This window comes from Streptomyces sp. NPDC005761 (assembly GCF_040630635.1).
Taxonomy (GTDB): domain Bacteria; phylum Actinomycetota; class Actinomycetes; order Streptomycetales; family Streptomycetaceae; genus Streptomyces.
On sequence record NZ_JBEXXX010000011.1, the window covers coordinates 57,112 to 113,690 of the forward strand.

General features: G+C 71.5%; 51 protein-coding genes (2 of these 51 only partly in view). 33 read left to right on the top strand and 18 right to left on the bottom strand.

The window, feature by feature from the left end:
- The 5 genes from ABZ434_RS13440 to ABZ434_RS13460 all read left to right on the top strand — a co-directional run.
- A protein-coding gene (locus ABZ434_RS13440; RefSeq protein WP_359135042.1) for a multicopper oxidase domain-containing protein crosses the window boundary here: on the top strand, positions 1-921 show its 3' portion. 102 nt of this gene lie to the left of the window's left edge; the window shows 921 of its 1,023 coding nt (coding positions 103-1,023); its start codon lies off the left edge, out of view; its stop codon occupies positions 919-921.
- Between the two features lie 411 nt (positions 922-1,332).
- On the top strand, positions 1,333-2,067 hold the full coding sequence (locus ABZ434_RS13445) for an ABC transporter ATP-binding protein (protein ID WP_359135044.1): 735 nt from the start codon (positions 1,333-1,335) through the stop codon (positions 2,065-2,067).
- A gap of 161 nt (positions 2,068-2,228) precedes the next feature.
- Positions 2,229-5,552 carry an FtsX-like permease family protein gene (locus tag ABZ434_RS13450; RefSeq protein ID WP_359135046.1) on the top strand — a complete coding sequence of 1,108 codons (3,324 nt, stop codon included), beginning with the start codon at positions 2,229-2,231 and terminating at the stop codon, positions 5,550-5,552.
- 1 nt (position 5,553) lies between these two features.
- Positions 5,554-8,271 (top strand): FtsX-like permease family protein, encoded by a 2,718-nt coding sequence (locus ABZ434_RS13455; protein WP_359135048.1) that lies wholly within the window; start codon positions 5,554-5,556, stop codon positions 8,269-8,271.
- A complete protein-coding gene (locus tag ABZ434_RS13460) occupies positions 8,268-9,230 on the top strand; it encodes an ABC transporter ATP-binding protein (RefSeq protein ID WP_359135050.1) in 963 nt (320 codons plus the stop codon). Before ABZ434_RS13455 ends, ABZ434_RS13460 begins: the two co-directional genes overlap by 4 nt.
- Positions 9,231-9,416: 186 nt before the next feature.
- Here the strand turns inward: ABZ434_RS13460 and ABZ434_RS13465 are convergent, their stop codons facing one another.
- Positions 9,417-11,612: a DEAD/DEAH box helicase gene (locus tag ABZ434_RS13465; protein ID WP_359135052.1), complete on the bottom strand. Its 2,196-nt coding sequence runs from the start codon at positions 11,610-11,612 to the stop codon at positions 9,417-9,419.
- Positions 11,613-11,719: 107 nt separating this feature from the next.
- Entirely contained in the window at positions 11,720-12,502 is a 783-nt protein-coding gene (locus tag ABZ434_RS13470) for an IclR family transcriptional regulator (RefSeq protein ID WP_359135054.1), read from the bottom strand.
- 193 nt (positions 12,503-12,695) lie between these two features.
- On the opposite strand from ABZ434_RS13470, the gene ABZ434_RS13475 reads away from it, so the two are divergent.
- From ABZ434_RS13475 to ABZ434_RS13515, 9 genes are all read left to right on the top strand, one after another.
- Positions 12,696-12,806 carry a putative leader peptide gene (locus ABZ434_RS13475; RefSeq protein ID WP_359135056.1) on the top strand — a complete coding sequence of 37 codons (111 nt, stop codon included), beginning with the start codon at positions 12,696-12,698 and terminating at the stop codon, positions 12,804-12,806.
- 138 nt (positions 12,807-12,944) lie between these two features.
- Positions 12,945-13,973, top strand: coding sequence for an ABC transporter substrate-binding protein (locus ABZ434_RS13480; RefSeq protein WP_359135058.1), 1,029 nt, complete (start codon positions 12,945-12,947; stop codon positions 13,971-13,973).
- Positions 13,970-14,986 carry an NrtA/SsuA/CpmA family ABC transporter substrate-binding protein gene (locus ABZ434_RS13485; protein WP_359135060.1) on the top strand — a complete coding sequence of 339 codons (1,017 nt, stop codon included), beginning with the start codon at positions 13,970-13,972 and terminating at the stop codon, positions 14,984-14,986. Before ABZ434_RS13480 ends, ABZ434_RS13485 begins: the two co-directional genes overlap by 4 nt.
- Positions 14,983-15,816: an ABC transporter permease gene (locus ABZ434_RS13490; protein ID WP_359135062.1), complete on the top strand. Its 834-nt coding sequence runs from the start codon at positions 14,983-14,985 to the stop codon at positions 15,814-15,816. Before ABZ434_RS13485 ends, ABZ434_RS13490 begins: the two co-directional genes overlap by 4 nt.
- A complete protein-coding gene (locus tag ABZ434_RS13495; protein ID WP_359135064.1) occupies positions 15,813-16,571 on the top strand; it encodes an ABC transporter ATP-binding protein in 759 nt (252 codons plus the stop codon). The genes ABZ434_RS13490 and ABZ434_RS13495 overlap by 4 nt, the downstream gene beginning before the upstream one ends.
- Positions 16,572-17,459 carry an ABC transporter substrate-binding protein gene (locus ABZ434_RS13500; protein WP_359135066.1) on the top strand — a complete coding sequence of 296 codons (888 nt, stop codon included), beginning with the start codon at positions 16,572-16,574 and terminating at the stop codon, positions 17,457-17,459. It begins immediately after the preceding gene.
- A 4-nt stretch (positions 17,460-17,463) separates the two neighbouring features.
- Positions 17,464-18,537 carry an LLM class flavin-dependent oxidoreductase gene (locus tag ABZ434_RS13505; protein WP_359135068.1) on the top strand — a complete coding sequence of 358 codons (1,074 nt, stop codon included), beginning with the start codon at positions 17,464-17,466 and terminating at the stop codon, positions 18,535-18,537.
- Positions 18,538-18,665: 128 nt separating this feature from the next.
- Positions 18,666-19,466 (top strand): VOC family protein, encoded by an 801-nt coding sequence (locus ABZ434_RS13510; RefSeq protein WP_359135070.1) that lies wholly within the window; start codon positions 18,666-18,668, stop codon positions 19,464-19,466.
- 88 nt (positions 19,467-19,554) lie between these two features.
- Positions 19,555-19,809 carry a WhiB family transcriptional regulator gene (locus ABZ434_RS13515; protein ID WP_359135072.1) on the top strand — a complete coding sequence of 85 codons (255 nt, stop codon included), beginning with the start codon at positions 19,555-19,557 and terminating at the stop codon, positions 19,807-19,809.
- A 237-nt stretch (positions 19,810-20,046) separates the two neighbouring features.
- Here the strand turns inward: ABZ434_RS13515 and ABZ434_RS13520 are convergent, their stop codons facing one another.
- The 4 genes from ABZ434_RS13520 to ABZ434_RS13535 form a co-directional block, all read right to left on the bottom strand.
- Positions 20,047-20,955, bottom strand: a complete 909-nt coding sequence (locus ABZ434_RS13520) for a chitosanase (RefSeq protein ID WP_359135279.1) — start codon at positions 20,953-20,955, stop codon at positions 20,047-20,049.
- Between the two features lie 123 nt (positions 20,956-21,078).
- Positions 21,079-22,056, bottom strand: coding sequence for an acyl-ACP desaturase (locus ABZ434_RS13525; RefSeq protein ID WP_359135074.1), 978 nt, complete (start codon positions 22,054-22,056; stop codon positions 21,079-21,081).
- Positions 22,057-22,332: 276 nt separating this feature from the next.
- Positions 22,333-22,524, bottom strand: coding sequence for a hypothetical protein (locus ABZ434_RS13530; protein WP_359135075.1), 192 nt, complete (start codon positions 22,522-22,524; stop codon positions 22,333-22,335).
- 11 nt (positions 22,525-22,535) lie between these two features.
- Positions 22,536-23,387, bottom strand: coding sequence for a Scr1 family TA system antitoxin-like transcriptional regulator (locus tag ABZ434_RS13535; RefSeq protein WP_359135077.1), 852 nt, complete (start codon positions 23,385-23,387; stop codon positions 22,536-22,538).
- Between the two features lie 166 nt (positions 23,388-23,553).
- Between ABZ434_RS13535 and ABZ434_RS13540 the strand changes: the two genes are divergently transcribed.
- Positions 23,554-24,015 carry an ATP-binding protein gene (locus ABZ434_RS13540; protein WP_359135079.1) on the top strand — a complete coding sequence of 154 codons (462 nt, stop codon included), beginning with the start codon at positions 23,554-23,556 and terminating at the stop codon, positions 24,013-24,015.
- Between the two features lie 31 nt (positions 24,016-24,046).
- On the opposite strand, the gene ABZ434_RS13545 is transcribed toward ABZ434_RS13540, so the two are convergent.
- Together ABZ434_RS13545 and ABZ434_RS13550 are read right to left on the bottom strand one after the other, a co-directional pair.
- A complete protein-coding gene (locus ABZ434_RS13545; RefSeq protein ID WP_359135081.1) occupies positions 24,047-25,678 on the bottom strand; it encodes an ABC-F family ATP-binding cassette domain-containing protein in 1,632 nt (543 codons plus the stop codon).
- A gap of 305 nt (positions 25,679-25,983) precedes the next feature.
- On the bottom strand, positions 25,984-26,400 hold the full coding sequence (locus ABZ434_RS13550) for an SsgA family sporulation/cell division regulator (RefSeq protein ID WP_359135083.1): 417 nt from the start codon (positions 26,398-26,400) through the stop codon (positions 25,984-25,986).
- A 186-nt stretch (positions 26,401-26,586) separates the two neighbouring features.
- Between ABZ434_RS13550 and ABZ434_RS13555 the strand changes: the two genes are divergently transcribed.
- Complete coding sequence (locus ABZ434_RS13555) at positions 26,587-27,678, top strand: oxidoreductase (RefSeq protein WP_359135085.1); 1,092 nt, start codon at positions 26,587-26,589, stop codon at positions 27,676-27,678.
- 7 nt (positions 27,679-27,685) lie between these two features.
- Here the strand turns inward: ABZ434_RS13555 and ABZ434_RS13560 are convergent, their stop codons facing one another.
- Positions 27,686-27,979 (bottom strand): YciI family protein, encoded by a 294-nt coding sequence (locus ABZ434_RS13560; RefSeq protein WP_359135087.1) that lies wholly within the window; start codon positions 27,977-27,979, stop codon positions 27,686-27,688.
- Positions 27,980-28,023: 44 nt separating this feature from the next.
- On the opposite strand from ABZ434_RS13560, the gene ABZ434_RS13565 reads away from it, so the two are divergent.
- Positions 28,024-28,701 carry an endonuclease V gene (locus ABZ434_RS13565; protein ID WP_359135089.1) on the top strand — a complete coding sequence of 226 codons (678 nt, stop codon included), beginning with the start codon at positions 28,024-28,026 and terminating at the stop codon, positions 28,699-28,701.
- A 76-nt stretch (positions 28,702-28,777) separates the two neighbouring features.
- Positions 28,778-28,921: a hypothetical protein gene (locus ABZ434_RS13570; protein ID WP_359135091.1), complete on the top strand. Its 144-nt coding sequence runs from the start codon at positions 28,778-28,780 to the stop codon at positions 28,919-28,921.
- 22 nt (positions 28,922-28,943) lie between these two features.
- Here the strand turns inward: ABZ434_RS13570 and ABZ434_RS13575 are convergent, their stop codons facing one another.
- Positions 28,944-30,134: a saccharopine dehydrogenase NADP-binding domain-containing protein gene (locus tag ABZ434_RS13575; RefSeq protein ID WP_359135093.1), complete on the bottom strand. Its 1,191-nt coding sequence runs from the start codon at positions 30,132-30,134 to the stop codon at positions 28,944-28,946.
- A 204-nt stretch (positions 30,135-30,338) separates the two neighbouring features.
- Between ABZ434_RS13575 and ABZ434_RS13580 the strand changes: the two genes are divergently transcribed.
- From ABZ434_RS13580 to ABZ434_RS13595, 4 genes are read left to right on the top strand one after another with little or no spacing between them, the layout of a single operon-like run.
- On the top strand, positions 30,339-31,490 hold the full coding sequence (locus ABZ434_RS13580; RefSeq protein WP_359135095.1) for a CaiB/BaiF CoA-transferase family protein: 1,152 nt from the start codon (positions 30,339-30,341) through the stop codon (positions 31,488-31,490).
- Positions 31,490-32,632 carry an acyl-CoA dehydrogenase family protein gene (locus ABZ434_RS13585; protein WP_359135097.1) on the top strand — a complete coding sequence of 381 codons (1,143 nt, stop codon included), beginning with the start codon at positions 31,490-31,492 and terminating at the stop codon, positions 32,630-32,632. The genes ABZ434_RS13580 and ABZ434_RS13585 overlap by 1 nt, the downstream gene beginning before the upstream one ends.
- A 48-nt stretch (positions 32,633-32,680) precedes the next feature.
- The gene (locus tag ABZ434_RS13590; protein WP_359135099.1) at positions 32,681-33,895 is read left to right on the top strand and encodes an acetyl-CoA C-acetyltransferase; all 1,215 of its coding nucleotides are present in this window, start codon (positions 32,681-32,683) and stop codon (positions 33,893-33,895) included.
- A 31-nt stretch (positions 33,896-33,926) separates the two neighbouring features.
- The gene (locus tag ABZ434_RS13595; protein ID WP_359135101.1) at positions 33,927-36,098 is read left to right on the top strand and encodes a 3-hydroxyacyl-CoA dehydrogenase NAD-binding domain-containing protein; all 2,172 of its coding nucleotides are present in this window, start codon (positions 33,927-33,929) and stop codon (positions 36,096-36,098) included.
- Between the two features lie 43 nt (positions 36,099-36,141).
- Here ABZ434_RS13595 and ABZ434_RS13600 read toward each other — a convergent pair whose 3' ends face one another.
- Positions 36,142-36,873, bottom strand: coding sequence for a MerR family transcriptional regulator (locus ABZ434_RS13600; RefSeq protein ID WP_359135103.1), 732 nt, complete (start codon positions 36,871-36,873; stop codon positions 36,142-36,144).
- A 159-nt stretch (positions 36,874-37,032) separates the two neighbouring features.
- Here ABZ434_RS13600 and ABZ434_RS13605 point away from each other — a divergent pair, with 159 nt between their 5' ends.
- Complete coding sequence (locus tag ABZ434_RS13605; RefSeq protein ID WP_359135105.1) at positions 37,033-37,512, top strand: macro domain-containing protein; 480 nt, start codon at positions 37,033-37,035, stop codon at positions 37,510-37,512.
- A gap of 115 nt (positions 37,513-37,627) precedes the next feature.
- A complete protein-coding gene (locus ABZ434_RS13610; protein ID WP_359135107.1) occupies positions 37,628-38,266 on the top strand; it encodes a TetR/AcrR family transcriptional regulator in 639 nt (212 codons plus the stop codon).
- On the opposite strand, the gene ABZ434_RS13615 is transcribed toward ABZ434_RS13610, so the two are convergent.
- Positions 38,184-39,146, bottom strand: a complete 963-nt coding sequence (locus tag ABZ434_RS13615) for an oxygenase MpaB family protein (protein ID WP_359135109.1) — start codon at positions 39,144-39,146, stop codon at positions 38,184-38,186. The genes ABZ434_RS13610 and ABZ434_RS13615 overlap by 83 nt on opposite strands.
- 282 nt (positions 39,147-39,428) lie before the next feature.
- Here ABZ434_RS13615 and ABZ434_RS13620 point away from each other — a divergent pair, with 282 nt between their 5' ends.
- Positions 39,429-40,310 carry an oxygenase MpaB family protein gene (locus ABZ434_RS13620; protein WP_359135111.1) on the top strand — a complete coding sequence of 294 codons (882 nt, stop codon included), beginning with the start codon at positions 39,429-39,431 and terminating at the stop codon, positions 40,308-40,310.
- Positions 40,311-40,358: 48 nt separating this feature from the next.
- Here ABZ434_RS13620 and ABZ434_RS13625 read toward each other — a convergent pair whose 3' ends face one another.
- Both ABZ434_RS13625 and ABZ434_RS13630 read right to left on the bottom strand, forming a co-directional pair.
- Entirely contained in the window at positions 40,359-41,405 is a 1,047-nt protein-coding gene (locus ABZ434_RS13625; protein WP_359135113.1) for a LacI family DNA-binding transcriptional regulator, read from the bottom strand.
- A gap of 133 nt (positions 41,406-41,538) precedes the next feature.
- Positions 41,539-42,057 (bottom strand): GNAT family N-acetyltransferase, encoded by a 519-nt coding sequence (locus ABZ434_RS13630; protein WP_359135115.1) that lies wholly within the window; start codon positions 42,055-42,057, stop codon positions 41,539-41,541.
- Between the two features lie 400 nt (positions 42,058-42,457).
- On the opposite strand from ABZ434_RS13630, the gene ABZ434_RS13635 reads away from it, so the two are divergent.
- On the top strand, positions 42,458-43,780 hold the full coding sequence (locus ABZ434_RS13635) for a M14 family zinc carboxypeptidase (RefSeq protein WP_359135117.1): 1,323 nt from the start codon (positions 42,458-42,460) through the stop codon (positions 43,778-43,780).
- A gap of 74 nt (positions 43,781-43,854) precedes the next feature.
- Positions 43,855-45,600, top strand: coding sequence for a BCCT family transporter (locus ABZ434_RS13640; protein WP_359135119.1), 1,746 nt, complete (start codon positions 43,855-43,857; stop codon positions 45,598-45,600).
- 58 nt (positions 45,601-45,658) lie between these two features.
- Here the strand turns inward: ABZ434_RS13640 and ABZ434_RS13645 are convergent, their stop codons facing one another.
- Positions 45,659-46,621 carry an FAD-dependent oxidoreductase gene (locus ABZ434_RS13645; protein WP_359135121.1) on the bottom strand — a complete coding sequence of 321 codons (963 nt, stop codon included), beginning with the start codon at positions 46,619-46,621 and terminating at the stop codon, positions 45,659-45,661.
- A 67-nt stretch (positions 46,622-46,688) separates the two neighbouring features.
- On the opposite strand from ABZ434_RS13645, the gene ABZ434_RS13650 reads away from it, so the two are divergent.
- A complete protein-coding gene (locus tag ABZ434_RS13650; RefSeq protein ID WP_359135123.1) occupies positions 46,689-47,732 on the top strand; it encodes an oxidoreductase in 1,044 nt (347 codons plus the stop codon).
- An 84-nt stretch (positions 47,733-47,816) separates the two neighbouring features.
- Positions 47,817-49,454, top strand: coding sequence for an ABC-F family ATP-binding cassette domain-containing protein (locus ABZ434_RS13655; RefSeq protein WP_359135125.1), 1,638 nt, complete (start codon positions 47,817-47,819; stop codon positions 49,452-49,454).
- A 177-nt stretch (positions 49,455-49,631) separates the two neighbouring features.
- On the opposite strand, the gene ABZ434_RS13660 is transcribed toward ABZ434_RS13655, so the two are convergent.
- On the bottom strand, positions 49,632-52,073 hold the full coding sequence (locus ABZ434_RS13660; RefSeq protein ID WP_359135127.1) for a Tex family protein: 2,442 nt from the start codon (positions 52,071-52,073) through the stop codon (positions 49,632-49,634).
- Positions 52,074-52,227: 154 nt separating this feature from the next.
- Positions 52,228-53,085: a hypothetical protein gene (locus tag ABZ434_RS13665; protein ID WP_359135129.1), complete on the bottom strand. Its 858-nt coding sequence runs from the start codon at positions 53,083-53,085 to the stop codon at positions 52,228-52,230.
- A 135-nt stretch (positions 53,086-53,220) separates the two neighbouring features.
- Here ABZ434_RS13665 and ABZ434_RS13670 point away from each other — a divergent pair, with 135 nt between their 5' ends.
- Positions 53,221-54,207 carry a DJ-1/PfpI family protein gene (locus tag ABZ434_RS13670; protein WP_359135131.1) on the top strand — a complete coding sequence of 329 codons (987 nt, stop codon included), beginning with the start codon at positions 53,221-53,223 and terminating at the stop codon, positions 54,205-54,207.
- Positions 54,208-54,228: 21 nt separating this feature from the next.
- On the top strand, positions 54,229-54,864 hold the full coding sequence (locus tag ABZ434_RS13675; RefSeq protein ID WP_359135133.1) for a DJ-1/PfpI family protein: 636 nt from the start codon (positions 54,229-54,231) through the stop codon (positions 54,862-54,864).
- A 5-nt stretch (positions 54,865-54,869) separates the two neighbouring features.
- Here the strand turns inward: ABZ434_RS13675 and ABZ434_RS13680 are convergent, their stop codons facing one another.
- Positions 54,870-55,628: an enoyl-CoA hydratase-related protein gene (locus tag ABZ434_RS13680; RefSeq protein ID WP_359135135.1), complete on the bottom strand. Its 759-nt coding sequence runs from the start codon at positions 55,626-55,628 to the stop codon at positions 54,870-54,872.
- Positions 55,629-55,708: 80 nt separating this feature from the next.
- On the opposite strand from ABZ434_RS13680, the gene ABZ434_RS13685 reads away from it, so the two are divergent.
- Positions 55,709-56,332: a DUF308 domain-containing protein gene (locus ABZ434_RS13685; protein WP_359135137.1), complete on the top strand. Its 624-nt coding sequence runs from the start codon at positions 55,709-55,711 to the stop codon at positions 56,330-56,332.
- Positions 56,333-56,466: 134 nt separating this feature from the next.
- On the top strand, positions 56,467-56,579 hold the 5' portion of the coding sequence (locus ABZ434_RS13690; protein WP_359135139.1) for an ATP-binding protein. Its footprint extends 343 nt past the window's final position; 113 of the gene's 456 nt are visible here — the first part of the coding sequence; its start codon is at positions 56,467-56,469; its stop codon lies off the right edge, out of view.

The following is a 56,579-nucleotide window of genomic DNA, read 5'->3' on the forward strand; positions in this document are numbered from 1 at the left end:
GCGGAGAACCCGCCCCGGACGGCCCCCGCGGGAGGGGTGGTCCGCCATCTCAAGCTGTACGCGGAGAAGTTGGCGGACGGCTCGATGGGCTACGGGTTCGAGAAGGGCAAGGCCTCGGTCCCCGGACCGCTGATCGAGGTCAACGAGGGCGACACCCTGCACATCGAGTTCGAGAACACCATGGACGTGGCGGCCAGCCTGCACGCGCACGGCGTCGACTACGACATCGCGAGCGACGGCACCCGGATGAACCGGAGCATCGTCGAACCGGGCGAGACCCGCACGTACACCTGGCGCACCCACGCCCCGGGCCGGCGCAAGGACGGCACCTGGCAGCCGGGCAGTGCGGGCTACTGGCACTACCACGACCACGTCGTCGGTACGGACCACGGGACGGGTGGCATCCGCAAGGGGCTGTACGGGCCGCTGATCGTCCGGCGCAAGGGCGACATCCTGCCCGACAAGACCATCACGATCGTCTTCAACGACATGACGATCAACAACAAGCCCGCTGACAAGAGCCCCGACTTCGAAGCCACGGTGGGGGACCGGCTCGAAGTTGTCATGATCACGCACGGCGAGTACTACCACACGTTCCACATCCACGGTCACCGGTGGGCGGACAACCGCACGGGTCTGCTCACCGGCCCCGACGACCCGAGCCGGGTCATCGACACGAAGATCGTCGGGCCCGCGGACTCCTTCGGCTTCCAGGTCGTCGCGGGCGAACACGTGGGCGCCGGCGCCTGGATGTACCACTGCCATGTGCAGAGCCACTCCGACATGGGCATGGCCGGAATGCTGCTGGTGGCCAAGGCGGACGGGACCGTGCCGGGACACGAGGGACACACCATGGGGTCGTCGCCGGAGGCGGGTCCCTCCGGGAAGGCGAAGGCGCCCGAGGGTCACCAGGTGCATTGATCGCGAGCGTTGCCGACACCCGCCGGGCTCGATCGTGGTGCGGGCGCCCGGTGTGGTGCGGTCGTCCGGGGCTGCACCACACCGGAGTCCTTCATGTCCCGCCGAGATGCCCGACCGGCCGTTTCCGGAAGGAGGCGGCCGGCCGAACGTGTCCGCTCGGACCCTCCTGTCGCGCACGCGGTGCCGGAGACGGGCATCACCAGGGCGACGGCACCTGACCTGGGCCTGGCGATCGGCCCGAGCCGGGGCCCATGGGCCAGGATGCCGCCGAGGAGCGGCGCACAGCCCGCGTCATCGGATACCGGACGGGGGGTCCACGGCAGTCGCAGGGCTCCGGCGGCCACCCGCCGTTGCCCGGACGCACGCCTCTGAACATACTGGGCCCGACCGATTCCGTACGGGGGGTTCTTCATGACAGAGAGCATCAGCGCGCACGCCGGCACCGCCTTCGCGGCGGGCAGCGACGGCGGACCCATGGTGCGGGTGGAGAACGTGCATCGTTCCTACGGCTCCGGGGCCGCCGCCGTCCACGCCCTGCGCGGCGTCTCCTTCGACGTGGCACACGGTGAGCTGGTCGCCCTCAAGGGCAGATCGGGCTCCGGCAAGACGACACTGCTCAACCTGGTCGGCGGGTTCGACGCCCCCGGCGAGGGCCGCGTCACCGTGGGCGGCACCGATCTGGCGGACCTCGGGGAGGACGGCCTGCTGGAGCTGCGCCGCGACCGGATCGGCTTCATCTTCCAGTCCTTCGGCCTGATCCCGATCCTGACGGCCGCCGAGAACGTCGGTGTGCCGATGCGCCTGCGCAGAACCGATCCGAAGGAGCGCGACGAAAGGGTCGAGCTGCTTCTCGGGCTGGTCGGACTCGCCGCACACGCGGAGCAGCGGCCCGGTGAGCTCTCCGGTGGCCAGCAGCAACGTGTCGCCATCGCCCGCGCACTCGCCAACCGGCCCGCCCTGCTGATCGCCGACGAACCGACGGGCCAGCTGGACGCGGAGACGGGGCTGGCGGTGATGGAGCTGCTGCGTGCCGTGGTGCGGGCCGAGGGCGTCACGGCGCTGGTCGCCACGCACGACGCCCAGCTGCTGGGCCTGGCCGACCGGGTGCTCGAGCTCAACGACGGCCAGATCGTCGAGCACGTCTGATACACGGCTGAAGCACCGCATTCCGGTGTTCACGCACCGAAATCCGGTCACAATTCGATCAAGTCGTGTGGGGGGACGGTGTTCTCCGAGCGCGGTCTCTGTAAACATCCCCTTCGAAAGAGTTTTCGGGGGATGCGTACAAGGCACTTCGGGGGAGACCGGTGACGGGATTTGTGTTTCTGCGCGTCCGCGGACACCGGCTGCTCGTCACGGCGGCGCTGCTCGCCGTCCTGTTGACCACCGCCGTACTGGCCACCCTCGCCGCCTTCGCGGGTTCCGTCGGCGACGCCGGTCTACGTCACGCCCTGCAGACCAGGGACGCGGCCGCCGCCTCGCTGGTCATCAAGGCGGAGAGTCCCGGCGCGGACCGTGCGGCGGCCGTACAGGCGGTCCGGCGCGGAGCCCGGCAGTCCTTCGACGGTCTGCCGGTGACCCTGAGGCAGTTCGACCGCTCGGGGCCGTACGCGCTGCCGCGCGGTCTGCAGCCGCCGGCCGCCCGCCTGGGTGAACCCGACCTCACCACGTTCGCCCTGGTGGACCGCTCGCGGGTCCACCTGTCGAAGGGCGCCTGGCCGTCGGCGGGACAGGGCGACGTGGTCGGGGTCGCCGTGCCCGAGGCCGCCGCGGCGCAGCTGGAACTGTCGCCGGGGCCGCGGGTGCTGACCCTTGCCGACCGGCTCGGGGGTCCCGCGGTGCGGATCCGCGTCACCGGTGTCTATCGTCCCGTCGACCGGAACGATCCGTACTGGCAGCTGGACGAGCTGGGCGGGCGCGGTGTGCACAAGGACTCGTTCATGACGTACGGGCCCCTGCTGACCGACACCGCGGCCTTCGGGTCCGGCCGGATCACGCAGGGCGGTCTGTCCTGGCTGGCCACGGCCGACTTCGCCACATTCGGCGCCGACCGGATCGACTCCCTGCGCACGGCCGCGAAGAACAGCCAGGACTTCGTCGCCGCCCAGCCGGGGCTGGAGCGCGGCGTCACCACGCGCACCTCGCTGCCGGGCGTCCTCGGCACGTTGGAGCGGGCGCTGCTCGTGTCCAGGGCGACTCTGCTGATCATCTCGTTGCAACTGGTGCTGCTCGCCGGGTACACGCTGCTGCTGGTGGCCCGGCTGCTGAGCACAGAACGCGCGAGCGAAACCCAGGTGCTGCTGGCCCGCGGCGCGTCGCGTGGCCGTCTCGCCGCGCTCGCCGCCCTGGAGGCGCTGCTGCTCGCGCTGCCGGCCGCCGTGTGCGCGCCGCTGCTCGCAGGTCCGCTCACCCGGTTGCTCGCCGGCCAGGGGCTGCTGGCCAGAATCGGGCTGCACGTCGACACCGGCCCGACCGCGGAGGTCTGGCTGGTCGGCGCGGTCGCGGCACTGGCCTGTGCCGCGGCCGTGGTGGCCCCGGCGCTCACCGCGGCAGTGGCGGCACGCGGCCGCGGCGGCACGCTGCCCGCACCGCTGAGGACGGGAGCGGACATCGCGCTCGTGGTCGTCGCCGCGGTCGCGTTCTGGCAGCTGGACCGGCGTGCGTCGGGCGGCGCCCTCAGCGGTGACCACGAGGGCACCCTGGGCATCGACCCGTTGCTCGTCGTCGCGCCGGCGCTCGCGCTGCTGGCCGGGACCGTCCTCACCTTGCGGCTGCTGCCGCCGACCGCGAAACTCGCCGAGCGGCGGGCCACCGCGGGACGGGGCCTGACCGTCTCACTGGCGGGCTGGCAGATCAGCCGCAGACCGCTGCGCGGCGCGGGACCGGTGCTGCTGCTGGTGCTCGCTGTCGCGATGGGCATGCTGGCGATCGGCCAGGGCGCGTCCTGGGACCGCTCGCAGGACGACCAGGCGGACTTCCGGTCCGGCGCCCCGGTGCGCGTACTGGGCAGCGGCACCTCCCTGTTCGGCCAGGGCGGTGTGTACGACGGGATGCCGGGCGTACGGGCCGCGGTGCCGGCCGCCCGTACCGGTCTCTTCCTTTCGGGCGGACGCCAGGCCACCGTACTCGCGCTCGACACCGGGCTCGCAGGGACGGAACTACGGCTGCGGGACGACCTGGCCGACACCGACCCGGACGAGTCGCTGAAGGCCCTGCGCCCGGGGAAGGCCGCACGCATCGGTGTGCTGCTGCCCGATGACACGGCGCGCCTCGTTCTCGATGTCACCCTGAGCGCCGCCGATGACGGCCCGGACGAGCGAGAGGGCACAGCCATCACTCTCACCCTTGAGGACCGCTTCGGAGTGCCCTACCGGCTGCAGACGGACACGCTCGCGGCGGACGGCAAGCAGCACGCGTTGACCGTCGACCTCGCCAAGGCGGCAGACGCCCCGGCGGGAAGGGCGGCGGGTCCGCTGGCGCTGACCGGGGTGGAATTCGACGAGGCGGGCTATCCGGACCGGATCGCCGCCAAGCGGCTCACGATCGGCGGGATGCGCTCGGTGACCGCGGACGGCGCCACCCGGAAGGTCACTGTGCCGAAGGGGCTGGCGTGGGGGGCGAAGGCCACGGTGAGCGTCGAGCCCGACTCGTCCAGTAACGAGCGCGGCCCGGCGATCACCGCCGTGGGCTCGTCGTCGCGGACGCCCCTCGACGTCTCGTACCACACGGGCAGAGCGGTGTCCGAGGGCCGATGGGGCCCGACGCGCCTCGTCACCGTCCGGGTCGTCGCCGAGCGTGGGGAAACGGCTCTGCCCGCCGCTCTCGCCACCGACCGCTTCCTCGAGTCCAGCGGTGCGAAGACCGGATCCGTGATCCACATCCCTATGCCCGGAGGCCCCGTCAAGGCGAAGATCGTGGGAGTTCTCCGCGGTGTTCCGACCACTGGGCCAGGTGCGGGCGCCCTCGACCCGGCCGCCACGCCCGCGACCGACGGCGGCGCGCTGCTGATCGATCTGCGAGCCGTCAACCGGGTGCTGGCCACACGTCCCGACTCGGCGTTCCCGCCCACCGAATGGTGGCTGTTCACCGAGCGCGGCGCCACGGACGAGGTCGCGGCGGCCCTGCGTGACAGGGCCGAGATCGACCCGACCCAGATTCAGGTGCGCGACGAGATCGCCGAGGACCTGCACGACGATCCGCTCGGCGCGGGCCCGCAGTCGGCCCTGCTCGCGGTGGCTCTCGTCGCCGCGGCGCTGGCCGCGGTCGGCTTCGCGGTGAGCGCGGTGGGAACGCTGCGGGAACGCTCGGCGGAGTTCGCGGTGCTCCGGGCACTCGGCGCGCCGCGGCGCCAGCTGGCCCGGCTGCTCACCGTCGAGCAGTCACTGCTGATCGGGCTCGGGCTGCTGATCGGGCTGGCCCTCGGCGCGGTGCTCACCCGTGCCGTCGTACCGCTGATCGTGCTGACCGGGCAGGCCACACAGCCTGCTCCGAGTGTGCTGGTGGAACTGCCGCTCGGGCGCGTGGCGCTGCTGGTGGCGGGAGTCGCCGCCGCACCCGTGCTCGTCGTCGCGGCGCTGGCGATACGTCGAGTCGATCCCGCCACGGCGCTGCGTGTCCAGGGAGGCGAGTGACATGAAGGCCGCTGCCCCCTGGGTCCGCACCCGGCTGCGTACGGCGCCGGGACCCGCCGTCGCCCTGCTGCTCCTCGTCCTGGCCACCTCCTTCCTCGCCGCGGCCTTCCCGCGCGCGGTGGACGCGTACGAAGGCCGGGGCCTGCGCCACGAGGTGAGCGCGGCCGTACCGTGGCGAAGCGTCATCCAGCTGACCAGCGATGCGCGGCAGGAGATGGACGGTGAACCGGACAGGAGGGCCGATGCGCTACGGCCCCCCCGGCTGACCGGGAATCACCGGCGAATCCTGGCCGCCCTGCCGGACTCCCTGCGCGCCGACACGGGCCAGTCCGCCTACGGAGCACGCACCCTCGACCCGGTGGAGGCCACCGACGAGTGGCTGCCCGAGCTGAACGGCGGCCGCCCGGTATTCACCCTGTCCACCCAGGCCGAAGTCGCCGAGCACTCCACCCTGACCTCGGGGCGGCTGCCCAGGACGACCGCGGGATCCGTCACCCCGGCCACCCCCACCGTGGAGGCAGCGGTCACCTCCGCCACTGCCAGGTCCCTCCGCATCAAGGCCGGCTCGATCGTCCATGTGCCGCGGGCCGAGGGCGCACCCCTCGCCGTGCGCGTCACCGGCATCGTCGAGCCCCGTCGGCCGCAGCAGAGCTATTGGTCCGTCGAACCCGTGCTGCGCACACCGACGTACCTCCAGACGCTGGAACCCGACCCTCAGCCGTACTGGCACGGCGCACTGCTGCTGGCCCCCGGAGCGGCACCCGTCCTGCTGTCCGTTGCGGTGGACACCGAGGCCTACTGGCGTGTCGCTCCCGACCCGGCCGGGATGGACATCGCCGACCTGCCCCGCATCACGCAGACGATCGCCTCCCTCGAACACGGCCCGCTGCAGACCGCGCTGCGCACCGAGGTCTCGCCGCAGCTGGAGATCAGCTCCGGCCTGGACGACGTCCTCATCGAGTTCGACGGCATCCGTGCCGCCATCAACCCCGTGGTCGCCGTCGCGGCCTTCGGCGTGGGCAGCGTCGCGGGAGTCGTCCTGCTGATGACCGGCGGCCTGACCGCCTCGCGCAGGCGCGCCGAGCTGTCGCTGCTCCGCTCGCGGGGCGCATCGGTCCGCGGTATCGCGGGGCGGCTGCTCGCCGAGGTCGCCGTTCCCGTGCTGCCCGGTGCGGCACTCGGCTGCGCGCTCGCACTCGTCGTCGTCCCCGAGGGCCGTACGCTGCCGGCGCTGCTCGCCTCGGCCGCGGTCGCGCTGTTCGCCTGCGCCACGCTGCCGCTGATGGCGGCGTTCCTGCACCGGCGGCCGGCCCTGCACGGGGACCGGGACGATCTCGTACGGGCCAGACCGTCGCGCCGCCGGACCGTGGCGGAACTGACGCTGCTGGTGCTGACCGTGGCAGCGGTCACCGCACTGCGGCGCCGGGGCACCTCGGACGGCGATGTGGACGCACTGATCAGCGCCGCCCCGGTACTGGTGGGTTTCATCGCCGCACTGCTGTTCGTACGGCTGTATCCGCTGCCCCTGCGGCTCGCGGCGCTGCCGGTGGCGCGACGGCGCGGTGCCGTCGGCTTCCTGTCACTCGCCCGTGCGGGCCGCTCCTCCGCCACCGCCGTCCTTCCGCTGCTGGCGCTGCTCGTGGCCCTGACGACAGCGGCGTTCGGTGGCTCGGTGATCTCCGGTGTCGACGACGCCCGGGCGCGCGCGTCCTTGGTCGCGGTCGGCGCCGATGCCCGGATCGACGCCGACCGGGCGCTGCCGGACACGCTGGCCGGGGCGGTACGGAAGGTGGCCGGGGTGACCGACGTCGCGCCCGTCTACCGGGAGTTCGGTCTGGACCTGCGGGATGCCCGGGCCGAGGCCGTCACGCTGCTCGCCGTCGACCCCGATTCGTACGCGCGTCTGGCCGGCCGTACCGGGCTCGGTGCCTTCCGGGCCGCTGAACTGCGGAAGTCCTCCGGAGCGCTGCCCGCGCTGGCCTCCCCCGCCGTCGCCGAGCGGCTGCGCGGGCGGACGGCGACGATCGGCCCGGCAAGCGGCCCGATCCCGGTCCGCGTGGACATGGTGCGCAGCAGCACTCCCGCCGTCGCCGCGGGTGACTTCCTGGTGGTCGACGCGGCGGGTCTGCCGGGCCGGCACCCCGCCTCCACGCTGCTGATATCCGGGCCCTCCGTGGCCCGCGGCGACCTCGAGGAAGCGGCCCGCGCGGCGGGCTCCGCCACCGTGAAGCTGCGCTCCGCCGAAGAGGACAACTTCACGATGTCACCCGTGCAGAGCGGTGCCGAACGGATCTACGTGCTGGCCGCGGCGGCGGGAGCCGGGTACGCGGTACTCGCGCTGGTGCTCTCGGTGCTCCAGACCTCCGCCGAGCGGACCGCGATGCTGGCTCGGCTGCGCACCATGGGCCTGACCCGCCGCCAGGGGCGCCGTCTGCTGATTCTGGAGAACCTCCCGCAGGCTCTGCTGGCCGCCGTGGGTGGTGCGCTGGTCGGCTGGGTGACGATCCTGCTGCTGGCTCCCGGAATCGATCTCGGCCGGCTCGCCCTGGCCGATCAGGCGGCTTCGCTCGGCCGAGTACAGCTGCGCACCGACCCGGTGAGCCTGCTGCTGCCCGCGCTCGGAGTGGTGGCGATCGCGTCGGCGGTGGCTGCCGCACAGGCCTGGATGATCACCCGGCGTACGACAACGACCGAACTCAGGGTAGGAGACACGCGATGACCGAGTCCGCCACAGGCATCACGCTCGGCGAGCTGGAGCGCCGGGCGGCGGCCCGGCGCGACCGGCCCGAATACGGCCATGACGCGCTGATCACCTGTGACCGTCTGGTCCGCATCTTCTCCACGGACGGAGTCGAGGTGCAGGCACTGCAAGGGCTCGACCTGCTGGTCCGCGAGGGGGAGCTGATGGCCCTGGTCGGGGCGTCCGGCAGCGGCAAGTCGACGCTGATGAACGTCCTGGCGGGTCTGGACGAGCCGACGGCGGGCGCCGCGAAGGTGGCCGGATGCGATCTGCTGACCATGAGCGCGAAGGACCGGCTGCGCTACCGGCGCGAGGTGGTGGGCTTCGTCTGGCAGCAGACGGCACGCAATCTCCTGCCGTATCTGAGCGCCGTGCAGAACGTGACGCTGCCGATGCAGCTGGCCGGCAGCCGGAAGAAGGCCGAACGGGCCGCGCGCGCCGAATCGCTGCTCTCCCTGCTGGAGGTCGCCGACTGCCGCGACCGCCGCCCGCACCAGATGTCCGGCGGCCAGCAGCAACGCGTCTCCATCGCGGTGGCACTGGCGAACGAACCGGCGGTGCTGCTCGCCGACGAGCCGACGGGCGAGCTGGACTCCCAGACCGCCGAGGAGGTCTTCGCCGCGCTGCGTATGGCGAACAAGGAGCTCGGCACGACGATCCTCGTCGTCACGCACGACCAGTCGGTGGCCGCCGAGGTCCGCCGCACGGTGGCCATCCGCGACGGCCGCACCTCCACGGAAACCCTGCGGCGCACGGAGGTCGACGCGACGACGGGCCAGCAGTCCGTGGTGGCCAGGGAGTACGCCATGCTGGACCGCGCGGGCCGCCTTCAGCTGCCCGCGGACTACACCGATGCCCTGGGCATGCGTGACCGGGTGATGCTGGAGCTGGAGCCCGATCACATAGGCATCTGGCCTGACGACACGGCCGGGCACTAGCGAGCTCGTGCACGGTTGGTGGTCGGGCGTCGAGCTCTGCCGCCGCGAGTACGCGGACGACACCGTCCCAGCCGTCACCGGCCTGCTGCCACGGCAACGGACCGCAGACCGGATCCCGGCTCGGACATGAGCAACGAGGTCCCGTCGACCCCGTCGACGTCCCACCACTCACCGTGCACGAGGTCGTCAGCCGCCCGCGTCCGCCACCGCGGCGAGGCGCTGCTGTTCCTCCTCGACGATGCGACGGGCCAGTGAGCCGTCCGACACGTCCACGGCGTCCGGCGTCGTCTCGGCGACGTCGCTGCGCCGTGCGTACGCGTCGAACAGCCGCTCCTTGCGGGCCAGGATGTCGAGCAGCCGCTGGTCGACGCTGTCCGCCGCGAGGAGCCGGTGCACCTGGACCGTGCGTATCTGGCCCATCCGGTGGGCACGGGCCACGGCCTGGTGCTCCATGGTCGGCTTGATCTGCGGCTCGCAGAGGATGACGACCGACGCGGCCTGCATGTTCAGCCCGATCCCGCCCGCCTGGATCTGGCTGAGCAGCACCGCGTGTCCGTCCGCCGCGGCGAAGTCGTCGATCAGCCCCTGGCGCCGCGCGGCCGGCACGCTTCCGGACAGCGGGCCGAAGACACCTTCCCCCAGGGACTGCCGGACCGTCTCCAGGACCTCGCGGAAGTACGAGAACACGACGACCTTCAGCCCGTTGTCCTCGGCCTCCGCCACGAGCTCGCGCAACCGGTTCAGCTTGGCGGACGTGGCCGGGTGGGCGTACGCCGCCCGGCGCATCCGCATGAAGTGCCCGGCGGCCACCGCCTCGTGGTAGGCCCGCTGGTCGGCGTCGCTGAACTCCTCCCACTCGTCGACCTGTATGAGGGAGGGGAGCTCGGTGAGCACGTCCTGCTGGTTGCGGCGCAGGTAGGCGGGGGCGACGGCCCGGCGGAAGGCGTGCGAACCGGCGACACCGTGCGTGGTGCTGACCGAGGGGGCCAGTTCGGGCCGGAGATGGCGCACGAGGCTGCGGAACTCCTCCACGCGGTTCTCCATGGGTGTGCCGGTCAGGAAGAGCACGTGCTCGGTCCCTTCCGACCAGCCTGACACCGCACGGGCACGACGCGTGGCCGGATTCTTGACGTAGTGCGCCTCGTCGACGACGAGCATGCCGGGCCGCACGCCGCTGTCGTGCGCGAGGGGGAGGGTGTGCAGGGCGTCGAAGGTGGTCAGCGCGACCCCGCCGCTCTCGCGCCACTCGGCGAACGCCGCCTGCCGCTCCGGACCGTGCACCGGCAAGGGGCGCAGCGTGGACCGGGCACGGATCTCCCGCGTCCAGTTGATCAGCACGCTCGCGGGGCAGACGACCAGGAAGTGCGTCTCGCCGCGCGCCGCGAGATGTGCCAGCGCGGCGATGGCCTGCACGGTCTTGCCGAGCCCCATCTCGTCCCCGAGGATCACCCGCTTCTGCGCGAGCGCGAAGCGCGCGCCGAAGGACTGGTAACCGCGCAGCGAGACCCGCAGCCGGGCGTCGTCCAGCCGCAGCCCGCGGACCCGGTCCGCGATCCCGGACGGCAGGAACCCCTCGGCCGCGTCACGGTCGGGACCGGAGCCGGACATCTCGGCCAGCAGGCTGTAGTACTCCGCGGACCGCAGTTCGAAGTCGACCCAGGCGGCGACGTCGGAGGCCGGGTCCCGCAGCAGGTCGACGGACACCTGGCCGAAGAGCAGGGGAAGTTCGCGCTCCACCGCGTCGGCGACTGCCGCCCGCACGGAGGCGACGGCCTCGAGCGTCCTCGCCCGGGCCTCCCGCCGGGTGAAGACCATGCGCAGCCGCCCCCGGGCCGGCCCGGCGGCGGCCAGGAGCGGCTCCAGGCAGCCGGCCAGCCGCCGGGCCCCGTCCACGGCCCGCCGCACGTGCGGCCCCGCCTCGACCAGCCGGTACAACGCGGTGACCAGGGCGGTCGTGGCATCGTCGGGGGTGTCCACGTCTATCCGCACGGCGACGGTGTCCCGCACCGCGTGCGCGATCTGGCCCGCGGCGGCCAGGGCCTGGTCGGCGGTCTGCGCGCCGACGCCGGGAATCTGGCGGAGCTCGTAGCGGCCGGCCCCGTACACCTGTGCCACCGTCGTGAATCCGGCCTGCTCGACCGCGCCGAGGCGCAGCCGGCCCTCGGTGACGTCCTTGAGCCGCGACACCGGGATGGCCGACAGCTCCTTGCCGACGAGGGCGTCGAGGAGCGGGTCCAGAGCCGTGCGCACGGCGCCGACCGCACGGGTGTGATCCGACAGGACACCGCGCGCGGCGTCCACCAGCACGTCGGCCCGCGCCAGCAGTTCCCGGGCGGCCCGCCCGGTCGGCACCCCGCCCTCCGTGGACCCGGCCTCAGTCATGTCGTACCTTCTGTCCCCGCCGCCTTGCCGCTGCACCCACCGGCCTTCCGCCCGGAGCGACTCATATCGTCCCATGCGCGACCGACAGCCCGGGTCCGGCGGACACTTCACGGCGCGGGAGGCCGCCGCTCCGACGGAGACAGCAGCAGCACCTCCAGGGCGCGTGCGCAGGAACGCGCCTGCTCCAGGAACCAGTCGATGCGTTCATCGGTGATCACGGACGGGGTCGCCCGTACCGCCAGGGCGAAACGGGCGTACCCGGCGCCGTCCAGCACGGGCACCGCCAGGGTCCGCACCCCATGGGCCGACTCGCCGTCGTTGACTGCGTGGGTGTCGGAGCGGACCCGGGCCAGCTCGGCCTCCAGAGCCGCCGGATCGACGATCGTCCGGTCGGTGAAGGCCGGCAGCGGCGGCAGGGAGGAAGGGCCACCGTCACCCGGCCGCGCCCAGGCCAGCAGGACCTTGCCCAGTGCGGTGGAGTGCAGCGGCCGACGCAGCCCCACCTTGGGGGTCACCGAACCCCCGGCGACGATCACCGCGTGCGGTCCGCTGCGCAGCGCCAGGTCGGCGGTGGCACCCGTGCGTTCGGCGAGGTCGGCCAGCTCGGGGGCGGCCAGATGCAGACCACGCTGATGGTAGGAGAGCCGGCCCAGTTCGGTCACGGCGGGCCCCAGCCGGTAACGGGAGGTCCGGGCGTCCTGTTCGAGGAATCCGGCACCGAGCAGGGTGCGCGCCAGCCGATGGGCGGTGGAGACCGAGAGCGTGAGGCGGCGGGCCAGATCGGAGGCGCTCAGGTCGGGACCGTTGTCATGGAAACAGTGCAGGACGTCCAGGGCGCGCTGTACCGCCTGCGCCCCACCGGGAGCGCGTACTGCGGCGGTCTCGGTCATGGGGGTTCACTCTCCGCTCGTGGGGATGCGGGGCTTGACGTTGCCACATTACGGGAGTCCGGCCGGGCCCGAATCGCCTGGTGAAACACGCCGTTCATGCTCAATCCCACATCATGGGAAGCGAGTTGTGGGCGGGCGTCGCCCCGTGGCAGGCTGCAGCCGTCACCACCGACGAGCTGAAGGGAGCAGTGCCATGGCCGGCCGCCGATCCGCGTCCCCCGCCCACGCCGCTCCGGTCCTGCTCGCCCTCACGCTGCGCCGTCATATCGACCTGGCCCGCGTGTCCAGCGCCGCCTGTCGCTGACCGGCCTCGCACGCCCCTCGTTCTCGCCGAACGCGTCGCCCCGACGCTTCACGGGCCCTGCCGCACGTGCCTCCCCTGTCCGGGGCGCACATGACGTGCCCGCCCGTACCCCCGCTTCACCTATCTCGGGAAGACTCCATGACGCATGCCGTCCTGCCCCGGACCCTCTGGTTCACCCGCTGTCCCGTCCCCACGGCCACCGGCATCGCCGCCGACCGGCAGTGGCTCACCGACGAGTTCGCCGCCGACGGCATCTCCGTGCGCTCCCTCCAGGACGCCGCCCCGGGCGCCGACCGCGCCGCGCACTACACCCACGCCCTGCCCGGCCTCTTCCGGGAGGGCGGCAACGTCCCCGCCCTGTGGGCCCGTTCGCGGGGCGAGCGCACCCGGCTCATCGGACTCACCTGGATCGAGGAACGGCAGACCGTCCTGGTCGCACCCGGCTCCGGAATCCGGGGCGCCGCCGCTCTGCGCGGGCTGCGGCTCGCCGTGCCGAAGCACGACATCGCCATCGACTTCTGGCGCGCCATGGCCCTGCGCGGCTTCGAAGGGGCTCTCGCCTCCGCCGGGCTCACGCCGCAGGACGCCTCACCGGTCGACGTACCCACCGACGGGTACGACGGCCAGTGGGCGGCCGAACTCGCCGCACTGCGACGCGGAGACGTCGACGCCGTGTACGTGAAGGGCGCGCTGGCCGTCGAGGCGGCCCGCCGGGCCGGCGCCGAAGTGGCCGTCGAGCTCGACGAACTGCCCGACCGCCGGTTCCGCGTCAACAACGGCACACCGCGCCCCATCACCGTCCACCAGCAGCTCCTGGACGACCACCCCGACCTCGTCGACCGCTTCCTCGCCGTCCTGCTGAGGGCGGCCGACTGGGCCGCGGGACAGCCCGACGAGGTCGCCCGCATCCTCGGCGCCGAGACCGGGGCGGGTGCCGACGGTGTCGCCGGCGCCTACCGGCCCGGCACCCACCTGACCCTCCACCCCGACCTCTCCGCCGAACGCCTGGCCCTGCTCGCCGCGCAGGAGGCCGGGCTGCGCGCCCACGGCTTCCTGCCCGAGCCCGTCGACGTCGCGGCGTGGGCCGACCCCGAGCCGCTACGCCGCGCCGCAGCCCTGGTGCACCGCACCCCCGCCCCCCTGAGCCCGGAGGAACCCGCCTCATGAACCCTGCCCGATCACTGCGTACGACAGCCGTTCCGGCGCTCCTCACGGTCTTCGCGCTCGTCGCCCTCGCCGCTTGCGGCACGTCCGAGGCGGACAGCGCCGCACAGGGCTCGAAGGCCACGGTGACCGTCCGCATCCCCGACCCCGGAAACTCCGGGGTGCTCGCCGTCGGCAAGAAGGACGGCAGTCTCGACAAGGCGCTGTCCGAGGCTGGCGCCAAGGTGCGGTGGACCGGCAGCGCCGGCCCGTTCGCCCCGGCCGCCCAGGCGATGAACGCGGATCAGCTGGACATCGCCACAGGCTCCATCACCTCCGGCATCACCTCGCTCGCCCAACGCCCCGGCTTCAAGTTCTTCACGGCCGTCGACCCGGACGCGGCGGGCGAGGGGATCCTCGTCAGGAACGGGTCGGACATCGGATCGGTGGCCGACCTCGTGGGGAAGAAGGTCGCCGTCAACCAGGGCGGCACCGGCGAGTACCTCCTGCTCAAGGCCCTGGCCAAGGCCGGTGTCCCGGCCGGCAAGGTCACCCGTGTCTACCTCCGGCCCGACCAGACCGCAGCGGTGTTCAACGCCGGCAAGGTCGACGCCTGGGCCGTCTGGGCCACGTACGCGGTTGCCGAGATCGGCAGCGGCAAGGCGCACTTCCTCGCCGACGGCGCTGCGATCGGATCCGACAACTACAGCCTCAACGCCGTACGCACCCAGTTCGCCGAGCGGCACCCGAAGGTCGTCAAGGCCCTCTACCAGTACCTCCACGAGGCCAGCGTCAAGGAGAAGCAGAACCCGGCGGCCTACCTCAACGTCTTCACGGACGCCGGCCCGACCGCCGTGACAGGTAAGGCCAAGGAGGTCCAGAGCGAATTCATCGCGAAGGGCGGCACCGTCGACCCCATCGGTCCCGAGGACATCGAACGGTTCGAGGACGTCGCCGCGTTCTACGCGGAGCAGAAGGTCACCCAGGGCCGGGTCGATGTCGCCGCGCACCTGCTCGACGTCGGGAAGCTGACATGAGCGGCACGGCCGCGGCGCCCCCCGGCCTCGTCCGGCCGCGCCCCCGGGTCAGCAGGGCCCGCAGCCGGGGCTACGCGCTGACCGTCCGCACCATCGGACCGCTCGCGCTGCTGCTCCTCTGGTGGGCGGCCTCGGCCACCGGGGCCCTCACCCCCGACGTCCTGGCCTCTCCCGGTGAAGTGCTGCGGGCCGCACGCGAGTTGTGGGGCAACGGCCAGCTGCCCGATGCCCTCACCACCTCCCTCACCCGCTCCGGACTCGGCCTTCTCATCGGGCTCGCCGCCGGCCTGACCCTCGGTATCACCACCGGCTTCACGCGCCTCGGCGACGAGCTCCTCGACTCCTCGCTCCAGACCCTGCGCACCATTCCCTTCCTCTCCCTGGTCCCGCTGTTCATGGTCTGGTTCGGGATCAACGAGACGGCGAAGATCCTCCTCATCGCCGTCGCCACCACCTTCCCGATGTACGTGTCCACCTCGAGCGGGGTGCGCAACACCGACCCGAAACTCATCGAGGCCATGCGGAGCTTCGGCATGGGGCGCCTCGCCCTCGTACGCGAAGTCGTCCTGCCCGGGGCCCTGCCGTCCCTGCTCGCCGGACTGCGCCTGTCGATGACGCTCAGCGTCATCGCGCTGATCGCCGCCGAGGAGATCAACGCCACCGCCGGCATCGGCTACCTGATGTCCCAGGCTCAGAGCTACGCCCGCACCGACATCCTCGCCGTCTGCATCCTCGTCTACGGGCTCCTCGGGCTCACCGCCGACATCCTCGTGCGGCTGCTGGAACGCGTGCTGATGCCGTGGCGCATCCCCCAGGGAGCCTCCCGATGACCACCGATCCGACATCCGGGCCCGCAGTCCGGGTACGGGGGCTGCGCCGGGCGTTCGGCGACCGTGCCGTACTCGACGACCTGCGACTCGACATCGCCCGGGGCGAGTTCGTCGCCCTGCTCGGTGCCAGCGGCAGCGGGAAGACCACGCTGCTGCGCATCCTCGGCGCCCTCGACGGCGCCGACGGGGGAGAGGTGCTCGTCCCCGAGGCCCGCACCATCGTCTTCCAGGAGCCCCGGCTCGTCCCGTCGAAGAAGGTCTTGGCCAATGTGACGGTCGCCCTGCCGCGCAGCCGCTCCGCACACGGGCTCCGGGCGCTGGCCGAAGTCGGCCTGGAGCGCCACGCCGAGGCCTGGCCGGTGACCCTCTCAGGCGGGGAGGCCCAGCGCGTCGCACTCGCCCGCGCCCTGGTCAGGGAGCCCGAACTCCTGCTCCTGGACGAGCCGTTCGCCGCGCTCGACGCGCTGACCCGGCTCAGGATGCAGGAACTGGTCGGCGAGTTGTGCCGCCGTCACCGCCCCGCCGTCCTGCTCGTCACCCATGACGTCGACGAGGCGGTCCGGCTGGCCGACCGGGTGGCAGTCCTGCGCGACGGCCGCCTCGTCACCGACGAGACCGTGGACGTCGACCGGCCGCGCGACCCGGGCGATCCCGCATTCGCGGCTCTGCGCCGACGGCTCCTGGCCGACCTCGGCGTCGACGCCCCTGCCCCTTCCCTCCCGTCCCCCGCCCGTACCGAAGCCGGAGTGATCTGAATGACCCTCACCATCGGTGTCCACAGCAGCAACCCTTCCCTCTACCACCTGTACCACCTCTCCCGGCTGGGCCTCGCCCAGCAGGAGCTGGCCCCGCTGGGCGAGACCGTCGTGTTCCACCCGTACACCAACGGCGTACGCACCGGTGAACTCCTGACCCGGGGCGTCATCGACTTCGGCGGCACCGGCTCCACCCCGCCCGTCACCGCCCAGGCCGCCGGGCACGACATCGTCTACACCGCGGTCTCCGCCCCGCGCCCCGAACACGGCGCGCTCCTCGTCCCCGAGGACAGCCCCGTGCGCACCGTCGCCGACCTCAAGGGCGCGACCGTGCACCTGGCGATCGGATCCTGGCAGACCCATCTCATCGCCAAGGCACTGGACGACGCCGGTCTGTCGTACGCGGACGACATCACGGCCGTCCGCAGCAGTGCCGACAGCGAAGAGCTGCTGCGCACCGGAGAGATCGCCGCATGGATCGCCCAGGGTGCCGAACTGGCGGCCGCCCGGCGCACCGGCGGACTGCGGACGCTGGTCCGTACCGGCGACGTCATCAGCGACCGTTCCGTCTTCTTCACCCGCCGCGACCTCGCCGAATCCCGGCCCGACGTCGTCGAGGCACTGACCCGGGCGCTGCGGCGCGCCGACGAGTGGGCCGCGGCCCACCCCCGGCAGGCGGCCGAGATCGCCGCGGCGGACCTCGGAGGGTCTGCCGACGACTGGGAGACCGCGCTGGCCTCGCTGCCCTGGACGATCGAGCCCGTGTCCGACGCGTTCATCGCCGAGCAGCAGGAGGCCGCCGACATCTTCCACCGGACCGGATTCATCGACCGGCCGGTCACCGTCGCCCACGCGCGCGCCCGTGTCGCAGCCGACAAGGCGGTATGACGACATGGCGACCGAAGTCCTCTGGTACATCATTCCGCGCGAAGGCGCCTATCCCTGGGAGCCGGCAGGCAGACGCCCGGTCGATCTCGGCTACCTGACACAGCTGGCCGGGACGGTCGAGCGGCTCGGCTACAGCGGTGCGCTGCTCGCCACCGATCTCTACGACGTCTGGCCGCTCGGCAGCGCGCTGGCCGCCTCGACCAGCACCCGCTTCAAGCCCCTGCTCGCCGTGCACCCCGGACTCGTCGCGCCGACGCTGCTGGCCAAGATGGCCCTCAGTTTCGACACGCTCTTCGGGGGCCGGCTGCGCTTCAACGTGGTCAACGGTTCGACCAAGTCCCTCCAGGAGTACGGACTCCACGTGGAGCACGACGAACGGTACGAGCTGAGCGCGGAGTACTGGTCCATCGTGAAGCGGCTGACGGCCGGAGAGGTCTTCGACCACAAGGGCCGCTTCTACGACCTGAAGAATGCCGGCGCCTCCTTCCGGGAGCTCAAGCCGGTCCAGGACGGACCCATCCCGCTCTGGTTCGGTGGCTCGTCCGACCCCGGCATCGAGATGGCTGCCGAGCACGTGGACGTCTTCCTGACCTGGGGAGAGCCGCCGCATCTGTTGAAGGAGAAACTGGACAAGGTCCGGGCGCGAGCCGCCGCGTACGGCCGCACGCTCAGGATCGGGCTGCGGCTGCACCTGATCGTCCGGGACACGGAGGAGGAGGCCTGGGCCGCGGCCGACCGGCTCCTCGACGTCACCAGCGACGCGACGTACGCCCGCCAGCTCGGCGACCGGGCGGGCGAGGACGGCGTGGGCTGGCAGCGGCAGTTCCGCCAGCACGGCGGAAAGGTCCCCGCGCACGCCCGTGAGCTGGAGGTCCACCCCAACATGTGGCCCGGAATGAGCCTGTTCCGGCCGGGCCCGGGGACGGCCGTGGTGGGATCGACCGCCCAGGTCGTCGAGCGCCTCCAGGAGTTCGAGGACCTGGGTGTCGACACCTTCATCCTCTCCGGCAACCCGCTCCTGGAGGAGGCGTACCGGATCGCGGAGACGGTGCTACCGGCGCTGGGCGTCGGGCGCTGAGGGGCGGGGGAGCGTGCTCCGGCCGCGGCCGGAGCACACAGGGACTGCGCATGTCAGTACCCGGTGCGAGACTCGGAGAGTCGGGCAAACCCTGCTGTCCGTGAACGGGACCACCGAAGGAGCGCACGATGCTCACCACCCGTTTTGTCGACGGAGCCCCCAACTGGATGGATCTCGGCACCCCGGATCTCGAAGGGGCCACGGCCTTCTACACCGCCCTGCTCGGCTGGGACTACGCGGCCGGAGGCCCTGAGACCGGTGGATACGGGATGTTCCTGCTGGACGGGAAGACGGTCGGTGGCGCGATGACCGTCACCGAGGAGCAGGCGAAGCCGTCCTGGTCGGTGTATTTCCAGTCGTCGGACGTCGATGCCACCGCACGGGCAGTGGAGCAGGCCGGCGGCACGGCGCCGTTCTCGCCCATGGATGTGAGGGAGTACGGCCGGATGGGCGGGTTCACCGACCGCGCAGGTGCGTACTTCGGCGTCTGGCAGCCGAAGCTGAATCCGGGGCTCGGCGTCGTGAACGAGCGGGGCAGCCTCTGCTGGGCGGAGCTGTACACCCCGGACGTACCGGCTGCCGCGGCGTTCTACGACGCCGTCTTCGGCTGGGAGACCGTCCGGATGCCCTACCCGGGCGGCGACGGCGCGTACACCGTCCTCAGGACTCGTGGCGGCGGTGAGGAGACCTCCTTCGGCGGGCTGGTGCCGCTGGAAGCCGTGCCCGTCCGGGCCGCCGCCGGACCTCACTGGCTGCCGTACATCGAGGTCGACGACTGCGATGCCGCGGTGGCGGAGGTCGAGCGGCTGGGCGGCAAGCTGACGCTGGAACCTCTGGAGATGGAGGGCGTGGGCACCTTCGCCAACGTCACCGATCCCTACGGCGCCGCGTTCGCCGTGATCAGGAGCGCGGAGACGCCCGCCGCCTGACGGCTGCCGGGTCTCGCCGTGCGTGCTTGCCGCGGTGGATTGATGGATCGTTGATCAGTCGTTTATCGCGGCAGGGAACGATGTGGCCATGCTCATCAACACCGCGGCCGACCCCGCTCTCGCCTGGCAGGAGACAGCGCTGTGCGCACAGACCGGGCCGGAGTTCTTCTTCCCCGCCCCCGGCAGTTCCACCCGTGAGGCCAAGCAGCTCTGCAACGCCTGCGAGGGACGCCTGGCCTGCCTGGAGTACGCACTGGACAACGACGAACGCTTCGGCGTGTGGGGCGGTCTCTCCGAGAAGGAGCGCGACCGGCTCCGCAGAGTCGACCGCGACCGGGCGTGAACGTCTGCCCCCGCAGGACACCTCGGCTCTCCGTGCATCGGCCCGCGGGGCTGGATGTCGCGGGGGTTGCGGGCGCGCGGTGTGCACGGCCTGCGGACGGCGGGCCCGTCGCTGAGGTACGCGCATCGCCCGGGGGGAAACCCCCCGCCCCGACGGGCGCCATCGCCGAAAAGGCGGTGGAGCTGATCAGGGAGACGCGCGGGCGCGGCAGGGCGCCGGGACGCCGCCGGGTGTCCGTCAGGCCGGGATGCGGAACGTCTCGCCGTACATCTGCCAGGTCAGCGGCAGTTCCAGGGCCAGGTTCCCGTCCTCCAGGAACACGCGCTGGGCAGTGTCGAGGCGCGAGGTGTCCTGCTGGTTCTTCTTGGCCTTCATCACGGTCCGCGCCGCATCGAGGAAGGCGTCCAGATAGGCCGTCTCGTCGCCGCCCTCGGCGACCGTGTCCGCCTCGGCCAGGGCGGCCCGCCGGATGCCGTAGAACGAGTCCTCCTCGGACCCGGGCCCCTGGAGCACCATGGCGTCGAAGTACATGTACTGGCCGAGGGTGCCGAGGCCGTCCAGTTTCGCCAGATGGACGGCCGGTTCGAAGTACTGCTTCAGCCGGACCTGGTCCTGGGCGGTGCGGAAGGCGGGGTCCTCGGCCGACTGCTTCCATGCGGCCGTGAAGCCGGGGTCCAGCCCCTCGTGCGACGGGGATCCGTCGACCTTGCGCAGCGCCGGGACGAACGGAGCCAGTGGACTGTCCGGGTGATCATCGGTGAACGACTCGACGAACGCGAGCATGTCGTGCGTACTGGAGCAGAAGCCGACGAGCCCGGCGTTGTAGCCGGTGCCGTCGCCGGTGTCCTCGATCGTGCCGTACTGGCTGCGCCAGTCCAGGGTCGACCCCTCCGCGCTGGCCAGCAGCTTCCAGGCGACCTCGCGCATCTTCGGCTCGGCCAGTCCTGGGGGCATCTCGGCGACGCGCGCGTTCAGCGCGCGCCGATCCTCCTCGTCCGCCGCGGCGAACGGGTCGGCCTGTGCTGATGCGGTGACCGACGCCTTCGTGGCGGGAGAACTGGTGGGCAGCTCCCCGTCGCCACCGCTGTTGAAGAGCAGGGAAGCGACGACGGCTATCGGCGCACCGAACAGAACGACGCGGGTCACAGGTTTCACGGGCACAGAGTACGGTCCGCGCAGCCCCGGGGAGGGCCCGGCCCCGTGGACGGGGATGACGAACGGGGGCGGGCCGGATGGGCCCGCCCCCGCCGGGGTCGTGTGTGCCGGCCGTCAGGCCTGGGCGGCGCGGGCCGCCACGCGCGCCTTGCGCGCGGCGAGCTTCTCGTCGAACTTCGACGCCTCGCTGTCCAGCCCGTTCATGTACAGGCCGAGCTCCTCCTGGGCCTTGAGGCCCTCCGGGCCGAGGCCGTCGATCTCCAGCACCTTCAGGAAGCGCAGCACCGGCTGGATGACGTCGTCGTGGTGGATGCGCATGTTGTAGATCTCGCCGATCGCCATCTGCGCGGCTGCCCTCTCGAACCCGGGCATGCCGTGGCCGGGCATCCGGAAGTTCACGACGACGTCGCGCACCGACTGCATCGTCAGGTCGGGCGCGAGCTCGAAGGCCGCGCCGAGGAGGTTGCGGTAGAACACCATGTGCAGGTTCTCGTCGGTGGCGATCCGCGCCAGCATGCGGTCGCAGACGGGGTCGCCCGACTGGTGCCCGGTGTTGCGGTGCGAGACGCGGGTCGCCAGCTCCTGGAACGCGACGTACGCCACGGAGTGCAGCATCGAGTGGCGGTTGTCGGACTCGAAGCCCTCTGCCATGTGCGCCATCCGGAACTGTTCCAGCTTGTCCGGGTCCACGGCGCGCGAGGTGAGCAGGTAGTCACGCATCACGATGCCGTGGCGGCCTTCCTCGGCCGTCCAGCGGTGCACCCAGGTGCCCCAGGCGCCGTCGCGGCCGAAGAGCGAGGCGATCTCGTGGTGGTAGCTGGGGAGGTTGTCCTCGGTCAGCAGGTTCACGACCAGGGCGATCTTGCCGATGTCCGTGACCTTGGACTGCTCGGCCTCCCAGGCCTGGCCGTCCTCGAAGATTCCGGGGAAGTTCCGGCCGTCGGAGAACGGCACGTACTCGTGCGGCATCCAGTCCTTGGCGACCTTGAGATGGCGGTTCAGTTCCTTCTCCACCACCTCTTCCAGCGCGTACAGCAGTTGGGCGTCGGTCCACGCCTGTGAACTGCCGAGGTGGGGAGAGGTGATCGTCACGGGTGCTCCTGGGGACGGGAGAATTACCTACGGCTTCGTAGGTTACGAGACCGTAGGTTAAAGCGGCAGTAAGGCCTCCGCCAAGCCCGTCCGGGCAACAATTGCTCACGTAGGGTCATAGGTGCAGGTCAAGCGTGTATACAGAGGGTCAGGGAGGCGGGATGAGGGGGTGCGAAAGTCGAATGATCGGCCGGGCCGGCCCCCCGTGCGATGAGCTCTGAACAGTCGGCGTACTCGGAGCGCAGCGCGTGAGGGGCACGGTCGGAAAGGGCCGGATCAGAGGAGGTGGTCTGCCGCCCCCGCCTTCACCGCGAAAATCAGCGCCTGCAGCGCTTCCACGGAGTCGCTCACGTAGGTGGCGGTGTCGGTCGTGGAGCCGATGTAGGCGCGGCCCTGGTCGTCGAGGCCGAAGCGGAAGCAGTTGGCGCCCTCGCTGCAGAAGGCGTCGTCCCAGCAGATGTCGTTCATGATCTCTCTCCTCATAGGTCCTTGGCTATGCACCGGATGAAGTCGCGTGATTCCTCGACGGGCAGCGCGAGCGTGCGCAGGCGCTCCAACAGTCCCCGGTACCGACGCAGTTGCATGTCCGCGTCCAGCAGCATGGAGCCGTGCGAGGAATCGAGCTGCACGGTATCGAGCTGCGGGACCGCCGCGCCGACGTAGGTGAACGACTGCCCGGCTCCGGGGAAACCGCCTGCGGCGAACGGGATGACCCGGACCGTGATCCGGCTGCGTTCGGACATGCCGAGAATGTGCTCCAGCTGCGCCCGGGTGATCTTGGGGCCGCCGAACTGCATCCGCAGCGCGGCTTCGTGGACCACTGCCGCGTACAGCGGTGGCCGGTCCCGTTCGAGCACCTCCTGCCGGCGCAGGCGCAGCGAGAGCCGGGCCATCAGATCAGGGCCGGGCAACCGGGGGTCGGCCGTGTCGAAGACCGCGCGCGCGTGCTCCTCGGTCTGCAGCAGTCCGGGGATGTGTGTGGTGGTGGCGGTGTTCAACTCCACTGCGTGGAACTCGAGTTCGGCGATGTCCAGCAAGCTCGGCAGCAGCAGGCCGCGATGCTCCTCCCACCATCCTCTGGCCCGCTCCGTCGCCATCTCGGCCAGCAGGTCCACGAGTCCGGTGTCCGGGCAGCCGTAGTTGAAGGCCAGGGTGCGGACCCGCTCGGCGCTGATGCCGAACCGGCCGGACTCGATGTTCGGGATGCGGGTGCGGTCGACGCCGAGGAGAGCCGCGGCCTGCTGCGCCGTCATCCCGGACTGTTCGCGCAGCTTGCGCAGCTCGTACCCGAGGCGTTGTTGTCGTGCGGTCGGGGTGGTCCTGGGGGGCACGGTGCGGGTCCTTCCGGGGCGGGGGCGGCGAAATGACCGGAACCACACAAGTAGTAGCACTGTGCTCCGGGCGTGCGCTACGGTCGGTAGCGCAAGTCTCACACGGGGCGACCACGCCTTTGTGTGTGATCGTCACCACACGCACGAGAAATGTGAGCATCACTTGATGAAAGGCGCATTGCGTTGTCTCCCGGCCCTCGCGCCGGCCGGACCGCAACCACCGGCGGCGGACAACCTCAGCTACTCGTTCGCCCTGCCGGGCGGCGCCTTCTGCGCGGGGCTCGCCCGCCGCGCGGTGGATGAGCTGCTCACCCGGCACGGTCTCGCCGAACTGGGTGAGACAGCGGTCCTCGCCACTTCGGAACTCGTCGCGGCCGCCTACCGGTTCACTCCGGACCGGGAGATGCTCCTGCGGGTCCACTGGCAGTTCGACGCGCTGCGGATCACCCTCTACGACCAGCACCCTGCTCATGAATCGCCCGAGAAGTCCGAGGAGTGCCGGGAGCACCGCAGCGCCAGCATGTGGCTGCTGGCGGCCGCGGTGGACGAACACGGCGGGGACTGGGGGCTGGCCCCCGCGCTGACGGCCTCCGGCGGCTCCAAGACCTGGGCCTTACTCCACCGCTAGCCCCAGGCCGTCGCCCCTGTGTCCCCGCACGTCACAGGCCGGCGCGCACCTCCTCGGCGGTGGTGTCCCGGAGCCCGCCGTCCAGCAGCAGCCAGCGGGTGATGCCGAGCGATTCGAGGAACGGCACGTCGTGGCTCGCCACGATCAGCGCCCCTTCGAACGCGTCGAGTGCCGCCGTCAGCCGGCGCACACTCGCCATGTCCAGGTTGTTCGTCGGCTCGTCCAGCATCAGCAACTTCGGCGCAGGCTCGGCCAGCAGCAGCGAGGCCAGAGCTGCACGGAACCGCTCCCCGCCCGACAGGGTCCCGGCCGGCTGGTCCGCCCGTGTGCCCCTGAACAGAAAATGTGCCAGGCGCGCCCTGATCCGGTTGTCCGTGGCATCCGGTGCGAACCGCGCCACGTTCTCCACCACGCTCAACTCGTCGTCCAGCATATCCAGCCGCTGGGGCAGAAAGCGCATCGGCAGCTGCACCGACGTCTCACCGGACCGGGGTGCGAGCTCACCGGCCAGGGTCCGCAGCAGCGTGGTCTTGCCCGCTCCGTTACGTCCCACCAGCGCGATGCGCTCCGGACCGCGTACCTCGAACCAACCCCGCACCCGGGCTCCGTAGGGCAGTTCCAGATGGTTCGTCATCAGCACGCCCTGGCCCGGATGGACCTTGGTGTGCGGCAGCTCGACCCTGATCTCGGCATCGTCCCGCACCGCCTCCACGGCGTCACCGAGGCGCTCCTTCGCCTCGGCCAGCTTCTCCGCGTGCATGATGCGGTGCTTGCCCGCCGACTCCTGGGCGGAGCGCTTGCGGGCGCCCATGACGGCCTTCGGTACGCGTTTGTTCTCCTGCATCTTCTGTCCGTAGCGCTTGCGCCGCGCCAGCTTGACCTGGGCCTCGGTGAGTTCGCGCTTCTGGCGGTGCACATCGGCCTCGGCGACCCGCACCATGCGCTCGGCGGCCTCCTGCTCCACGGCGAGGGCCTCCTCGTACGCCGAGAGGTTCCCGCCGTACCAGGTGACCGAACCCTCCCGGAGATCGGCGATCCGGTCGACGCGTTCCAGGAGCTCCCTGTCGTGACTGACGACGACGAGGACGCCGGTCCACGCGTCGACCGCCGCGTAGAGGCGGCCGCGTGCGTACAGATCCAGGTTGTTCGTCGGCTCGTCCAGCAGCAGGATGTCCGGCCGGGCCAGCAGCAGCGCCGCCAGACGCAGCAGCACGCACTCGCCGCCCGACATCTCCCCGATCGTGCGGTCGAGCCCGATGTGGCCGAGGCCGAGCTGGTCGAGCGTGGCGAGAGCCCGCTCCTCCACGTCCCAGTCGTCACCGACGGCCGCGAAACGCTCCTCGCCGACGTCGCCCGCCTCGATGGCGTGCAGCGCCGCACGGGTTCCGGCGATGCCCAGGGCGGCGTCGACGCGCAGCGCGGTGTCCAGAACCAGATTCTGCGACAGATGGCCGACCTCGCCCGTTGTCCTGATGTGGCCTTCGGCGGGGGTGAGTTCGCCGGCGATCAGTCGCAACAGGGTCGACTTGCCCGAGCCGTTGAGCCCGATCAACCCGGTACGGCCGGGCCCCACGGTGAGATCGAAGCCGTCGAGGACCGGGCTGCCGTCGGGCCAGACGAAGGAGAGCGACGAGCAGGTGATGTGGCTGAGGGGTGCGGACATGAGGAAACTCCCGGTTGCGAGGAAGGACAGGGGCAACGGGGCGAGACACCGGTCACTGGCTTTCCACGGAACGAGTCCGGAAGTGGAGGAGGGAAGGCCCTGGTCGCGGAGGACGGCTCGAAGAGCTGAGGTCACACTCGGGCACGCGGTCATGTGCGGACATGACACGGCGCGCAACACGGTGTCTCAAGACCTCAGACGAGCAACGTCCTGCTCCGATCGGCGACGACAAGGACAACAACGAAGGTACGGCGGCCCCCGGGGCGGGGCAAGCGAATTAACAGGCCCGTCCCGAGACGACGGGGTCAGCAGGAACCGCCCAGCAGCTGCGTCAAACTCCGGTCCAGGTCCAGGAAGCGGTGCTCGTCCCCGGCGGGCACGAGCACCTGGGCGCGCCGCAGGAAGCGGCGCAGCTCCGCCGTGCGCACGTGCACCATGGCGATGCCCTCGGCGGCATGGAACTCCAGCACCGTGCGGTCGTACCCGAAGGGCCTGACGCGTACGTCGCCGACTCCCGCCGGTGAGTCCATCCCCGCGGCGAGCAGCTCCCGGGAGAACTCCCAGGACACCTCGGTGCCCTCCAGCGTTGCCGGCGCGGGGAACGCCATGCGTACGGCGAAGGGGTCCGTGCGGTCGTAGCTCAGCACCGCGGGAAGCGTTTCCATCTGCGGCGCGGACGCCACCATGCGGGCCTGCACGGACTGTTCGATGACGATGGACAAGGCCTGCTCCCTCTCGCGACCGGATGAACGGTTTCCGGCAGTCATACAGACGACGGAACCCACCGATCCGTGCACCGGAGCACGGCGTGAGCTGCGTCACCGCGCTACTGCTGCCCTTCCACACCTGCCCCGTTCCCGGCGATGCACCCTGGACGGGGCCCGGCCCGTCGATTAGCTTCCAGCGCCATGAAGCCCATGGGGAAGACGCGACGACTGATGTCACTGGGACTGTGCGGGGCGGCCCTGGCCGCCGCGTTGGCCGCACCCGCGGCCGAGGCGGCGCCCGGCGAGCGGCACGGACCGGTCTGGACTCCAGGCGACACGGGCACCGACGCCCGCTTCCGGGGCCTCGCGGCCGTCAGCAGCCGTACGGCATGGCTCGCGGGCTCCAAGGGCACCGTGCTGCGCACCACCGACGGCGGCCGGCACTGGCGCGACGTCTCGCCGCCCGGGGCTGCCGACGAGGGACTGGAGTTCCGTGACATCGAGGCCTTCGACGCCCGGCGTGCGGTGGCCCTGGCCATCGGTGAGGGCGAGGCCTCCAGGGTGTTGCGTACGGAGGACGGCGGAGTCACGTGGGCCGAGTCGTTCCGCAACACCGACGCGCGCGCCTTCTACGACTGCCTCACGTTCTTCGACAGCCGTCACGGCCTCGCCATGAGCGACCCCGTGGACGGGCGGTTCCGCATCCTGTCCACCGCCGACGGGGGCCGCAGCTGGAACGTCCTGCCCAGCGCCGGGATGCCACAGGCACAGGCGGGAGAAGCGGGGTTCGCGGCCAGTGGGCAGTGCCTGGTCAGCGCCGGCTCCAAGGACGTCTGGCTGGCGACCGGCGGGGCCGCCACCGCCCGGGTCCTGCACTCGGGGGACCGCGGCCTGACCTGGACCGCGACCGCGTCGCCGATCCCGGCCGGGGACCCGGCCCGTGGCGTCTTCGGTCTCGCGTTCCGGGACCGCACCCATGGCATCGCGGTCGGCGGCGACTACCGCGCGGACCAGCCGTCGCCGCGTGCCTCGGCCGTCACCTCCGACGGGGGCCGCAGCTGGCAGCCGTCCCGGACACCCCCCGCCGCGTACCGCTCCGGCGTCGCCTGGCTGCCGCACAGCCGGTCGGCCGCACTGGCGGTCGGCCCGACCGGCACCGACCTCACCACGGACGGCGGCCGCACCTGGCGCACGCTCGACACCGGGTCGTACGACATGGTCGACTGCACCGCGGACGGGAGCTGCTGGGCGGCCGGCGAAAAGGGGCGGGCCGCACGCGCCGTCCTGCGCTGAGGGCCGCCTACACCTGCTGGCGGTACGGAGCGAGTGCGTCCGACGTCTTCGTGGCGAGGAACTCGGTGATCCGGTAGGCGCAGACGCCGTGCACGACGAAGGGGTCGGACGCCACGAGCCGTTCGACCGCGGCCCGGTCGTCCCCGACCGCCAGGATCACCCCGCCCTCGCGGGGGTTCTTGCGGCCGGAGGCGATGAACACACCGGCCGCGTACTGGACGTCGAGCCAGGCGACGTGATCCTCCAGCAGTGCGTCTACGCGGTGCATCGGGGCGGTGTACGACAGATCGAGAACGAACATGATCCGAAGGCTACGGGAGCGGCCTGCCTAAACTGGCCGGCACCATGACGACACTTCGGATGCCCGTTGACGAGGCCGAGGCCCGCGCCCTTCAGGACACCCTGCGCACCCGGGTGGTGCTCGACGAGGCAGGACCGCCGCCGGGCACCGGCAGGGTGACGGGCGTCGACGTCGCCTACGACGACGAGCGCGATGTCGTCGTGGCGGCGGCCGTCGTGCTGGACGCGGCCACGCTGGAGGTGGTGGCCGAGGCCACCGCCGTCGGGCAGGTCACCTTCCCGTACGTCCCGGGACTCCTCGCCTTCCGTGAGATACCCACCGTGCTGGCCGCGCTGGAGTCCCTGCCCGTCGACCCGGGTCTCGTCGTCTGCGACGGCTACGGCCGGGCGCACCCGCGCCGCTTCGGCCTCGCCAGCCATCTGGGCGTGCTCACCGGACTTCCCGTCATCGGCGTGGCCAAGAACCCGTTCACCTTCTCGTACGAACAGCCGGGCCCCCACCGCGGCGACCGGTCACCGCTGCTGGACGGGGACGAGACGGTGGGGCAGGCGTTGCGCACCCAGGACGGCACGAAACCGGTGTACGTCTCGGTCGGGCACCGCACCGGCCTGGACAACGCCTGCGCGCACACCCTGCTGCTGGCCCGGGACTTCCGTCAGCCCGAGACCACCCGCCGGGCCGACGCGCTGTGCAGGCAGGCGCTTCGGGAGGCCACCGGCTGAGTACGCGGGCGGGAGTGCGGACGTCTGAGTATCCGTACGGATAGCGCCCGCCGATCATGGTCGGCAGTCTGGACACATGAACGCATCCCGCTCGACCGTCCGAACCGCCCCCCTTCACCCCGCTCAGCGCCGTGTGGCGATGGGCATGCTGATCGGGGGTGCGGTCGGCTTCGTCTGGGCAGGGGCGATGCTCTACACCCTGGCCTCCTGGATCTTCTGACGCCGGTCCGCCCGGCCGCGCGTCAGCGCACGGCCGCCACCCGGAAGCGCAGGCCGGCGCCGCGCAGGCGCTCCAGCAGCGCGTCACCCATCGCGACGGCCGTCGTGACCTGCCCCGATGTCGGCGGGAGCTCGTCCAGTGCCAGGCAGAGCGCCGACTCCGCCAGCATCTTCGCCGTCTCGTCGTAGCCCGGATCGCCGCCCGACACCTCGGTGAACACCCGGCGGCCACCGCCCTCGCCGACGAACCGGACCGCGAACCAGCTCCGGCGGCGGCGCTCCGCGTCCGGGCCGGACCCGGGCTCGTAGCGATCCATCAGCCAGTTCCGCACGGCCGGCAGCTGCGCCGCCCCGAGCAGGGCGCCCAGTGCGGCCGTGCCGCCCAGGGCCACCGGCAGATGCTTGACCGAGGCGTAGTGCCGGTAGCGGAAGTCGGGGCCGTAGCGGGGGAGCGCGCGGGCCGAGCGCCTCACGACCTGGGCGTCGAGGGTCGGCAGCGGAAGCGCCCATGTGCCGGTCTCGGTGCTGAAGCGCGGCGCGCCGAGCGGGGCGCCCGCGCGGCGGGCGACCAGCCGGGGCTCGTGCAGCCGGCGCTCCCTGGCGGCCCTCAGCGTCTGCGGACCGCGGCCCATGGCGGTGAGCGCGGAGGCGAACGTACCGCCCGAGAACACGGCGTTGGAGCGGACGAATCCATCGATGCGGAGCGGGACGTCCTCGGGCAGCTGCCGGACCGTGAAGTAGACCCCCAGATCGTGCGGTACGGAGTCGAAACCGCAGGCGTGCACGATCCGTGCCCCGGTCTCACGCGCCCGGGCGTCGTGGTCCAGGTACATCCGGTCGGCGAACTCGGGCTCACCGGAGAGATCGGTGTAGTCCGTGCCCGCCTCGGCACAGGCGGCGACCAGCTTCTCCCCGTACCAGACGTACGGGCCGACGGTCGTGGCCACCACATGGGTGGACTCGGCCAGTTCGCGCAGCGCGTCCGCGTCGTCGGCGTCGGCGTCCAGCAGCGGGAGGTCCGCGCAGTGCGGATGCAGCGCGGTGAGGCGGTCGCGCAACTGTTCCAGCTTGGCGCGGTTGCGGCCGGCCAGGGCCCAGCGGCAGCCGTCCGGGGCGTGGGCTGCCAGGTATCCGGCGGTGAGCGCACCCACGAAACCGGTGGCGCCGAAGAGGACTACGTCATAGGGGCGTGGTGCCCCGTTCTGCCTGTTCACGAGTGCCTCCGCAGGGGCCGGCGCCGATGTAGCAGGCAGAGGGTAGCGGAGCCGGACGTGGCGCTGTACGCCCGGGGAGGCTTCGTGAGGGAGGATCCAGGGGAAAGAACTAAGCGCTTGCTCGCCCCAAGGGGTTGTGCGGAGCGCGGTGCGTTCTTAGCATCATCGATGTTACATCAGTTGTGTCACACCGCTGGGGGCTCGATGGCAACGACAGGGAACGGCCCGCGCGGCCCGCTTGCCGGGGTACGCGTGGTCGAGCTGGCGGGCATCGGGCCCGGCCCGTTCGCCGCGATGCTCCTGGCCGATCTGGGCGCCGACGTGGTGCGGGTCGACCGGCCCGGCGGGGCCGGACTCGGCATCGATCCGGCCCGCGACCTCACCAACCGCAACAAGCGCTCCGTCCTCGTCGACCTCAAGGACGCAGCCGGCCCGGACACCGTCCTGGACCTGGTCGAGCGCGCCGACGTCCTGATCGAGGGGTACCGGCCCGGAGTCGCCGAACGCCTGGGTGTGGGCCCGGACGTCTGCCTGGCCCGTAATCCGCGGCTCGTCTACGGACGGATGACCGGCTGGGGCCAGGAAGGCCCGCTCGCCGAGCGGGCCGGGCACGACGTCGCCTACATCGCCGTCACCGGCGCGCTCTCCATGATCGGCAAGCCGGGGGAGCCGCCCACCGTCCCCGCCAACCTGCTCGGCGACTACGCCGGAGGCTCGCTCTACCTCGTGGTCGGCGTCCTCGCCGCCCTCCAGCACGCCCGGACCTCCGGCGGCAGTGGACAGGTCGTCGACGCGGCGATCGTCGACGGCACCGCGCACCTCACCATGATGATCCACGGCATGCTCCAGGCCGGGGGCTGGCAGGACCGGCGCGGCTCCAACCTGCTGGACGGCGGCTGCCCCTTCTACGGCTCGTACGAGACCGCGGACGGCGAATACATGGCAGTAGGCCCGCTCGAGAAGCGGTTCTACGCGGAATTCACCGAACTTCTCGGCATCGGGGAGACGGCCCCCGACCGGGGCGACCTCGCCAGCTGGGACGAGCTGCGCGAAGTCGTCGCCGCCCGGTTCCGCACCCGCACCCGCGCCGAGTGGACCGAGGTCTTCGACGGCTCGGACGCCTGCGTGGCCCCCGTTCTCTCCCTCCGCGAGGCTCCGCACCACCCGCACCTCGCGGCCCGCTCCACCTTCGTCGACCACGGCGGACTCACCCAGCCCGCGCCCGCGCCCCGGTTCTCGGCCACCCCCTCCTCGGTGCACAGCGGACCGGCGCTGCCGGGCGCGGACACGGAGGCCGTCGCCGCCGACTGGGGCGTACCGGCCCTGCGGACCACCCGGAAGGACACGACCGACTGATGCAGCGCCAGATCTTCACCGAGGAGCACGACGCGTTCCGCGAGACGGTCCGCACCTTCCTGTCCAAGGAGGTCCTCCCGCACTACGAACAGTGGGAGAAGGACGGCATCGTCTCGCGCGAGGCGTGGCGCGCCGCCGGGCGGCAGGGGCTGCTCGGCCTCGCCGTGCCCGAGGAGTACGGGGGCGGCGGCACCACCGACTTCCGCTACAGCGCCGTCCTCGCCGAGGAGTTCACCCGCGCGGGGACCCCCGGCCTCGCGCTCGGCCTGCACAACGACATCATCGGCCCCTACCTCACCGGCCTCGCCACCGAGGAGCAGAAGCGGCGCTGGCTGCCCGGCTTCTGCAGCGGCGAGACCATCACCGCCATCGCGATGACCGAACCGGGCGCCGGCTCCGACCTCCAAGGCATCCGCACCACCGCCGAGGACAAGGGCGACCACTGGCTCCTCAACGGCTCCAAGACGTTCATCTCCAACGGCATCCTCGCCGACCTCGTGGTCGTCGTCGCGAAGACCACCCCGGACGGCGGCGCGAAGGGCCTCTCGCTGATCGTCGTCGAGCGAGGCGCCGAGGGTTTCGAGCGCGGACGCAACCTCGACAAGATCGGCCAGAAGTCCCAGGACACCGCGGAGCTGTTCTTCAACGACGTGCGCGTCCCCAAGGAGAACCTCCTGGGCGAGCTCGACGGCGCCTTCATCCACCTGATGACCAACCTGGCCCAGGAACGGATGGGCATAGCGGTCGCCGGGATCGCCGCCGCCGAGCACCTCGTGGAGATCACCACCGCCTACGTCAAGGAACGCGAGGCCTTCGGGAGGCCCCTCTCCAAGCTTCAGCACATCCGCTTCGAGATCGCGGAGATGGCCACCGAGTGCGCCGTCACCCGCGCCTTCCTCGACCGGTGCATCGTCGACCACTCGGAGGGGACGCTCGACGCCGTGCACGCCTCCATGGCGAAGTGGTGGGCGACCGAACTGCAAAAGCGCGTCGCCGACCGGTGCCTCCAACTGCACGGAGGATACGGCTACATGGCGGAATTCCCCGTGGCCAGGGCGTTCACCGACGGCCGTATCCAGACCATCTACGGCGGAACGACCGAGATCATGAAGGAGATCATCGGCCGCTCGCTGCTCGCCTGAACCGGCCCCGTCACCCTGTTGCGCAACCATCCTCGAAAGGCAGCTGTCTTGAGTACCGAAGCATTCGTCTACGACGCGATCCGCACCCCGCGCGGCCGCGGCAAGGCCAACGGGGCCCTCCACGGCACCAAGCCGATCGACCTCGTCGTCGGTCTGATCCACGAGCTCCGCGACCGTTTCCCGGGCCTGGACCCGGCGGCCGTCGACGACATCGTCCTCGGCGTGGTCAGCCCGCTCGGCGACCAGGGCTCGGACATCGCGCGCATCGCCGCGATCGCGGCCGGCCTCCCCGACACCGTCGCCGGCGTCCAGGAGAACCGCTTCTGCGCCTCGGGCCTCGAGGCCGTCAACCTGGCCGCCGCCAAGGTCCGTTCGGGCTGGGAGGACCTCATCCTCGCGGGCGGCGTCGAGTCGATGTCACGCGTCCCGATGGGATCCGACGGCGGTGCCTGGGCGATGGACCCGATGACGAACTACGAGACCGGGTTCGCACCGCAGGGCATCGGTGCCGACCTCATCGCGACCATCGAAGGCTTCTCGCGGCGCGACGTCGACGAGTTCGCCGCCCTGTCGCAGGAGCGGGCCGCCGAGGCGTGGAAGGACGGGCGATTCGCGCGATCCGTCGTGCCCGTCAAGGACCGCAACGGTCTCGTCGTCCTCGACCGCGACGAGCACATGCGCCCCGGCACCACCGCAGACTCCCTGGCCTCGCTCAAGCCGTCCTTCGCGGCGATCGGCGAGATGGGCGGTTTCGACGCGGTGGCGCTCCAGAAGTACCACTGGGTGGAGAAGATCGACCACGTCCACCACGCGGGCAACTCCTCGGGCATCGTCGACGGCGCCGCCCTCGTCGCGATCGGCTCCAAGGAGATCGGCGAGCGCTACGGGCTCACCCCGCGTGCCCGGATCGTCTCCGCCGCCGTCTCCGGCTCCGAGCCCACCATCATGCTGACCGGGCCCGCGCCCGCCACCCGCAAGGCGCTCGCCAAGGCCGGGCTGACCATCGACGACATCGACCTCGTGGAGATCAACGAGGCCTTCGCCGGCGTCGTCCTGCGCTTCGCCCGCGACATGGGGCTCTCCCTCGACAAGATCAACGTCAACGGCGGCGCCATCGCGCTCGGTCACCCGCTCGGCGCCACCGGCGCGATGATCCTCGGCACTCTCATCGACGAACTGGAGCGCCAGGACAAGCGCTACGGCCTCGCCACCCTCTGCGTCGGCGGCGGCATGGGCATCGCCACCGTCATCGAGCGTCTCTGACCGTTCCCCTTCCTACGGAGAAGACAAGCAAATGACCGAGAGCACGACCATTCGCTGGGAACAGGACGAGACCGGCGTCGTCACCCTCGTACTCGACGACCCCAACCAGTCCGCCAACACCATGAACCAGGCCTTCCGGGACTCGATCGAGGCCGTCGCCGACCGGGCCGAGGCCGAGAAGGACTCCATCCGGGGCATCATCTACGCCTCCGCCAAGAAGACGTTCTTCGCGGGTGGCGACCTCAAGGACATGATCAAGATCGGTCCCGAGAACGCGCAGGCCGCGTTCGACGCCGGCACCGCGATCAAGAAGTCGCTGCGCCGCATCGAGACCCTGGGCAAGCCCGTCGTCGCCGCCATCAACGGCGCTGCCCTCGGCGGCGGTTACGAGATCGCCCTCGCCTCCCACCACCGCGTCGCGCTCGACGCGCCCGGATCCCGCATCGGCCTGCCCGAGGTCACCCTCGGCCTGCTGCCCGCCGGTGGCGGTGTCACCCGTACCGTGCGCCTCATGGGCATCGCCGACGCGCTGCTCAAGGTGCTGCTCCAGGGCACCCAGTACACGCCGCAGCGCGCCTTGGAGAACGGTCTGGTCCACGAGGTCGCCGCCACCCGCGAGGAGATGCTGGAGAAGGCCCGCGCCTTCATCGACGCGAACCCCGAATCCCAGCAGCCCTGGGACGTCAAGGGCTACCGGATCCCCGGCGGCACCCCGTCGAACCCCAAGTTCGCCGCCAATCTGCCGGCCTTCCCGTCCAACCTGAAGAAGCAGCTCGCCGGCGCCCCCATGCCCGCGCCGCGCAACATCCTGGCCGCGGCAGTCGAGGGCTCGCAGGTCGACTTCGAGACCGCGCTCACCATCGAGGCCCGCTACTTCACCGAGCTGGTCACCGGCCAGGTCTCGAAGAACATGATCCAGGCGTTCTTCTTCGACCTCCAGGCCGTCAACTCCGGCGCCAGCCGCCCCAAGGGCATCGAAGAGCGCCCGGTCCGCAAGGTCGCCGTCCTCGGCGCCGGGATGATGGGTGCGGGCATCGCGTACTCCTGCGCCCGGGCCGGCATCGACGTCGTCCTCAAGGACGTCTCCACGGAGGCTGCCGCCAAGGGCAAGGCGTACAGCGAGAAGCTGCTCGAAAAGGCGCTCTCCCGGGGCCGCACGACCGAGGCGAAGCGCGACGAGCTGCTGGCCCGCATCACTCCGACCGGAGACCCGGCCGACCTCGCAGGCTGCGACGCCGTCATCGAGGCCGTGTTCGAGAACACCGCGCTCAAGCACAAGGTGTTCCAGGAGATCCAGGACATCATCGAACCGGACGCCCTGCTCTGCTCCAACACCTCCACGCTGCCCATCACGGTCCTGGCCGAAGGGGTCTCGCGCCCCGTCGACTTCATCGGGCTGCACTTCTTCTCGCCCGTCGACAAGATGCCGCTCGTCGAGATCATCAAGGGGGAGAAGACCGGCGACGAGGCCCTGGCCCGCGCCTTCGACCTGGTCCGCCGGATCAGGAAGACCCCGATCGTCGTCAACGACTCGCGCGGCTTCTTCACCTCGCGGGTCATCGGGCAGTTCATCAACGAGGGCGTCGCCATGGTCGGTGAGGGCGTCGAACCGGCGTCCGTCGAGCAGGCAGCCGCCCAGGCCGGCTACCCGGCGAAGGTGCTCTCCCTGATGGACGAGCTGACGCTCACCCTGCCCCGCAAGATCCGCGACGAGACCCGCAAGGCCGTCGAGGAAGCGGGCGGCAGCTGGGCGGGCCACCCCTCGGACGCGATCATCGACCGCATGGTCGACGAGTTCGGCCGCCCCGGCCGGAGCGGCGGCGCAGGCTTCTACGAGTACGACGAGGACGGTCGGCGCACCCGCCTCTGGCCCGGCCTGCGCGAGCACTTCACGAAGCCCGGCACGGACGTCCCGTTCACCGACATGCAGGAGCGGATGCTCTTCTCCGAGGCCCTGGACAGTGTCCGCTGCCTGGAGGAGGACGTCCTGATCACCGTCGCCGACGCCAACATCGGCTCCATCATGGGCATCGGCTTCCCGGCGTGGACCGGCGGTGTGCTCCAGTACATCAACGGCTACGAGGGCGGCCTGCCCGGCTTCGTGGCCCGCAGCCGGGAACTCGCCGAGCGGTACGGGAACCGGTTCCTGCCGCCCGCACTGCTCGTGGAGAAGGCGGAGAAGGGCGAGACCTTCCACGACTGACGCCGCCGCGACGGGCCGCACCCCGGTCCGGCCCGTCAGGGTGCTACTCGGCCGCGAAGGCGGCCCGCAGCTCCTCCTTGAGCGAGCGCTGGAACGCGGTCACGAGCGCCTGGAGCACTAGGGGCTGCATGTGAGCGGACAGCGACTTCATCGCTTTGACGTGCTCGGGATCCGACTCCCGCTGCCGGTACGGACCCCACACCTCGTCCCGGAACAGCCGGGTCAGCTCGTGCGCGGCCGAGCGGGTGTGCTCCAGCAGGACGGTACGGGCGGCGAGGATGGTCTCGTGCGCGATCGGCACGTCGAGCAGCTCCACGCCGAGCCGCAGGAGCCCCGGATCCACCCGGAACACGCCGTCCCCCGGATCGGCCCGCTCCAGCACCCCCATCGCGGCCAGCCGTTCGATGTCCTGCGGGTCCAGCGGCCGCCCTGCGCGCCGCTCCAGTTCCGCGCGGGTCGCGTCCTCCGCCGCATCAGGCGCCCACGAGGCCACCAGGGCCCGGTGGATCGCGAGATCGTGGGCGCTCAGATCGGGCGGCAACTGCTCCAGATAGCGTTCGATGGCGGCAAGCGTCATGCCCTGGTGCTGGAGCTCCTCGATGAGCGCCAGCCGGGAGAGGTGGTCGCGCCCGTAGTGCCCGACCCGGCGCGGTCCGATGACGGGGGGCGGCAACAGGCCCCGGGTGCTGTAGAACCGCACGGTGCGCACGGTGACTCCGGCGCGCGCCGCCAGTTCGTCGACGGTGAGCTTCGGCTCCTCGCCCTCGGTCGCCATGTCTGCTCCTCGTGTCCGCCTGCGGGCGGGGCGTGCGTGCCCCCGCCCCGGTGGAACAGTATTGCTGTCTCACCAGCAATGTGAAAGAAGCTTGTTGTCAGTGCGGCCGCCTGAGGGCCGTCCCGCCAGGAATTGCGGGACAGCCTTTAGCCTGCTGCCATGTCCGAGATCACTTACACCAACGGCGACGCGACCGCTCCGCACGGCAAGGGCGTCAAGCTGATCGTCCATGTCTGCAACGACCTCGGCGGCTGGGGCAAGGGATTCGTCCTCGCCCTCTCGCGCCGCTGGCCCGAACCGGAAGCGGCCTACCGCACGTGGCACCGGGAGCGCGCGGGCAACGACTTCGGTCTCGGCGCCGTGCAGTTCGTGCAGGTGACCCCGTACATCTGGGTGGCGAACGCCGTGGGGCAGCGAGGCATGCGCACGGGCAGCAACGGGGCCCCGGTACGGTACGAGGCGATCGACACGGCGCTGGCGGCGGTGGCCGCCAGGGCGGCCGAGCTGGGCGCCTCGGTCCACATGCCGCGCATCGGCTGCGGGCTCGCGGGCGGGAAGTGGTCCCGGATCGAGCCGCTGATCGAGGAGCGGCTGGTGGCCCGGGGTGTTTCGGTGACGGTGTACGACCTCGGCCACTGACGCGGACTCCGGTGGGCGCCCCGCTCGCGTTGTCACAGGGATACGGGGTATGTCACTTCGTATCGACTTCTGTGGTGAGGTGGAAGAGGTGGAAACGGCGTAACGGGGAGGGCCCATGACGGCACGGACCACGAGCACCGACGGGACAGCGCTGGCCCTGGCACTCGACGCGCCGCCACCTACCGACGCGCTGAGCGAACAGATCCTGGACGCCGCACGCGAGCAGTTCATGACCTTCGGGCTGCGCCGCTCCACGGTCGACGATGTCGCCAAGCGTGCCAAGGTCTCCCGGGTGACCGTGTACCGACGGATCGGCAACAAGGACAGCCTCGTCGCCGCGTGTCTGCTGCGCGAGTACCGCCGCTTCCTGCTGGAGGTCGACGACGCGGTGGCCGCGCTGCCGACGACGGAGGACCGGCTCGTCGAGGGGTTCGCCGCCGTGCTCCGCCACATCCGGGAGCATCCCCTCATCGGCGGGCTGCTGAGGCTGGAGCCCGAGACCATGCTGCCGTTCCTGACGGTGGAGAGCGGGCCGGCCTTCCTGGCCATCCGCGCCTATCTGGCCGACCGTCTGAGCGAGGCCCGGCGCGCGGAGGGCCGTCCGGCGGTGGATCCGACCCCGGTCGCCGAACTGATGGTGCGGATCACCGTCTCCTTCCTCCTCAGCCCCGTCAGCTGTTTCGAGCTGGACGACGACTCCCAGGTGCGGGACTTCGCCCGCCGCTATCTGGTGCCGCTGCTGGCTGTCGGATAGCGCCGTCGGCCTCGTCGGGCAGCGGTTCCAGGGGGCGGCTGCGGGCCCAGTGCGGGCCGAGGTCGTCGAGCCGCCAGCCGAAGGGGTACGAGCGGGGCTGCGGGCGTGAGGGGAACCGGCGCGGCCGGGCGGGCAGCCGGCGTACGAACCGTGCGCGCAGCCGCAGGGCCGCCGACGCGGAGGCTCGCACCCAGCCGGGCTGGGTCCGGAAGCCCAGCGCTGTCAGCAACGGCTCGTCGAGGAGTGCGAGCGAGAACCGCGCCACCAGGGGCCGTAACGGCCGCGGATACCAACTTGCCATGACGCGGAAGGTGGCGTTGGCCACCCGCCGGTTCGCCGGATCGTAGGCGAACATCCGCTCCTCGTACGAGTCGAGGAGCGCCTCGAAACCCTCGTACGTGTCGGGCGCACCCTCGATGCCCATGACCGCCGCCATTTTGCGGCCGGTCTCCACCAGCGCCTGGACCTCCTGCGCGCACAGGGGGCGCCAGCCGAACCGGTCGATCCAGCGCTTCGGCCCCACGACGGTGGTCGCGAGGACATAGCGGTAGTCCTCGTTCGGGATGCTGTACTTACCGTGGATCCGGTTCAGATGACGCGCGGCCGCCCGCCCGCGCTCCGAGTCGAAGCCGTCGGCGGCCATCTCGTACCCGATCAGCACCGTGTCGTCGTACCGCTTCTGCCCGGCCCGTTCGAACTCCTGGGTGCGGTCGAGGAGCACGGAGATCCGTGGGACGCCGTAGTCCCGCAGGAAGGCGACGCTCACCCCCTGCCGGTAGTCCCAGGGGAACTCGTACTGGGAGATCAGCCGAAGGATCTCGGCATAGTCGCGCGCCGGATCCATCCGGCGTATCTCGTGCAGTCGGCTGTATCGGCCCATGGTGCGCTCTCCTGTCCGTGTACCGACTCCCTGCGGGACCGCCATGGCGGGACTGTCGCTTCTGTGCGGACCAACTGGGTTGCTCCGCAAGGGATGTGATGGTGCATTCGGTCGGGGAGTCAAAGTTACAAATACTATCGACTTGTTTCACGAGCTCCGTCAACACTGCCGACGGCAGTGCCTGCCGAGGGTCGGTGCGCACGACCGCCCACGCGCTCGCATACTGGATCACGCGGGGGCCGGGTGCCGTCCCGTGCGCCCGTCGACCGTCGGGAGCACCAGATGAGCAGCGAGAGAGCCGGGGCCGCCGGTCCCGTACCGCCCCCGCCCGGCGGTGTGCTGTGGAGTCTGTCCGGCGACGTCCGGGCCCTGCTGATGCTGCCGGCCGCCCTCACCCTCCAGGTCGCCCACCCCGCGGTCGCCGCGGGCGTCGACGAGCACTCCGTCTTCCGTACGGATCCCTGGGGCCGCGGGGAACGCTCCCTGAGCTCGCTCCAGCTCTGGGTGTACGGGGGCGAGGAGGCCGCGGAGGAGGGGCGAAGGCTCCGCCGGCTGCACCGTACGATCCAGGGCACCGACACCCGCGGCCGCCCCTACCACGCCCTGTCACCGGCGAACTACGCATGGGTGCACGCGACCGGCTTCCCCGTGTACCGGCACGGGGCGGGGTATCTCCTGCGCCCGCTCAGCCGGGAGCAGGAGCGGGCGCTGTACCGGGAGTGGCTCCAGGTGGGGCGGGTGCTCGGGATCCACGACAGGGACATGCCGCGGACGGTCGAGGAGTTCTGGCCCTACTACCGCGGCATGCTCGCCGACGAGATCGAGCGGACCGTCGTGGTCGAGGAACTCGTTGCCACCGGCACCGCCGTGCCGCCTCCGGACCGGGGGCCCGTGGCCCTCAGGGTGGCGCTGAGGGCGCTGTGGCCGGTGCTGCTCGTGCCGCTGGCGCGATTCCGCACCTTCCTCACCGTGGGGCTCATGCCGCCGGAGGCGCGCGAGGCGATCGGCCTGGAGTGGACGGATGCGCAGGAGCGCAGGCTGCGGCGGTTCTGCGCCGTGGTGCGGGTGGTCGTCCCGGTGCTGCCGGAACGGCTGCGTTACCTGCCGCGGGCCCGGCGGGCCCGGGCGGCGTACCGGGAGGAACGGAGGCGCGGAGCCCGCTGAGCGACGGGGCGCCGCCCACGGAGGCTCAACGGCCGCCGGGCGGCGGGATCATGCCGAGGCGCGATGGATCAGCTCGGTCGGCGTGATCACCGAATCGGTGCCGGAGCCCGCGTCGTTGAGTCTCTCCATCAGGAGCCGGACCATCAGCCTTCCCATCCCCTCGACGTCCTGACGGACCGTCGTCAGTGGAGGATCGGTGGCCTCGGCGACCGAATCGAGATCGTCGAAACCGACCAGGGCCACATCCTGGGGCACCCTGCGCCCGTGCTCGCGCAGGACCCTCAGCGCGCCGGAGGCCATCAGGTCGTTGGCCGCGAACACGGCGTCCAGGTCCGGCCGCCGCTCCAGCAGTCGGGCCATCGCGCGGGCGCCGCCCTCGGTGGTGAAGTCGCCGTCCGCGACCAGGGCGGGATCGCCGTCGGGCAGTACGTCGGCGTAGCCGTCTATCCGGTCGAGCGCCGACGTCTGGTCGCGCGGGCCCGCGATGTGGGCGATGGTCCGGCGGCCGAGCGAGACCAGGTGGCGCACGGCCTCCCGCGCACCGCCGCGATTGTCGCAGTCCACATAGGGGACCGCGAGGTCGGCGGCGGCGCCGCCCGGCCGCACCGGTCGGCCGCCGTACACGGTCGGCACCCTGAACCGGCGCAGGACCGAGGGCAGTTCGTCGTCCGTGTGCAGCGAGAAGGCGAGCACCCCGTCGACATGGCCGCCGGCGAGGTAGCGGGTGACCCGCTCGAAGTCCCCGCTGCCCTCCACCAGCAGCAGGACCAGCTGTGCGTCGTGGGCGTTCAGTTCACGGCTGATCCCACGGATCTGCTGGGAGAAGAAGGGGTCGGAGAAGATCCGGGCCTCGGGTTCGTCGATGATCACGGCGACCGCCCCGTTGCGCCGGGTCACCAGGGTCCGGGCCGCGTGGTTCGGAACGTAGCCGAGCTCCTCGACCGCCTTGCGTACCTGGTCCACGAGAGGCTGCCGCACCCCGGCACCGCCGTTCACCACCCGGGAGGCGGTGGCCCGGGAGACTCCGGCGCGGGCCGCCACCGCCTCCAGCGTGGGGCGCGCGTCGGGAGGGGTGTCGGGGGTCGGACCGGGCAAGAGACGCTCCTGGGAGGCGCGGGGTGAGGCAGTGACCGGCCGGGCGCCGGCCGGTCAGCACGAACGCCTTCACCCTAATGGTGGTGGTTGTCCAGGGCGCCGGGTGTCCGCATCCACCCCGGCCGCCGTGGCCCTACGGAGCGGCGGTCACCGGACCGGCGGCAAGGTCGATGCTGAACGCCACCCGGTCGAGTCCGGGGCCGTCGTAGTCCGGCTTCACGGTGGAGGCGGTGAAGCCGAGCCGGGTGTGAAAGGCCCGCGACGCGGTGTTCTCCGGGCTGGTGATGCAGTGCACGTAACGGCGCCCATGGGACCGGGCGAGCGCGAAGAACGAGCGGTACAGGGCATGCCCGACACCCTGCCCGTGCAGCGCCGGGTCGACGCCGACGAAGTGCACATAGGCGGTCTCGGGTTCCGTCTGCGACAGGAAGCCGACCAGGAACGCGGCGACCTCGCCACTGTCGCGTTCGACCAGGAAACTGGTGGTGGTGAAGTGCTGGAAGTACAGCCGGGGCAACAGCAGCGCACGTTCGGCCGACCCCGCCTCTCCCTTGAGGCCACCCCACCACGTGTCCAGGACGGCGAGCACCCGCGGATGGTCGTCCTCGGCAAGGTGCCGGGCCGTCAGGCCGGCAGGCAGGTAATCGATCATCTTTGCAGTCTGTCATCTCGCGCGGTTCGCAAGGTGACTTGGCCGCCCGACGACCCCTGCGAACGGCCGGAAGCCGGCCCACGTGACTGTGGCGGCCGAGGAACGAGGCACACGGCCGGGCGGGGCGCCGGCCCCCGGGCAGGCCCTTCGGCCGGGCGTCCAACCCCGGGCATGCCACCCGGCCGCGCACCGAACCCCGCGCAGGTCTGTCGCGCGCGACGCCGTCCGGGATACCTTCCGCGCATGCCGATACGCGTGCTGGGCGTCTGTCCGACGAACGGGCCGGTCGTGACCACGCCCGCAGGCGGTCCCAGGGACGCGGCGGACAGCGGCCGGTGATGCACCGCAAGCCGAGCGCTCCCGTCCGTGGCCGCCCCGCTTCGTCGAGCGGCCGCGACCGATGACCGGCCACGAGCCGAGCGGTCCACGCAGGCCCTCCGGCTCCCGCCGCATCCGAAACCTCACCCTGACAGCCGTCGCTGCCGCACTCGCCGTTCCCCTGGTCACCGCGCCATCCGAGGCGGCCCACACCCCGCCGCGTACCGGCTTCGAGTCCGCCGCCGGGGCGCGCTGGACCGGCGCGGACGAGGAACGGTCGCTGCTCGCCGCCGCGGACCGCCACAGCGACCGGGTGGCCGTGGACCGGATCGGCACGACACGGCAGGGGCGCCCTCTGCGCCTCGTCCGGATCGGTGGCGGCCGGCCGGCCGCGCTCACCGTGCTGCTGGTCTGCAGCCAGCACGGCGACGAACCCGCCGGGCGTGAAGCCTGCCTGACGACGATCCGCGACCTCGCCTACGCCACGGATCCTGCGACCCTTGCCTTCCTCTCCCGTACCGAGATCCTCGTCCTGCCCACCGCCAACCCCGACGGCCTGGCCGCCGGAACCCGCGGCAACGGCGACGGACTGGACATCAACCGCGACCACATCGCCCTGCGTACCGCCGAGGGCCGCGCCCTCGCCACGGTCATCAGGGACCGCACTCCCGATGTGATCGAGGACCTGCACGAGTACCGCGCCACCCCGCCCTACTACGCCAAGGACCTCTACGCCCTCTGGCCCCGCAACCTCAACGCCGACGAACGGGTGCACGACGCTTCCGAGCGCCTCGTCGAACGCTACGTGCGCCCGGCGGCGCTGGACGCCGGATTCAGCAGCGGTCGTTACGGAGTCCGGGCCGACCCCGTGACAGGCGTACCGCTCGGACAGACCGCAGGCGACGGACAGGAGCGCATCCTGCGCAACACGGCGGCCCTCAAGCACGCGATCGGCCTCCTCGTCGAATCCCGCGCGGATCCGCTCTCCGAGGCCGAACGGGCCGATCCCGCCCTGGGACAGCGCCGTCGCGTGCGGTCCCAACGCGTCGCGCTCGCAGCGCTCTTCGCGTATGCCGACAAGGAGCACGACCGCATCCGCGCCGCCACCGCACGGTCGCGCGCGGCAGGGTCCGCCGACCGGGGTCCGGTGTACCTGGGGGGAGCGGACAACGAGGCGGCGGAGCCGGGCCGCATCCTCGCCGACCCGCCCTGCGGCTACCGGCTCACGGCGGACCACTACGCCGGAGCCCGGGACGAACTGGCCCTGCACGGCGTCACGTCCCGGCCCGACGGTGACGGTGTGTATGTGTCCCTGCGGCAGCCCGCCCGGAGACTGATCCCCCTCCTCCTGGACCATCGGGCGACATATCACCTCACAAACGGTCAAGCCGATACCGCTTGTTGATCCCAGGAGATGCACACCACGTGTGGTACTGCCTACGGAGAGCGAAATTCCAGCTTCCGTGAAAGGTGCCATTCGTGTCGCAGGACGATCAGAGAACGGGCGGCAGGGGGGATCTGTCGGTGACGGCGGATCTGCCCGGCGATCCGACCCAGGGCCGGCGCCCCACGACCGACCGGGTGGTGTTCGGTGTCACCGCGGTCCTCACCCTCGCCTTCGTGGTCTGGGGGGCCACGGCCACAGACTCGCTGGAGGACGTCTCCAGTACTCTGCTCAACGGCCTCATCCACAACGGGGGTTGGGCCTTCATGCTGGCCGCCTCCGGGTTCGTGGTCTTCGCCCTCTGGCTCGCCATCAGCCGGTACGGAAAGATCTCCCTCGGTCAGGAGGGCGAGGAGCCGGAATTCAGGACGGTGTCCTGGGTCGCGATGATGTTCAGCGCCGGTATGGGCATCGGCCTGATGTTCTACGGGGTCAGCGAGCCCCTGGCGCACTTCGTGGACCCGCCGCCCGGCACCCGCCCCGCCGACGCCGCCGAGGCGATGCAGACGGCGATGGCCACCACCCTCTTCCACTGGACGCTCCACCCCTGGGCGATCTACGCGGTGGTCGGGCTGGCCATCGCGTACAGCACCTTCCGGCGCCGCAGGCGGCAGACCATCAGCGCGGTCTTCGAACCGCTCATCGGCGCCCGTCACGCCCACGGCGGTTTCGGCCGGCTGATCGACATCCTCGCCATCTTCGCCACGCTCTTCGGCTCGGCCGCCTCGCTGGGGCTGGGAGCCCTCCAGATCGGCAGCGGGTTCCACGAGCTGGACTGGAAGGAGAAGACGGGGACCGGGCTGCTCGTGCTGATCATCGCCGTGCTGACCGTCGCCTTCGTCGCCTCGGCGATCTCCGGTGTGGAGAAGGGGATCCAGTGGCTGTCCAACATCAACATGGTGCTCGCCCTGATCCTGTCCGTCTTCGTGTTCATCGCCGGCCCCACGATCATCGTGCTCGACCTGCTGCCCACCTCGATCGGCGCCTACCTCGGCGATCTGCCACAGCTCATCGGACGCACCGAGGCGACCGGTGAGGGCGAAGTAGCCACGTGGCTCGGCAGCTGGACCGTCTTCTACTGGGCCTGGTGGATCTCGTGGACGCCCTTCGTGGGCATGTTCATCGCCCGGATCAGCCGCGGCCGGACGATCCGCCAGTTCATCGGCGGAGTCATCCTGGTGCCCAGCACCGTGAGCCTCGTCTGGTTCGCGATCTTCGGCGGCACCGCGATCAAGCTCCAGGAGGCCGGCAGCCTGGGTGGCGCGGACACCCCGGAGGCGCAGCTCTTCGGCGTGCTGCAGGAGTTCCCCATCCCCACCGTGATGAGCCTGCTGGTGATGATCCTGGTCGGCATCTTCTTCGTCTCGGGTGCGGACGCCGCCTCCATCGTGATGGGCACCCTCTCCCAGAAGGGCATCCTCGAACCGGCCAAGTGGGTCGTCGTCTTCTGGGGCGTCGTCACCGGAGCGGTGGCGGCGATCATGCTGCTCATCGGGAACGGCAAGGGCGATGCGCTGGCGGGTCTGCAGAACCTGACGATTCTGGTGGCCGCACCTTTCACCATCGTGATGATCGGCATGTGCGTGGCCCTGATGCGGGACCTGCGCGAGGACCCGCTCATCGTGCGCCGCGAGTTCGGTGTGGAAGCCGTCGAGTCCGCGGTCATCGAGGGGCACGCCAAGTACGACGGCGACTTCGAGATCCGGATCGGGCCCGGCGGCAGCCAGATCACCACCGAGCGGCACGACAAGCCCGGCGGTTCCACGCCCGCCGACGGCTGAGCCGGTTCACGCGCGGAGGCGGCGCGGCGCAATCGGGTCGCGCGCGGCACGCGGCGGCTCAGCCCACCAGCCGGGCCGCCGCCTCAGCGCACCCCAGGGCCACCGTCACGCCCGCGCCCCCGTGCCCGTAGTTGTGCACCAGACGCCCGCCGCCGGGCAGCGGCTCGGCCTCGATCCGCACTCCCGCGTCCCGGGCCGGCCGCAGCCCCACCCGGTGCCCGATGACCCGCGCCCGGGCTATCTCCGGGCGGACCCGCGCGCAACGGGCCACGATCTCCTGTGCCGTACGGGGATCGGGCACCGTGCTCCAGTCGTCGGCCCCCGCCGTGCCGCCGAGTACCAGCCGGCCGGGCTGCGGGAAGAAGTACGTCGTCTCGCTCGACGCCGGATCGGCCTCGGTGAACCACTCCTCGATCCCGGGGTTCTTCACCAGCACCAACTGACCGCGCACCGGCCGCATCCCGGAGTCGGGGACCAGCTCCCGGGCGCCCAGCCCCGTGCAGTTGACCACCGTCGCGGCCTCCGCGGCCGCCTCGGCGAACGAAGAGACGGACCGCCGCTCCAGCGAGCCGCCCGCCGCCATGACCCGCTCCTCCAGCCACCGCAGATGGACGGGCATGTCGATCAGCGGCAGCCGGCACCGCAGCCCATCGGCCGTCTCCACCACACCGTCCAACTGCCCCGCCCACGGCCCGAGCGCGTCGAGCCGCTCGCCCCTGTGCACCCCCTCGACCAGCCGTACACCGGTCTCCCGAGGACGGGCGGCCAGCTCCTCGTACCACCGCAGCGACGCCAGCGACCAGTCGCCCACCCGGTCCTGCGGCTCGATCCGGTAGGGCCACCACAGGGCGCCCGCGACCGCCGACGTCGAGGCCGCTGCCGGGGCCGCGGACCAGACCCGGACCCGGTGACCGCGTCCCGCGAGCACCATCGCCGTGGTGAGACCACTGACCCCACCGCCCACCACGATCACGTCAGATACTGCCGCCCCGCCGCCCCTGCCCGCCATCTCTGCGCTCATGGACGGACGTTAACGGAAATCTGCCATGACGTGCTCATAAAGGCCTCCGGGCAGGAATACTTGGATCATGTCTGCCCCGTACGCGACCTTCGGTCTGGCACCCGCCATGCGGGCCGGCGGTGTACTCGCCAACGGTGACCACCAGGTGCACCGGGACTTCATGGACTTCCTCGTCGACGGCCGCCCGCTGCTGTTCCGTCTCTCCGACCTCGACGCGGTCTCCCCGCTCGCCTCCGACGTCCCGCCCGCGATCCTCACCACCCAGGTGCGCCGGCTGCTGCTCGAAGCCGAGGCACCGCTCGCCGGCGGACGTCATGTGATCTACGGCTGCCCCGAATGCGAGACGCTCGAATGCGGCGCGGTCACCGCCGTCATCGAACGCGACGGGACGGACGTCGTGTGGCGGGACTTCGCCTGGCAGACACACGAGTCCGTCGACCTCGAGCAGGGCGGCTACCAGGGAATGGGGCCGTACCGCTTCGACGGCGAGCAGTACCGCCGCGAGCTGGAACAACTCCTCCCGCCGGCCGACGCGGGGGCCTCGCCGCAGGCCCCCGAGGCCCGCCGCGTCCTGCTCGTCGGCGCCCGCGTCGCCGTCCTGGCCCGGCTCGCCGCCGCGCTGCGCACCATCGGCATCGGCGCCGACATCGCCGCGGACGTCGACCGGGTGACCGCCGATGAACTTCGCGCCTACCGGGCCGTAGCCTTCGGCCCCGCCGTCACCGGGCCCGAGCGCACCGCCGTGCGGCAGGCGTTCGAACGGGCGGGCGCCCCCATCGCGTACGTCGACGCCCTGGCGCCGGTCGTCCCCCTGCTCGTCGCCCAGCTCGAGCAGGCCCTGGACCGTGGCGTGCCCGCCCAGCGCCGACTCGTCCGGCTCGACGCCGAGAACGGCACGGCCACGGTGGAGGTCACATCGGCGTGCCGGGTCGGCCTGGTCGCCTACCGCATCGACTGTCTGTCCCGCACCCACGCCCAGGAGGTGTTCAGCGGCTTCCTCGAACCGGGCGAGCACCGCATCGCACTGGACGCACGATCGGTGAAGGGCCGCTCCTTCCTCGTGGCACGCACGACGGGAAGCGTTCTGGCCGCGCCCGTGGTGCACGGCTGAAGGCCGCACCCGGGCGCCACCGCGAGCCACCGGCGGGCCTGACTGCCCGGGGAGGCCGGGCGGCCGATTAGGATCGGCACCCTGATGACTGCCACTCTCGTCGCCAAGGATCTCGCCGCCGGCCACGGCGACCGCACTCTCTTCGCCGAACTCGACCTCGTGGTCGCGCCCGGTGACGTGATCGGTCTCGTCGGAGTCAACGGCGCCGGTAAATCGTCGCTGCTGCGGCTGCTCGCCGGGCTGGACCAGCCGGAGGAGGGCGAGCTGAGGCTCTCCCCGCCCACCGCCACGGTCGGCCACCTGCCGCAGGAACCGGAGCGCCGCGCCGGTGAGACCGTGCGCGAGTTCCTGGCCCGCCGCACCGGGGTCGCCGACGCCCAGGCCACGATGGACACCGCCACGCAGGCCCTCGTCGACGGGGCGCCCGGCGCCGACGACGCGTACTCCGAGTCGCTGGAGCGCTGGCTCGCCCTGGGCGGCGCCGACCTGGACGAGAGGGCCGAGGAGATCGCGGCCGACCTCGGCCTCACCGTCGGACTCGACCTGCCGATGACCGCGCTCTCCGGCGGCCAGGCAGCCCGCGCGGGACTCGCCTCGCTGCTGCTGTCGCGCTACGACGTCTTCCTGCTGGACGAGCCCACGAACGACCTGGACCTGGACGGTCTGGAACGCCTGGAGCGGTACGTCTCCGGGCTGCGCGCCGGCACGGTCGTCATCAGCCACGACCGCGAGTTCCTGATGCGCACGGTCACGAAGGTCCTCGAACTCGATCTCGCCCAGCAGCAGATCAACCTGTACGGCGGTGGCTACGCGGCCTATCTGGAGGAGCGCGACCGGGCCCGCAGGCACGCCCGTGAGGAGTTCGAGGAGTACGCGGACAAGCGATCGGCGCTCGAAGGCCGCGCCCTGATGCAGCGCTCCTGGATGGACAAGGGGGTCAGGAACGCCCGCCGCAAGGCTTCCGACTCCGACAAGATGGCCCGCAAGTTCCGCAGCGAGTCGAGTGAGAAGCAGGCCGCGAAGGCCCGCCAGACCCAGCGCATGATCGAACGTCTCGACGTGGTGGACGAGCCGCGCAAGGAGTGGGAACTGCGGATGGAGATCGCCTCCGCGCCCCGCTCCGGCTCGGTGGTGGCCACCTTGCGCGAGGCCCAGGTCGTCCGCGGCGATTTCGCGTTCGGCCCGGCCTCACTGCAGATCGACTGGGCGGACCGGGTCGCCATCACCGGCGCCAACGGAGCCGGCAAGTCGACTCTGCTCGCCGCACTGCTCGGCCGCCTTCCGCTGGACTCCGGGCACGCGAGCCTGGGGTCGGGTGTGGTGGTCGGCGAGGTCGACCAGGCGCGGAAGCTGTTCCACGGCTCGGAGTCGCTCCTGGAGGCGTTCTGCGCGGCCGTCCCGGAGACGGAGCCCGCGGACGTCCGCACGCTGCTCGCCAAGTTCGGCCTGCGCGCCGACCACGTCATGCGCCCGGCGACCACGCTCTCCCCGGGCGAACGGACCCGGGCGGCACTCGCGCTCCTTCAGGGCCGGGGCGTCAACCTTCTGGTGCTGGACGAGCCCACGAACCACCTGGACCTGCCCGCGATCGAACAGCTGGAGTCGGCGCTCGACTCCTACACCGGGACCCTGCTGCTGGTCACGCACGACCGCCGGATGCTGGAAGCGGTCCGCACGACCCGCCGCGTCGAGGTGGCGGCCGGCCGCCTGACGGAGATCTGACGAGCACAGACACCAGCCCCCTCCAGCCCTCTTCGGGCGGCTTTGCCTCCCCAGCTCCTCACGCCTCTCCGGCACCTGAGGAGCGGGGCCCGGAGCGGAGCCCCGGTGACGGGAAGGGGCGGGGTGCGGAGAGGGCCCGCCGTAGGCGCAACCCCTCCCCGTCCCGCCCCGCCGGGACTACCGCTTCCTGCCGCCCTGCTTCGGATCCAGCAGCCCCGCCCGCCGCAGCGCGTCGGCCATCGCCCCGTTCGCCGGAGTCGCGGCAGGCGCCTGCCGGGCGCCGCCACCGTTGCCACCCCCGCCACCGCGCCGGTCCCGCCCCTGGCCGCCCTGGCCGCCGGCCTGACCGCCCCGGGTCCCCGATCCGCCCTGGCCCTGCCGCTGGCGCGGCGGACGCCCGCCGCGCTCACCGGCTGAGGCACCGGAGCCCGCAGCGGGGCCCGCGCCCGCCTCGTCGTCCAGCCGCAGCGTCAACGAGATCCGCTTGCGCGGGATGTCGACCTCCATCACCTTGACCCTCACGATGTCACCCGGCTTCACGACATCGCGCGGGTCCTTCACGAACGTCCTGGACATCGCCGACACGTGCACCAGGCCGTCCTGGTGCACCCCGACGTCCACGAACGCGCCGAACGCCGCGACGTTCGTCACGACACCCTCCAGCACCATCCCGGAGACCAGGTCGCCGATCTTCTCGACGCCTTCCTTGAAGGTCGCGGTCTTGAAGGCCGGACGCGGGTCGCGCCCCGGCTTCTCCAGCTCCTTGATGATGTCGGTGACGGTCGGCAGCCCGAACTTCTCGTCCACGTAGTCGTCGGCACGGATCGACCGCAGAACCCCCGTGTTGCCGATCAGCGAGGCGACGTCACTTCCCGTCCGCTTCACCATCGCGCGGACCACCGGATACGCCTCCGGGTGCACGCTGGACGCGTCCAGCGGGTCGTCACCGCGGATCCGCAGGAAGCCCGCGCACTGCTCGTACGCCTTCGGGCCCAGCCTGGCCACGTCCTTGAGGCCCTTGCGTGAGCGGAACGGGCCGTGGGCGTCGCGGTGCGCCACGATGTTCTCCGCGAGCCCCGAGCCGATGCCGGAGACCCGCGAAAGCAGCGGCGCCGAAGCGGTGTTGACGTCGACTCCGACCCCGTTCACACAGTCCTCGACGACCGCGTCCAGCGACCGCGACAGCTTCACCTCGGACAGGTCGTGCTGATACTGCCCCACCCCGATGGACTTCGGGTCGATCTTCACCAGCTCGGCGAGGGGGTCCTGGAGGCGGCGCGCGATCGAGACGGCTCCGCGCAGGGACACATCCATGTCCGGCAGTTCCTGCGAGGCGAAGGCGGAGGCCGAGTACACGGAGGCGCCCGCCTCCGACACCATCACCTTGGTGAGCTTCAGCTCCGGGTGCTTGTCGCACAGTTCACCGGCGAGCTTGTCCGTCTCGCGCGAGGCGGTGCCGTTCCCGATCGCGATCAGATCGACGTCGTGCGCCTTCGCCAGCTGCTCCAGCTTGGCGAGCGACTGGTCCCACTTGTTGGCCGGGACGTGCGGGTAGATGACATCGGTCGCGACGACCTTGCCCGTCGCGTCGACGACGGCGACCTTCACCCCGGTACGGAAACCGGGGTCGAGCCCCAGCGTGGCCCGCGTCCCGGCCGGTGCGGCGAGGAGCAGATCGCGCAGGTTGGACGCGAAGACGCGCACCGCCTCGTCCTCCGCCGCCGTGCGAAGCCGCAGGCGCAGGTCGATCCCGAGGTGGACGAGGATCCGGGTCCGCCACGCCCAGCGCACCGTGTCGCCCAGCCACTTGTCACCGGGGCGCCCGCGGTCGTTCACCCCGAAGCGGCGGGCCACCATGTTCTCGTACGACGACGGACCCGGCGTCTCCGACGGCTCCTCCGGCTCCAGGACCAGATCGAGGACATCCTCCTTCTCGCCCCGGAGCATCGCCAGCACCCGGTGCGAGGGCAGCGCCGTGAACGGCTCCGCGAAGTCGAAGTAGTCCGCGAACTTGGCGCCCGCCTCCTCCTTGCCGTCCCGCACCTTGGCCTTCAGCCGCCCGCGTGACCACATGCGCTCACGAAGGTCGCCGATCAGGTCGGCGTCCTCCGAGAAGCGCTCGGTGAGGATGGCTCGGGCCCCCTCCAGGGCCGCCGCGGTGTCCGCGACCCCCTTGTCCGCGTCGACGAAGGCCGCGGCCGCGGCGAGCGGGTCCGTCGACGGGTCGTCGAGCAGCCCGGAGGCGAGCGGTTCGAGACCGGCCTCGCGGGCGATCTGGGCCTTGGTCCGCCGCTTCGGTTTGAACGGCAGGTAGATGTCCTCCAGGCGCGCCTTCGTGTCGGCTGCCCGGATCTGCGCCTCCAGCGCCTCGTCGAGCTTGCCCTGCTCCCGTACGGATTCGAGGATCGCCGCACGGCGCTCCTCCAGCTCCCGCAGATACCGCAACCGTTCCTCGAGCGTGCGCAGCTGCGCATCGTCGAGCATCTCGGTCGCTTCCTTGCGGTAGCGCGCGATGAACGGCACGGTCGATCCGCCGTCTAGCAGCTCGACGGCCGCCTTCACCTGTCGCTCGCGTACGCCGAGCTCCTCGGCGATCCTGCCTTCGATGGACGTCGTCACGGTTCTACCGACTCGCCTTCTCCTGCTGGCTGTGCTGGTCGGGCCCGGGCAGGCCGTTCGGACCGGCACCGGAGCCACTCGCCTGCATTGTGCCGGGTGGCCGGGCGCCGTGTCGCCCGACCACCCCAGTTGTCGGCCGCCCTTTTCGGGCAGGTCAGCCGGTCGCTTCCGCCGGAAACGCGCCGGCCGCCACCGCGGTGCCGAGGAATCCGCGCCCCAGCTCCGTCAGCCGGGCCACGCCCGCGCCCCCGAGATGTTCGTACGGTGCCAGGTCCATCCGGTCCGTGGCCTCCTCCAGGCCCGCCCGCAGCGCGGTGCCCTCTTCCGTCAACCCGCCCTCCTCGGTGAGCAGTCCACGCTCGCGCAGCCGTGCGGAGGCGTTCTCCCAGTCGGTGCGCCGCCAGCCCCGGCTGGCCAGGATCCAGCGCGGTGCCATGCCCTTGCCGGTGGCGGTGTGACTGACCAGGGCCTCCAGCGGGTCGAGCGAGGCGGCGAGAAGAGCGGCGAGATGGGCGTCGCCGCGGTGCTCACGCAGCAGCGTCGCGGCGTGCCAGTACGCCAGGTGCGGCTGCTGCGGCACCGGGAGGTCGGCGTGCGCCGCGTAGAGAGGCCGCGCGTGTCGCGTACAGCCTTCGGCCGCGCGCATGGCCAGCTGTGCCGCCTCGGCCATCTCGGGGGAGGCGACGACCTCCTCGCCGAGCAGCCGGCGCAGCGTCGAGTCGGCGGCACGCAGCCGAGCCGCGAGGACCGCCTCGGGCGAGGCGATGTCCCAGATGGCGGGTACGTGCCTGGCCACCAGTTCGTGGTTGAAGTTGTAGAACGTGGCGGTGACCGTGCCCGGGCCGACCGCCCCCATGGCGGCCGCGCGCGCGGCGAAATAGGCGGCGGAGGAATCCTCGATGCCGATCCCTCCGAGCTCCTTGCCGAGGTCGGGGGAGAAGTAGAGCGCGGAGTGCAACGGGTTGAGGGCGTTGTGGCAGCGGCGTCCGGCACGGGGCGGGAGAGTACTCATACCCGCACGTTACCGACTGGTCGGTACGTGCCGGAACCCCGGGGCCGGGGTGACTTGCGACGCGGCCCCGGCATGGCAGGAAAGGTGGGCATCTCGTCCTTGCGGCCTTCCGCCGGGCTGCCGAGGATGGTTCACATGAAGCAGCGATCCGTACTCGTCGTCCTCTTCGACGGCATCCAGAGCCTCGACGTGACCGGGCCCATGGAGGTCTTCGCCGGCGCCTCCCGGTTTCCGGAGGTCTCGTACGGCCTGCGCACCGCCTCCCTGGACGGCGCGCCGGTGCGTTCGTCCTGCGGCCTCATGCTGGTCCCCGACTGCAGCCTCGCCGACGCAGCGACGCCGCACACCCTCCTCGTCCCCGGAGGCCAGGGCACCCGGGATCCCGCCCCTGCCCTCGTCGACTGGCTGCGTGCTCACGGCCCGCGCCCCGAACGGCTCGTCTCCGTCTGCAGCGGCGCCCTGCTCCTCGCCGCGGCCGGACAGCTGGACGGACACCGGGTGACCACCCACTGGAACGTCTGTGACCGCCTCGCCCGCACCTACCCGGCCGTTCAGGTCGACCCCGAGCCGATCTTCGTGCGCGACGGCCGGCTCGCCACCTCCGCCGGGGTCACCGCGGGCATCGACCTCGCGCTCGCACTCGTCGAGGAGGACCACGGCAGGGACGTGGCCCTCACGGTGGCCCGCCACTTGGTGGTTTTTCTGCGCAGACCCGGCAACCAGTCCCAGTTCAGTGCCCAGCTCACCGCCCAGACGGCTCGCCGCGAACCGTTGCGCGAGGTCCAGCACTGGATCACCGAACACCCCGGCGAGGACCTCTCCGTCGAGGCGCTCGCCGCCCGTGCCCGGCTCTCGGCGCGCCATTTCGCCCGCGCGTTCCAGGCGGAGACGGGCATGACCCCCGGCCGCTACGTCGACCGCGTGCGCCTGGAACAGGCCCGGCGGCTCCTGGAGGACACCACCGACGGCATCACCGGTATCTCGCACGCCTGCGGTTACGGAACCCCGGAGGCGATGCGCCGGGCGTTCCTGAAAGCGGTGGGCACGGGCCCCGCCGAGTACCGCCGACGGTTCGGTTCACGCCCGGCGGGCGAACCCGCCGCAACGCAACTCGCCCACTGACCGAAAGGCAGACACTCACCCATGCAGATCGCCATCCTCCTCTTCGACCGCTTCACGGCGCTGGACGCCGTGGGACCTTACGAGATCCTGAGCCGCGCGCCCGGCGCCGAGACCGTTTTCGTCGCCGAGGCGGCCGGGGCGGTACGCAACGACAGCGGCAGCCTGATGCTGGTCGCCGACAGGACGCCGGACGAGGTCCCGGCCCCCGACCTGGTGATCGTCCCCGGCGGCCCCGGGCAGAGTGCCCAGATGGACAACGGGCCCCTCCTCGACTGGCTGCGCCGGGCCGACGCCACCAGCACCTGGACGACTTCCGTCTGCACCGGATCGCTGCTCCTCGCGGCCGCCGGACTCCTGCAAGGGCGGCGCGCCACCTCGCACTGGCTCGCGCTGGAGACACTGAAGGAGTTCGGCGCCGAGCCGACCGGCGAACGCGTGGTCACCGACGGCAAGTACGTCACCGCCGCAGGCGTGTCGTCGGGCATCGACATGGGTCTCACCCTGCTCGGACGGATCGCCGGCGACGAGTACGCCCAGGCCGTTCAGCTGCTCACGGAGTACGACCCGCAGCCGCCGTACGACGCCGGTTCCCCCGCGAAGGCCCCGGCCGCGATCGTCGAGAAGTGGCGCGCCGGGAGCCGTTTCATCCTCCAGTAGGGACGCTACGCCCCGGCCGGCCAGGTGAAGGAGGGCGTGCGGCGCTCCAGGAAGGCGGCGACACCCTCCGCGGTGTCGCCGCTGAGGCGTGCCTGCTCCGCCCAGTGGGCGTCGCGGTCCACCCGCCCCGTGGCGAATTCCTTGGCCGCCGCCTGGGTCAGCTGGGAACGGGACACCAGGGTCCGCACGTACGCCTCTACCCGCTCGTCCAGCTCGCCGACGGGCAGCACCTCGTCCACCAGTCCGGTCCGAAGCGCCCGTTCCGTGCCGATCAGTTCGCCCGAGAACAGCAGGTGCTTGGCCGTGGCCGGACCCGTCAGCGAGACCAGCCGGCGGGTGGAGGAGGCGGCGTAGACGATTCCGAGCCTGGCCGGGGTGATGCCGAACGACGCCCCCTCCTCCGCGAACCGAAGGTCGCAGGCGGCCGCCAGCTGGCTGCCCCCGCCCACGCAGTAGCCGCGCACCGCGGCGACCGTCGGCCGGGGGAAGGCGGCCAGCGCCTCCTCGGCCGCCACGGCGAGTCCCTGAGGAGCGCCCGAGGGATCGCGGAGCGAGGCGATGTCCGCACCCGCGCAGAAGGTGTCCCCGGCGCCGGTCAGTACCAGGGCGCGCACGGACGGGTCGGCGGCCAGCTCTCCGAGCAGCACGGGCAGCGTCTGCCACATGGCGGCAGTCATCGCGTTGCGCTTGGCGGGGTTGCTGATCACGACGGTGGCGACGCCGTCCGCGACAGCGTGCTCCAGGCGGGGTTCCGTACGGTCCATACGCCGGATGCTATCCGTGCCGTTCGAACCTATGATCAAGAAGGGGTCGCGAAGCAGGCACGCACCCTGAGGAGTTCGTGGTGGCCGATCCCGTGACAGAGAGCAGGAAGCTCCACCGCGGTTTCAGCGGTCTGGTCCTGCTCGGCACCCTGCTCGCCGTGGCCGGCCTGGTGGGCCTCGTCTACACGGGCGTCGCGACGCTCACCTCGATGATCCTCTTCGGCTGGCTGCTGCTCATCGGCGGCCTGGTCGGGCTGGTCCACGCCGTCCAGTCGCGCGGCACCAGCTACTTCTGGCTGGGCGTGGTCGTCGCGGCCCTGAACATCGCCGCCGGAGTCGTCGTCATCCGCCACCCGCACGGGACCGCCGAGGCGCTCACCATGTTCGCCGCGCTCCTGTTCCTCACGGGCGGTGTGTTCCGCCTCGTCGGCAGCGTCGTGGTGCGGGGGCCCCAGTTCGGCTGGACGCTGCTGCAGGGCGCGTTCGGCCTCCTGCTCGGGCTGATGGTCCTCTTCGACTGGCCGCACAGCAGCCTGTACGTGCTCGGCTGCTTCTTCTCGCTCGCGCTGCTCTTCGACGGGCTCGGGCTCATCGCGGCCGGAGTCGGGGGCCGCCGGATCGTGTCGATGGTGTCGGAGCGTATGGCGCCCGGCCCAGGCGTGGACGATGTTCCGGACGAAGACCAGAAGCGGTCCGAAAACTGACGTACCCACGCGGATTCGGTCAAGTTCCGTCGATTGGAGTCGACTTCTGTTCAGTGGTACGGACCGAACCGACTACGCCCCGCACCCTGTACTCGACGTGCAGTCACCACCGAGTGGAGAGCGGGTACCGGACAATGGAGAGCCGCGGGAGTGTCCCCGCCCGGCCCGTGTCGTACGAAGGGGTCTGGCGGTTCACCGCCCCGGCCACGGACGTTTCCGTACCCCAGGCCCGGCACGCCGTACGTGA

Bases quoted from the DNA above. Each gene is read 5' to 3' on its own strand.
- ABZ434_RS13540 (WP_359135079.1), top strand. From the start codon at position 23,554: ATGAAAGGCGCATTGCGTTGTCTCCCGGCCCTCGCGCCGGCCGGACCG.
- ABZ434_RS13455 (WP_359135048.1), top strand. From the start codon at position 5,554: ATGAAGGCCGCTGCCCCCTGGGTCCGCACCCGGCTGCGTACGGCGCCG.
- ABZ434_RS13560 (WP_359135087.1), bottom strand. From the start codon at position 27,979: ATGTTCGTTCTCGATCTGTCGTACACCGCCCCGATGCACCGCGTAGAC.
- ABZ434_RS13500 (WP_359135066.1), top strand. From the start codon at position 16,572: ATGACCCTCACCATCGGTGTCCACAGCAGCAACCCTTCCCTCTACCAC.
- ABZ434_RS13635 (WP_359135117.1), top strand. From the start codon at position 42,458: ATGACCGGCCACGAGCCGAGCGGTCCACGCAGGCCCTCCGGCTCCCGC.
- ABZ434_RS13485 (WP_359135060.1), top strand. From the start codon at position 13,970: ATGAACCCTGCCCGATCACTGCGTACGACAGCCGTTCCGGCGCTCCTC.
- ABZ434_RS13530 (WP_359135075.1), bottom strand. From the start codon at position 22,524: ATGAACGACATCTGCTGGGACGACGCCTTCTGCAGCGAGGGCGCCAAC.
- ABZ434_RS13680 (WP_359135135.1), bottom strand. From the start codon at position 55,628: ATGGACCGTACGGAACCCCGCCTGGAGCACGCTGTCGCGGACGGCGTC.
- ABZ434_RS13665 (WP_359135129.1), bottom strand. From the start codon at position 53,085: ATGAGTACTCTCCCGCCCCGTGCCGGACGCCGCTGCCACAACGCCCTC.
- ABZ434_RS13585 (WP_359135097.1), top strand. From the start codon at position 31,490: ATGCAGCGCCAGATCTTCACCGAGGAGCACGACGCGTTCCGCGAGACG.
- ABZ434_RS13630 (WP_359135115.1), bottom strand. From the start codon at position 42,057: ATGATCGATTACCTGCCTGCCGGCCTGACGGCCCGGCACCTTGCCGAG.
- ABZ434_RS13465 (WP_359135052.1), bottom strand. From the start codon at position 11,612: ATGACTGAGGCCGGGTCCACGGAGGGCGGGGTGCCGACCGGGCGGGCC.
- ABZ434_RS13445 (WP_359135044.1), top strand. From the start codon at position 1,333: ATGACAGAGAGCATCAGCGCGCACGCCGGCACCGCCTTCGCGGCGGGC.
- ABZ434_RS13545 (WP_359135081.1), bottom strand. From the start codon at position 25,678: ATGTCCGCACCCCTCAGCCACATCACCTGCTCGTCGCTCTCCTTCGTC.
- ABZ434_RS13510 (WP_359135070.1), top strand. From the start codon at position 18,666: ATGCTCACCACCCGTTTTGTCGACGGAGCCCCCAACTGGATGGATCTC.
- ABZ434_RS13515 (WP_359135072.1), top strand. From the start codon at position 19,555: ATGCTCATCAACACCGCGGCCGACCCCGCTCTCGCCTGGCAGGAGACA.
- ABZ434_RS13570 (WP_359135091.1), top strand. From the start codon at position 28,778: ATGAACGCATCCCGCTCGACCGTCCGAACCGCCCCCCTTCACCCCGCT.
- ABZ434_RS13655 (WP_359135125.1), top strand. From the start codon at position 47,817: ATGACTGCCACTCTCGTCGCCAAGGATCTCGCCGCCGGCCACGGCGAC.
- ABZ434_RS13615 (WP_359135109.1), bottom strand. From the start codon at position 39,146: ATGGGCCGATACAGCCGACTGCACGAGATACGCCGGATGGATCCGGCG.
- ABZ434_RS13650 (WP_359135123.1), top strand. From the start codon at position 46,689: ATGTCTGCCCCGTACGCGACCTTCGGTCTGGCACCCGCCATGCGGGCC.
- ABZ434_RS13580 (WP_359135095.1), top strand. From the start codon at position 30,339: ATGGCAACGACAGGGAACGGCCCGCGCGGCCCGCTTGCCGGGGTACGC.
- ABZ434_RS13670 (WP_359135131.1), top strand. From the start codon at position 53,221: ATGAAGCAGCGATCCGTACTCGTCGTCCTCTTCGACGGCATCCAGAGC.
- ABZ434_RS13480 (WP_359135058.1), top strand. From the start codon at position 12,945: ATGACGCATGCCGTCCTGCCCCGGACCCTCTGGTTCACCCGCTGTCCC.
- ABZ434_RS13600 (WP_359135103.1), bottom strand. From the start codon at position 36,873: ATGGCGACCGAGGGCGAGGAGCCGAAGCTCACCGTCGACGAACTGGCG.
- ABZ434_RS13565 (WP_359135089.1), top strand. From the start codon at position 28,024: ATGACGACACTTCGGATGCCCGTTGACGAGGCCGAGGCCCGCGCCCTT.
- ABZ434_RS13610 (WP_359135107.1), top strand. From the start codon at position 37,628: ATGACGGCACGGACCACGAGCACCGACGGGACAGCGCTGGCCCTGGCA.
- ABZ434_RS13620 (WP_359135111.1), top strand. From the start codon at position 39,429: ATGAGCAGCGAGAGAGCCGGGGCCGCCGGTCCCGTACCGCCCCCGCCC.
- ABZ434_RS13470 (WP_359135054.1), bottom strand. From the start codon at position 12,502: ATGACCGAGACCGCCGCAGTACGCGCTCCCGGTGGGGCGCAGGCGGTA.
- ABZ434_RS13505 (WP_359135068.1), top strand. From the start codon at position 17,464: ATGGCGACCGAAGTCCTCTGGTACATCATTCCGCGCGAAGGCGCCTAT.
- ABZ434_RS13675 (WP_359135133.1), top strand. From the start codon at position 54,229: ATGCAGATCGCCATCCTCCTCTTCGACCGCTTCACGGCGCTGGACGCC.
- ABZ434_RS13645 (WP_359135121.1), bottom strand. From the start codon at position 46,621: ATGAGCGCAGAGATGGCGGGCAGGGGCGGCGGGGCGGCAGTATCTGAC.
- ABZ434_RS13460 (WP_359135050.1), top strand. From the start codon at position 8,268: ATGACCGAGTCCGCCACAGGCATCACGCTCGGCGAGCTGGAGCGCCGG.
- ABZ434_RS13490 (WP_359135062.1), top strand. From the start codon at position 14,983: ATGAGCGGCACGGCCGCGGCGCCCCCCGGCCTCGTCCGGCCGCGCCCC.
- ABZ434_RS13475 (WP_359135056.1), top strand. From the start codon at position 12,696: ATGGCCGGCCGCCGATCCGCGTCCCCCGCCCACGCCGCTCCGGTCCTG.
- ABZ434_RS13555 (WP_359135085.1), top strand. From the start codon at position 26,587: ATGAAGCCCATGGGGAAGACGCGACGACTGATGTCACTGGGACTGTGC.
- ABZ434_RS13605 (WP_359135105.1), top strand. From the start codon at position 37,033: ATGTCCGAGATCACTTACACCAACGGCGACGCGACCGCTCCGCACGGC.
- ABZ434_RS13595 (WP_359135101.1), top strand. From the start codon at position 33,927: ATGACCGAGAGCACGACCATTCGCTGGGAACAGGACGAGACCGGCGTC.
- ABZ434_RS13495 (WP_359135064.1), top strand. From the start codon at position 15,813: ATGACCACCGATCCGACATCCGGGCCCGCAGTCCGGGTACGGGGGCTG.